We start from the raw sequence: 57,671 nt of genomic DNA, 5'->3' as shown, positions 1-57,671 counted from the left end.
AGTCGGTGGTGGTGGTCGATGAAGCCTATATCGACTTCGGTGGGCAGACGGCTATCAGCCTGGTGGAGCGCTATGACAACCTGCTGGTCACCCAGACGCTGTCCAAGTCGCGATCGCTGGCTGGCTTGCGAGTGGGCCTGGCGGTGGGCCACCCGGACCTGATCGAGGCCCTGGAGCGTATCAAGAACAGCTTCAACTCCTACCCACTGGACCGTATGGCCATTGTCGGTGCGGCGGCAGCGTTTGAGGATCGCGCCTACTTCGATGAAACCTGTGGCAAGGTCATCGACAGTCGCGAAAAGCTGGTAGTTGAGCTGACTGCCCGTGGCTTCGAGGTACTGCCTTCGGCAGCCAACTTCATCTTTGCCCGCCATCCGCAGCATGACGCCAGCGAGCTGGCGGCCAAGCTGCGTGAGCAGGGGGTGATCGTGCGCCACTTCAAGCAGGCACGGATTGCCCAGTTCCTGCGTATTACCATTGGTACGCCGGAAATGAACCAGGCGCTGCTTGATGCGTTGAACTAAGTTCATTGCGGGGCTAGCCCGTTCCCGCCGGTTACTCGGTGGGAGCGGCGGTGCGCACCGCTGCGGGTGTGCGATCAAGCACAAGCGTATAGTCGTTCACCCCATTCATCCCCTCTGGATCGCGCCACTGTTGAGCAGCGGCCGCCAGCTCGGCAACCCGCCGACCATTCTTGTCAATGATCACCTGCCCGCTGTCCTGGCTGTGCCACAGCAAGCGTGCGCTCGATTCGTCAGCCCGTGCCTTGCGCACGCCGGTCTCACCAAGCAGCGGGGTCCCGTCCAGGCGCCAGGATGGCTGCAGCGCGATGCCCATATGGCGCAAAACGGTTGGCGCCAAGCTTGCCTGGTTGGCATAACCGTAGAGGTTATTGGGGCCAGGGTTGGCCTCGGGCGCGCTGGGGTTCATGAGTTCGGCATTCATGGCTTTGTTGCTGGCAATGAACAGGGTCTTTTCCTGCTCTGACTGCGCACCGTGACCGCAGCCCAATGTGTCGCGGCCATGATCGGTGCTGACGATCACCAGCCAGTCTTCCTCGGGCTTGCTCTGGGCCCGTGCTTCTACGGCGTCCAGCAGTTGTCCGAGCTGATTGTCGACGACTTGCAAGGCGTCGTTGTAGGCCTGGCCGAAGCAGCTGTCGTGGCCGATCTGATCGGGTTCGTCGAGCTGAATGAAGGTGAAGTCTGCGTCGGTGTTGTTCAGGATATCCAGCGTTCTGCTGACCACCTGCGCATCTGATGTCTGGGTTTCGGTGACGTCATTGCCTTTGACGTCTTCAAGCAGAAACGCGGTGTTGATCGGCGCCCAGTGAACAATGCTTGCCAGGTGGGCGGTCGGCGCTGCCTCGCGCAATCGTTTGAACAGGCTGGGAAACTCCGGGTTCAGGCGCAGACTGGTGTCGTTGGAAGTGACCCCGTGCTTGTTCGCCCAGACCCCGGTAAGCAGGGTTGTCCAGCCTGGGCCACTGCTGGTCGCCTGTTGGCTCGGCTTGCCGGTAATACCGCCAGCGTAAGCTTTGTTGAAGTGCAGTCGCTTGAGGTTAATGTTCGCCCCCAGGCGTTCGTAGTGCGCCAGCTGCACACCGTCAATACCAATGAAAAGGGTCTTGGGGACTTGAGCCTTTGCCGGTAGCAATAGAAACAGGATCACCGGCAAGGCAAGCACGACGATGAGGCTGGTCCAGATTTTCAGGTTTCGCATGATCAATCTCGTGATGAAGAATTGCCTGAAGCCTCACAAAGCCGGGTAGCGGCCACAACTGGCAAAAGTAATAGGTGCTTCGCACCAATTCCGCTAAGCTTGGAAGATTAATTCGTAGGATGATTGGGTGACTCCGTGACAAGTAACGGAAAAGGGCTGGTCCGCCGTTCTCTGGTGGAGCTGGCGGTGGAGCAGTTACGCCAACGTATTCTCGACGGCGCCTGGCAGGTCGGGCAGCGCTTGCCTACCGAACCTGAGCTGGCCCTCGAGCTGGGCATCAGTCGCAATACCGTGCGCGAAGCGATGCGGGTGTTGGCCTTCAGCGGTCTGGTGGAGGTGCGTCAGGGCGATGGCAGCTACCTGCGTACTGCAGTCGACCCGTTGCAGGCCATCAAGGCGCTGTCTGGCTGTACCCTCGAGCAGTCGCGTGAAACCCGCCATCTGCTCGAAGCCGAAGCGATTGGCCTGGCTGCACTGCGCCGTACCGAAGAGGACCTGAGAGGCCTACGCGAAGCGCTGGCGCACAGCAGCGCGCACTTTCACGACGATCTGCAGCGCTATGTCAGCTGCGACCTGGTCTTTCACCAGCGCCTGGTAGATGCCGCGCACAACCCGGCCTTGAGCGAGCTGTATCGCTATTTTTCCGGCGTGGTGGCCGCCACGGTGCACCACAACCTCACCCAGGCGCCACGCTGCCAGTCGGTTTTCGACCTGCATGGGCAGATTCTCGACGCCATTGAACAACGCGACCCGGACACGGCCAAAGCCCTGAGCCGGGCGCTGATCGAATCCTGACTTTGCGAGACCGCCATGTCGTATGACAACGCCCGAAACACCCAGCCGCCTAACGGGCCGGAGCTGGAAGAACTGTTGATCGACGCTGAAGCCGACGACGAACAGGTGCAACAACAGCCGGTGCTGCTTGTGCGCCCCTGGTTGTTGCTACTTGGCCTTGTACTGGTAGCGCTGAATTTGCGTCCGGCACTTTCGAGCATGGCGCCGCTGCTCAGTCAGGTCTCCGACAGCCTCGGTCTGAGCGCCTCTGAGGCGGGTTTGCTGACCACCTTGCCGGTACTCTGCCTGGGGTTGTTTGCACCCTTGGCGCCGATCCTGGCGCGGCGCTTTGGCAGCGAGCGGGTGATCCTCGGCATTCTCCTCACCCTGGCTGCCGGTATCGCTGTGCGTAGCGCGTTCGGCAGCACTGGCGTGTTCGTTGGCAGCATCATGGCGGGCGCCAGCATTGGTGTCATCGGGGTGTTGTTGCCGGGTATCGTGAAGCGCGACTTTCCCAAGCACGCCGGTACCTTGACCGGGGTCTACACCATGGCGCTGTGCCTGGGCGCGGCGATGGCCGCGGGGGCGACGGTGCCGCTGAGCGAGCATTTCGGCGACAGCTGGTCGCTGGGCCTGGGTTTTTGGCTGATACCCGCGCTGGTGGCCGCGCTGATCTGGTTGCCGCAAGCGCGACAGGGCCATGGTGCCCACCATGTGGCCTATCGGGTGCGCGGCCTGCTGCGCGATCCACTGGCCTGGCAGGTCACCCTGTATATGGGGCTGCAGTCGTCACTGGCGTACATCGTTTTCGGCTGGCTGCCGTCGATCCTCATCGGTCGTGGACTGTCGCCGACCCAGGCGGGTCTGGTGCTGTCCGGTTCGGTGATCGTGCAGTTGATCAGTTCGCTCAGCGCACCGTGGCTGGCCACGCGTGGCAAGGATCAGCGCCTGGTGATTGTCGTGGTCATGCTCCTGGCCCTCGCCGGCCTGTTCGGCTGCCTGTATGCGCCACTGGACGGGCTGTGGGGCTGGGCAATCGTGCTTGGGCTGGGGCAGGGCGGCACCTTCGCCCTGGCATTGACCCTGATCGTCCTGCGCTCCAAAGACGCCCACGTCGCGGCGAACCTGTCGAGCATGGCCCAGGGCGTCGGTTACACGCTGGCTTCCATGGGGCCGTTTGCAGTGGGCCTGGTGCATGACCTGACCGGTGGCTGGAACGCCGTTGGCTGGATCTTCGCGGTACTGGGTATCGGCGCCATCGCCTTTGGTTTGAAAGCCGGGCGTAACCTGCATGTGCAAGTGGTCAGCGAACGGGTCTGAAGCCTTTGGTATTCATCGGGCAAATGCCCGTAGCTTTTTGCCATACGGTCGGACTATCGTGCGGGTCTACTTCCACGGAAACGGACTCGCCTCATGAGCGACGCCCACAGAGCTTTGATCACACGCTTCTACGAGGCTTTCCAGCGCCTGGACGCCGACGCGATGATTGCCTGCTACAGCGCTGACATCATTTTCAGCGACCCGGCGTTCGGCACCTTGCGCGGCAAGGATGCCGGCGACATGTGGCGCATGCTCACCACCCGTGCCAAGGACTTTTCCCTGACCTTCGACGACGTCAGCGCCGATGAGCGTAGTGGTTCTGCTCACTGGGTTGCCACATACCTGTTCAGCCAGACCGGCCGTATCGTGATCAATGACATCCAGGCGCGCTTTGTTTTTCGTGACGGCAAGATCTGCGAGCATCACGACAGCTTTGACCTCTGGCGCTGGTCGCGACAGGCGTTGGGGGCCAAGGGCGTGTTGCTGGGCTGGACACCGCTGGTTCAGGGCAAGGTGCGTCACCAGGCGCTGAAGGGCTTGCGCGCGTTTCAGGCCGCGCGCTGAACGGGTAAGCTGTACCCTTTGCCGTTCAATAGCGCCAACCGTGACCCAAACCTCTACCGATACCTCCGGCAAACCCTGGTATGTCTACCTGGTACGTGCCGCCAATGGCGCGCTGTATTGCGGTATCAGCGATAACCCGCAACGGCGTTTCATCGCCCATCAAAAAGGCCAGGGTGCGCGGTACTTCAGTACCAGCCCTGCGGTGGCGCTGGTTTATTTCGAAAGCTGGCCAAGCAAGGCAGAAGCCTTGCGTCAGGAGCGGCTGGTGAAAAAACTGCGCAAAAGTGCGAAGGAAGCCCTGGTGGCTTCCTTCGTGGCAGTCAGTCCTTGCGACGCTTGAGCTGATCGGTGAGCTGCGTCGGCAGGCCCTTGATGATCAAGGTGCCGGCCTCTTCGTCATATTCGATCTTCGAACCCAGCAGGTGCGCCTCGAAGCTGATCGACAGGCCTTCGGCCCGGCCGGTGAAGCGGCGGAACTGGTTGATGGTGCGCTTGTCTGCCGGGATTTCTGGCGACAGGCCGTAGTCCTTGTTACGGATGTGTTCGTAAAAGGCCCGGGGGCGCTCTTCGTCGATCAGGCCGGAAAGCTCTTCGAGGGTTACCGGCTCGCCGGCCTTGGTCTGGCTGGTGGCATAGTCGACCAGGGTCTGGGTCTTTTCGCGGGCGGCCTCTTCGGGCAGGTCTTCACTCTCGACGAAGTCGCTGAAGGCCTTGAGTAGGGTGCGGGTCTCGCCCGGGCCGTCGACGCCTTCCTGGCAGCCGATAAAGTCGCGGAAGTACTCCGAGACTTTTTTGCCGTTCTTGCCCTTGATGAAGGAAATGTACTGCTTCGAGGTTTTGTTGTTCTGCCACTCGGAGAGGTTGATCCGTGCTGCCAGGTGCAGTTGCCCCAGGTCCAGGTGACGGGACGGTGTGACGTCCAGCTCGGCGTTCACCGCCACCCCTTCACTGTGGTGCAGCAGCGCGATGACGAGGTAGTCGGTCATGCCTTGCTGATAGTGGGCGAACAATACGTGGCCCCCTACCGAGAGGTTGGATTCCTCCATCAGCTTTTGCAGGTGCTCGACGGCTACCCGGCTGAACGCGGTAAACGTGCTGCCGGCATCGAGGTACTCCTTGAGCCAGCCGCTGAACGGATGGGCGCCAGACTCGGCATGGAAGAAGCCCCAGGCTTTGCCTTGTTTGGCGTTGTAGTTGTCGTTGAGGTCGGCCAGAAGATTCTCGATGGCGCTGGACTCGGCCAGTTCCGTGTCGCGTGCGTGCAGCACGGCAGGGCTGCCATCGGGTTTCTTGTCAATCAGGTGGACGATGCAATGACGGATCGGCATGGGATTCTCGGTTGAAAATGGGCGGTGCAGGCCGCGTTGCAAAGTCGGCAAGTGTACCTCAGGCAGGAGGTGATTCTGCGGCCAGATGTTGGCTGAAATGTCTGTTGTTCGTTTTTTGTTCAGTTTTTTGCGTTTTTTCGCTCAAAGCCCCGAAAAACCTGAAGATTTGCCCTGCCAGCAGCGGATATTTATCCGTTCCTGTGGTAGTTTTGCCCGGTCTTGCGCCCCGTGTGTGGCGCATTGCTGGCAGGTCGCTCGCGTCGCGTCGAACCAAACGCTGTTTTGCGTATCTACATACGCGATTGACAGGGTTTTAACACTGGACCGCCGGTTTCCCGCAGGTCTGGCTCGATGACTGACGCAGCACTCTGCATACTCACTGAATTGATAGGGAAGGAACACCACCATGGCATTGACCAAAGACCAACTGATCGCCGACATCGCCGAAGCTATCGACGCGCCGAAAACCACCGCGCGTAACGCTCTGGAGCAGCTGGGTCAGATCGTTGCTGATCAACTGGAAAATGGCAGCGAAATCACTCTGCCAGGCATTGGCAAGCTGAAAATCACCGAGCGTCCTGCCCGTACCGGCCGCAACCCTTCGACTGGCGCTGCCATCGAAATCGCTGCCAAGAAAGTCGTCAAGTTCGTGCCAGCCAAAGTGCTGACCGACGCTGTTAACAAGTAATTGTAAGCAGTTTGAAAAAAACCGCGTCCGGGTTGCCCGGACGCGGTTTTTTTATGCCTTCTGGCTGGTCCAGCGTTGCTGGCGCCACAACTGGCGGGCATTGGCATCCTGGAAGGTCCAGGCCACCATGCGGCTCTGCTTCTGCCCCTGGCCCATCTCAACGACCTGCAGGTCGGCAGCGCCGGCCTTCTTGAGCGCAGCCTGGATACCGGGCAGGTTGGAGGCTTTGGATACCAGTGAGGTGAACCACAGCACTTGCTGGCCGAGCGCAGCACTTTCCGCCACCAACTGGCTGACAAAGCGGATTTCGCCGCCTTCGCACCACAGCTCGTTGTTCTGCCCGCCAAAGTTCAATACAGGCAACTTGCGCTTGGGGTCGGCCTTGCCCAGGGCGCGCCACTTGCGCTGGCTGCCGCGGGTGGCTTCTTCACGCGAGGCGTGGAAGGGCGGGTTACACAGGGTCAGCTCGTAGCGCTCGTCATCCTTGAGCAGGCCGAGGAGGATGTGCTTGCGGTTGCTTTGCTGGCGCAAACTGATGGCCTTATCCAGGCCGTTGGCCTGGACGATGGCTTTGGCGGCGGCCAGCGCGGTGCTGTCGATGTCCGAGCCGAGAAAGCGCCAACGGTAGTCGCTGTGGCCCAGCAACGGATAGATGCAGTTGGCACCCACGCCGACGTCCAGGACACGCACCTGGGCGCCGCGGGGAATCTCGCCGTTGTTATCAAGTGCCAGCAGGTCGGCGGCTACGTGGATGTAGTCGGCGCGGCCGGGAATCGGCGGGCACAGGTAGTCGGCCGGGATGTCCCAGTGCTGGATGCCGTATTGGGCCTTGAGCAGGGCTCGGTTGAACACCCGGACAGCGTCGGGGTTGGCAAAGTCGATGCTCGGCTTGCCATGGGGGTTGGTGATCATGAACCGGCCCAGCTCGGGACTGCTCTTGATCAGCTCGGGAAAGTTGTAGCGACCCTGGTGGCGGTTGCGCGGGTGCAGGGTCGGTTTGCTCGGTGTGGTCATCTTTGGGTCCGGTGAAAAGCATCGCGGGCAACGTCCGCCCCCACAGGTTGACACATGATCCTGTGGGGGCGGGCGTTGCCCGCGATGGCGTCACTGAGGTCAGCGATCGTTACAGTGCGGCAATCCGCGCATGCTGCTCGGTGAAGTTGGCCAGGGCCTGTTCGGCCTCGGCCAGCTTGGCGCGTTCCTTGTCGATTACCGCAGGCGGAGCCTTGTCGACGAAGGCCGCGTTGGACAGCTTGCCGCCCACGCGCTGGACTTCACCCTGCAGGCGCTGAATTTCCTTGTTCAGGCGCGCCAGCTCGGCATCTTTATCGATCAGACCGGCCATCGGTACCAGTACTTGCAGGTCACCGACCAGCGCAGTGGCGCTCAGCGGTGCTTCGTCCTGTTCGCCCAGCACGGTGAAGGATTCGATCTTCGCCAGCTTCTTCAGCAGCGCTTCGTTTTCCTGCAGGCGGCGCTGGTCTTCGGCGCTGGCATTCTTGAGGAACAGTTGCAGTGGCTTGCCCGGGCCGATGTTCATCTCGCCGCGGATGTTGCGCACGCCGAGCATCAGCTCCTTGAGCCATTCGATGTCGCCTTCGGCAGCGGCATCGATACGGCTTTCGTTGGCCACCGGCCACGGCTGCAGCATGATGGTCTTGCCTTGTGCGCCAGCCAGCGGCGCCAGGCGCTGCCAGATTTCTTCGGTGATGAACGGCATGAACGGATGCGCCAGGCGCAGCGCCACTTCCAGTACGCGCACCAGGGTGCGACGGGTGCCGCGGGCACGTTCGACCGGGGCATTCTCGTCCCACAGCACAGGCTTGGACAGTTCCAGGTACCAGTCGCAGTACTGGTTCCAGATGAACTCGTAGAGCGCCTGGGCAGCCAGGTCGAAGCGGAACTGCTCGAGCTGGCGGGTGACTTCGGCTTCGGTGCGTTGCAACTGGGAGATGATCCAGCGATCCGCCAGCGACAGCTCGTAGGCTTCGCCGTTCTGGCCGCAGTCTTCACCCTTGTCCAGCACGTAGCGCGCGGCGTTCCAGATCTTGTTGCAGAAGTTGCGATAGCCTTCGACGCGGCCCATGTCGAACTTGATGTCGCGACCGGTGGACGCCAGCGAGCAGAAGGTGAAGCGCAGGGCGTCGGTGCCGTAGCTGGCGATACCCTCGGGGAATTCAGCCTTGGTCTGCTTGGCGATTTTCTCGGCAAGTTTGGGCTGCATCATGCCGCTGGTACGTTTTTCCAGCAGTGCGTCGAGGGTGATGCCGTCGACGATATCCAGCGGGTCAAGGACGTTGCCCTTGGACTTGGACATCTTCTGGCCCTGGCCGTCACGCACCAGACCATGGACGTAGACCGTCTTGAACGGCACTTGCGGCGTGCCGTCTTCGTTCTTCACCAGGTGCATGGTCAGCATGATCATCCGGGCGACCCAGAAGAAAATGATGTCGAAACCGGTGACCAGTACGTCGGTGGAGTGGAAGGTCTTGAGGAATTCGGTCTGCTGCGGCCAGCCCAGGGTCGAGAAGGTCCACAGGCCCGAGCTGAACCAGGTGTCGAGCACGTCGTTGTCCTGGTTCAGGACCACGTCGGCACCGAGGTTGTGCTTGGCGCGGACTTCTTCTTCGCTACGGCCCACATAGACCTTGCCGGACTCGTCGTACCAGGCCGGGATACGGTGGCCCCACCACAGCTGGCGGCTGATGCACCAGTCCTGGATGTCGCGCATCCAGGAGAAGTACATGTTCTCGTACTGCTTGGGCACGAACTGGATGCGGCCGTCTTCGACGGCGGCAATGGCCGGCTCAGCCAGAGGCTTGGTCGAAACGTACCACTGGTCGGTCAGCCACGGCTCGATGATGGTGCCGGAGCGGTCGCCCTTTGGTACTTTCAGAGCGTGGTCGTCGACGCTGACCAGCAGGCCGGCGGCATCAAAGTCGGCAACAATCTGCTTGCGGGCAACAAAGCGGTCGAGACCGGCGTATTGAGCAGGCAGGGTGGCGTCGATGCTTTCGTTGACGCTGCCGTCGAGATTGAACACTTGCGCTGCCGGCAGCACGAAGGCGTTCTTGTCGAAGATGTTCAGCAGTGGCAGGTTGTGGCGCTTGCCGACTTCATAGTCGTTGAAGTCGTGAGCCGGGGTGATCTTCACGCAACCGGTACCGAACTCGGGGTCGCAGTAGTCATCGGCGATGATCGGGATACGACGGCCAACCAGCGGCAGTTCGACGAATTTGCCAATCAGTGCCTTGTAGCGTTCGTCTTCGGGGTTCACGGCCACGGCGGCGTCGCCGAGCATGGTTTCCGGACGGGTGGTGGCGACGATCAGGTAGTCTTTGCCGTCGGCGGTCTTGGCGCCATCAGCCAGCGGGTAGCGCAGATTCCACAGGTGGCCTTTCTCGTCATGGTTTTCCACTTCGAGGTCGGAGATCGCCGTGTGCAGCTTGGTGTCCCAGTTGACCAGGCGCTTGCCGCGGTAGATCAGGCCGTCTTCGTGCAGGCGCACGAATGCTTCCTTGACCGCTTCAGACAGGCCGTCGTCCATGGTGAAACGCTCACGGCTCCAGTCTACCGACGAGCCCAGGCGGCGAATCTGGCGGCTGATGTTGCCACCGGACTGATCCTTCCATTCCCAGACTTTCTCCAGGAATTTCTCGCGACCCAGGTCGTGGCGGCTCTGGCCCTTGGCCTCAAGCTGGCGCTCGACGAGCATCTGGGTGGCGATACCGGCGTGGTCGGTACCGGGCTGCCACAAGGTGTTGCGGCCTTGCATGCGGCGGAAACGGATCAGGGCGTCCATGATCGCGTTGTTGAAGCCATGGCCCATGTGCAGGCTGCCGGTGACGTTCGGCGGCGGAATCATGATGGTGTAGGAATCGCCCGCGCCTTGCGGAGCGAAATAATTCTCGGACTCCCAGGTGTTGTACCAGGAAGTTTCAATAGCGTGCGGCTGGTAGGTCTTATCCATGCGCGGCGGGACCCTATGGCATTTATTCAGGAAAGCCGGAGAGTATAACGAAGCGGCAAGCTTCAAGCGACAAGCTGCAAGCACAGAGCGCCGCACGGCTCTGGCTTGTCACTAGAAGGCTGGAGTGGTTTACGGATTGAGCAGACGCTCGAGCCGGGCATCAAGGCGCCGCTTGATCTCGTTCTCGATGTGCGGGGTGAAGTCGTTGATCACATCCTGCATGATCGATTGCGCCGCTGCGCGCAGTTCGCTGTCCAGGTGCAACAGCAGCTCCTGGCGCTTGGCCTGCGGGTCTATAGGCGTTTCGACGGCCGGCTGCGCCACAACAGCAGGTGCGGGCTCGGCCTCTTCGAGCAGCAGCGGAATCTGCTCCTCGACGGTGTCGGTCAGCAAAGGGGGTTCAAGGGAATCGTCCCCCAGCAATTGACGGATCGACTCAAGGTCGTCCAGCAGGTGCGCGGACTGGGGTATGGGAGTGGGTTTGTCCATTGTCTTCAGAGTCGCTGTAAGCGGTGATCTTGCAGAGCATAGCCCTGTTCGCGGTAGAAACGGAAACTCTCTCGGGCCGCCTGGCGAATCGTCGGCTCTTCGACCACGATCTCGGCGATACGGGCAAAACGTGCGGCGAAGGGTGGAACCTTGAGGTCAAGGTTGATCAGCAGGTCCTGATGGCTACCGGGATCGTCTCCCAGGCCCAGCACCACGCTGCCCTGGGGCTGCTCTTCGGCGCCATTGTGCGGCACAAATGCTTCACCCTTGAAGGCCCACAGGCGGGCATCCAGTTCGTCGCGCTGGGCTGCATCGGTGCAATGCAGGTAAACCTGATGCCCCATGCGCCAGGCTTTGTCGCAGAGTTTGCAGGCGAAATCCAGGCGCGCCGAGGGCGCGTCGCTGGGCAGAATGTAGAAGTCGACTTTGCTCATGGTTAGCCTGCCGGCCAGTCACGCCCGCAAGCGTGGCTGGCCGGCAATCACTCAGGCATTGGCACGGTCGAGCAGGTACTGGGTCAGCAGCGGGACCGGGCGACCGGTGGCGCCCTTGTCTTTGCCGCCGCTGATCCAGGCTGTGCCGGCGATGTCCAGGTGCGCCCAGTTGTAGGCCTTGGCAAAGCGCGACAGGAAGCAACCGGCAGTGATGCTGCCGGCTTTCGGTCCGCCAATGTTGGCGATGTCGGCGAACGGGCTGTCCAGTTGTTCCTGGTACTCGTCAAACAGCGGCAGCTGCCAGGCGCGGTCATCGGCGCGCTTGCCGGCGTCGAGCAGTTGGCCCACCAGTTCGTCGTTGTTGCCCATCAGGCCCGACGTGTGGCTACCGAGGGCGACGATGCAGGCGCCGGTCAGGGTGGCGATGTCGATTACTGCCTGCGGCTTGAAACGCTCGGCGTAGGTCAGGGTATCGCACAGTACCAGGCGGCCTTCGGCGTCGGTATTGAGGATCTCGACGGTCTGCCCGCTCATGGTGGTCACGATGTCGCCGGGGCGGGTGGCGCCGCCGCTTGGCATGTTCTCGGCACAGGCCAGCAGGCACACCAGGTTGATCGGCAGCTGCAGTTCGAGCACGGCGCGCAAGGTACCGAAGACACTGGCTGCACCGCCCATGTCGAACTTCATTTCATCCATGCCGGCGCCAGGCTTGAGGCTGATGCCGCCGGTGTCGAAGGTGATGCCTTTGCCGACCAGAACGAATGGCTTCTCGGACTTCTTGCCGCCCTGGTAGCTCATGACGATCAGGCGAGGTGGCTGGTCGCTGCCCTGACCAACGGCGTAGAACGCGCCCATGCCCAGGTCCTTGATCTTTTTCTCGTCCAGCACCTCGACCTTGAGGCCCTTGTAGGCCTTGCCCAGGCCCTTGGCCTGCTCGGCCAGGTAGCTTGGGTGGCAGACGTTAGGTGGCAGGTTGCCCAGGTCGCGGGTGAAGCTCATGCCGGCGGCAATCGCAGCTGCATGCTTGACCGCGCGCTCGACATCGGCAGCGCCGGCCTTGTCGGCCAGCAGGGTGATTTTCTTCAGGGCGCGAGGTTCGGCCTTCTTGCTCTTGAACTGGTCGAACACATATTCGCCGTCGAGCAGGGTTTCGGCCAGCAGGCGCGTTTTGCCATAGAACGAATCGCGGCCGGTGATGGCCACGTCGTCCAGCGCCAGTACCGCATCGCTGCCATTGATGCCTTTGAGTACGGCCAGGACTGCGGCAGCCACTTTGCGCCAGCTGCGGTCACCCAGCTCTGTCTCTTTTCCGACGCCGACCAGCAGCACGCGCTCGGCTTTGATGGCGGGCAGGCCTTGCAGCAGCAGGGTCTGGCCGAGCTTGCCGGTCAGGTCGCCACGCTTGAGCACGGCGCTCAGGGCGCCGTTGCTGGCATCGTCGACGGCCTTGGCGCTAGCGCCGAGTTTGCGGCCTTCGCCGACGGCGAGCACCAGCGTGGCGGTTTTCAAGGATGCAGCGGCTACGCTTTTTACAACCAGTTCCATGTCAGGGTCCCCGAATGATCTGTGTTTGCGCGCTGTCTGTGCAGGCACGTCAGGCGAGCTGGCCGCGTGATCGCGTACCAATGATAAAGCTGCCAGTTTGAGCCTGCCCGGACCGCCCTGACAACCCCGTTGATGAAGCATTGTGTGTCGCAAGTGACAGGCACGGCCAATCACAGGATAATGCGCCAACTTTTGTGCCGGTTCGCTTCTGGCGAGCAGGCAACTATCTTGGCTGTTATGGATTTCTTGTTTGGCTGTCCGAGCCTGACAACCCAGGAGTGTCTGGTTTGATTGTCTTCCGTTATCTGTCCCGCGAGGTCCTGCTGACCTTGAGTGCCGTCAGCGCCGTGCTGCTGGTGATCATCATGAGCGGGCGCTTCATCAAGTACCTGGCCCAGGCTGCCCAGGGCATCCTTGATCCGGGGGTGTTGTTCCTGATCATGGGTTATCGCCTTCCAGGGTTCTTGCAGCTGATCCTGCCACTGGGGCTGTTCCTTGGCATTCTGCTGGCCTACGGTCGCCTGTACCTGGAAAGCGAGATGACCGTGCTCTCGGCCACCGGCATGAGCCAGCAACGCCTGCTGGGCATGACCATGGCGCCGGCGGCCCTGGTCGCCGCGCTGGTGGCCTGGTTGAGCCTGGGCCTGGCGCCTCAGGGTGTGACCCAGGTCGCCCAGATCATCAACCAGCAGGACGCCCTGACCGAATTCGATACCTTGGTGCCCGGTCGTTTCCAGACCTTGCGTGATGGTTCCCGTGTGACCTACACCGAGCAGCTGTCTGAAGACCGTGGCAACCTCGCTGGCGTGTTCATTTCCGAAAAGCGTTTTTCCCAGGACAAGACCAAAGAGCGTGCGCCTTCGGTACTGGTCGCTGAGAAAGGCCGCCAGGAGATCGGTGCCGACGGCAACCGCTACCTGATTCTGGAAAACGGCTACCGCTATGACGGTAACCCGGGTCAGGCCGACTACCGTGCGATCAAGTACGACACTTACGGCGTGTTGCTGCCCAAGCCTGAGGTCAGCGAGGAAATCACTGACCGCGAGGCCATCCCCACTTCCGAGCTGATTGGCAGCGAGAACCTGCGCGAACGTGCCGAGCTGCAATGGCGTCTGTCGTTGCCGCTGCTGGTATTCGTGGTGACCTTAATGGCCGTGCCGCTGTCACGGGTCAACCCGCGCCAGGGCCGCTTCCTGAAGCTGTTGCCGGCGATCCTTCTGTATATGGCGTACCTGACAATGCTGATTGCCGTGCGTGGCGCCCTGGAGAAAGGCAAGTTGCCGATCGCCCTGGGCATCTGGTGGGTTCACGGCCTGTTCCTGCTCATCGGCCTGGCGCTGATGTATTGGGAGCCACTACGCCTCAAGCGTGCTGCGCGTCGTGCGGAGGTGGCCCATGGTTAAGCTCGACCGCTACATCGGCAAGAGCGTGCTGGTGGCCATTCTTGCCGTGCTGGGGATCATCCTCGGACTGGCATCGCTGTTTGCCTTCATCGATGAGATGGGCGATATCACCGACCAGTACACCCTCATGGACGCGGGCAACTTTGTCCTGTTGACCGCGCCGCGCCGTCTCTACGACATGCTGCCGATGGCTGCCCTGATCGGTTGCCTGATCGGCCTGGGTAGCCTTGCCAGCAGCAGCGAACTGACCATCATGCGGGCTGCCGGCGTGTCCATCGGCCGTATCGTCTGGGCGGTGATGAAGCCGATGCTGGTATTGATGCTGGCCGGTATCCTGATCGGCGAGTACGTTGCCCCGGCGACCGAAAACAAGGCCCAGGCCGACCGTTCGCTGGCGCAGGGCAGCGGTGATGCGCAGAGTTCCAAGCGCGGCATGTGGCACCGTCAGGGCGACGAGTTCGTGCACATCAACTCGGTACAGCCCAACGGCCTGCTGTATGGCGTCACCCGTTACCGGTTCGACAACGAACGCCACCTGCTGACCTCCAGCTTTGCCCGCCGTGGCCAGTACCAGGAAGACCACTGGCAACTGAGCGATGTGACCACCACGCATTTCCGTGGCGATCACACCGAAATCATCAAGACGCCGGTTGAGCGCTGGGACGTAACCGTTACCCCGCAGTTGCTCAATACCGTGGTCATGGCGCCCGAGTCGCTGTCGATCACCGGGCTGTGGGACTATATCCACTACCTGTCCGACCAGGGCCTGAACAACTCGCGTTACTGGCTGGCCTTCTGGACCAAGGTCCTGCAGCCGATGGTGACCGCGGCGCTGGTGTTGATGGCGATCTCGTTCATCTTTGGCCCGTTGCGCTCGGTTACCCTGGGGCAGCGTGTGTTCACTGGCGTACTGGTAGGTTTTGTCTTCCGTATCGGCCAGGACCTGCTCGGACCATCGAGCCAGGTGTTCGGCTTTCCGCCGCTGCTGGCAGTGGTGATACCGGCGGCGATCTGTGCGTTTGCCGGTTTGTGGATGTTGCGTCGGGCGGGATGAACGTCAGCGCAAATAAAAAGCCGACCTCAGGGTCGGCTTTTTTGTAGGGGTTATTTCTTGCGTTTGGGCAGCTGGACCAGCTGGCTGTCGGAATACATGTCGTGCCAGCTGCGCTTGCGCTTGTCGATCAGCGCCCAAAAGAAACCCAAGCCCAGGCACAGCCACGAAGCAATCGATACCACAAAGCGCAGCAGCGCCTGCCACAGGCTGATGGCGCTGCCATCGGCGTTCTGCACACGGATGCCCCAGACCTGCATGCCAAGGGTCTGGCCACCATGGGTCCAGAATTTGGCGAAGAAGCCGAACAGGGCAAACAACAGGATGGTTGACAGCAACGGGTCGCCATCCAGCGCACCGGATTCCGTCAGGGCGCGCATGCGTGTCTCGCCGATGATCGCCATCTGGATCATCTTGTACACGCCGGCGGTCACGATAAGCAGGGCGGTGCACAACAGGAAGTCATAGAACATCGCCGCCAGGCGGCGACCGAAACCGACGGCGGGAAACTCACCCTGGGGCTGCAACAACGGCTTGGGCATACACGGGGCCCTCCTTGGGCAAAACACCCATTCTACGGAATTGCGCGCATAAAAAAGCCCCTGCTGTTGCCAGCAGGGGCTTTTTATATCGGGAATCAGGCTTCCGCGATAACTTCGTCAGCCTGCATGCCTTTCTGGCCTTGCACGGCGATGAAGGTGACTTTCTGGCCTTCTTTCAGGCTCTTGAAGCCGTTACCCTGGATAGCGCGGAAGTGTACGAACAGATCCGGACCGCTTTCTGGAGTGATGAAACCAAAACCTTTCTCGTCGTTAAACCACTTGACGGTACCGCTCTGACGTTGGGACATTGTCTTATTTCCTTTGAAACTTAGAATTAGTAACAGCTTCTTCCAAATGAAAGAGTACTGGGCTGGGTTGCAGGAAAGTAAGAGACGTCGAACGGGTTGTAGCAAATCTCAGCGCTACTGCCCAGGTCACGAACCATAGCGACCCATGCAAACACAGTGCAGTGACTCTACGCTAACTCCGTGAAAAAAAACAAGCCCTGAAAGCCGCCCCGGCTCTACCTTTTAGCGGCCGCTGGGTGGTTTCTTTGCTGCTCATTCCAAACAGCGTTGCAGCGTTTTTCGAAAGTTATAAAACGCGTTCGAATTCGAAAACCCGAACGCGATATGACACTTTGTTTCAACTAACGATTCAGCCGCGATAATAGCGCTGGGCAACGAATGGCATCTTGCTGACTTTCATTGCCACGCGCTTGCCGCGCACAATTGCCCAGACCGGTGTTTCCAGCGCCGTGTAGGCAGTGTCCAGATAACCCATGGCAACGGGGCCTGCCAGCGTCGGGCCGAAACCGCCGCTGCAGACTTTACCGATCACCGTGCCGGCCTCATCGACGATCTCGGCGTCTTCGCGCACGGGGGTACGCTCCTGTGGCAGCAGACCGACGCGCTTGCGCGCTACGCCGCTTTGTTGCTGGGCGAAGATCTGCCCGGCCCCCGGGAAGCCACCGGCGCGGGCGCCATCTGTGCGACGGACCTTGGAGATGGCCCAGAGCAGGCTGGCTTCGATCGGTGTGGTTTGGGTATTCATGTCGTGGCCATACAGGCACAGGCCGGCTTCCAGGCGCAGCGAGTCACGGGCGCCGAGGCCGATGGCGGCAACTTCCGGTTCGTCCAGCAGGCGGCGGGCCAGGGCGTCGGCCTTGTCGGCCGGCACCGAAATTTCGAAACCATCCTCGCCGGTGTAGCCCGAGCGGCTTACATAGCAATCGGTGCCCAGCAGTTGCACAGGCTGGAACTGCATGAAGGTCATCTTCGCCACGTCAGGGGCCAGGCGCGCCAGCACGGTGACCGCGGCGGGGCCTTGCAAGGCCAGCAGGGCGCGCTCTTCGAACAGCGGCTGGATCTGGCACTGGTCGCCGATATGCTTGCGCAGGTGCGCCAGGTCCTGGTCCTTGCAGGCAGCATTGACCACCAGGAACAGTTCGTCGTTACCCAGGTTGGCGACCATCAGGTCGTCGAGGATGCCGCCCTGTTCGTTGGTGAACATGGCGTAGCGTTGCATGCCCACCGGTAGATCGATGATGTCGACCGGCACCAGGGTTTCCAGGGCCTTGGCGGCGTTGGCGCCACTCAGGCGGATCTGGCCCATGTGCGAGACATCGAACAGGCCGGCCTGTTCACGGCTGTGCAGGTGTTCTTTCATCACGCCCAGGGGGTACTGGACCGGCATGTCGTAGCCGGCGAACGGCACCATGCGTGCGCCCAGTTCAAGGTGCAGGGCATGCAGCGGGGTCTTGTGCAGTGTTTCGGTGGACATTGATGACTCCTTGGGGCTTGAGAGGGTGTCAGCATTCGATGATGTTGACGGCCAGACCGCCGCGGGCGGTCTCCTTGTATTTGCTTTTCATATCGGCGCCGGTCTGGCGCATGGTGCGGATGACCTTGTCGAGGGAGACAAAATGCTGCCCGTCGCCGCGCAAGGCCATGCGTACCGCATTGATTGCCTTGACCGAGCCCATGGCGTTGCGCTCGATGCAGGGCACCTGAACCAGCCCGCCAATCGGGTCGCAGGTCAGGCCGAGGTTGTGTTCCATACCGATTTCCGCCGCGTTTTCCACTTGTTGCACGCTGCCGCCCATCACTTCGCACAGGGCGCCGGCAGCCATCGAGCAAGCCACCCCCACCTCACCCTGGCAACCGACTTCGGCGCCGGAGATCGAGGCATTTTCCTTATAGAGGATGCCGATGGCGGCGGCGGTGAGCAGAAAGCGCACCACGCCGTCTTCATTGGCGCCGGAGATGAAACGCATGTAGTAGTGCAACACGGCCGGGACAATGCCGGCGGCGCCATTGGTTGGCGCGGTGACTACCCGGCCGCCAAAGGCGTTTTCTTCATTGACCGCCAGGGCGTAAAGGTTGACCCAGTCCAGTACCGACAGCGCGTCACGCAGGCTTGCCTCCGGATTGCTGCACAACTGGCGGTACAACGCTGCAGCGCGGCGTTTTACCTTCAGTCCGCCGGGCAGGATGCCTTCGTTGCGACAGCCAGCGGCGACACAGTCCTGCATGACTTGCCAGATGCGCAGCAACCCTTCTCGGGTTTCATTTTCCGGGCGCCAGGCCGCCTCATTGGCCAGCATGATCTGACTGATCGAGAGGCTGTGTGCGGTGCAATGGCCGAGCAGCTCCTTGGCGGTTTTGAACGGGTAGGGCAGCACCGTGCTGTCTTCGACGATGCGGTCGGCACCGGCCGCATCTTCATCGACAACAAAGCCACCGCCAACCGAGTAGTACTCGCGGCTGCGGATCTGCAGGCCGGCCCTGTCGAAGGCGCGAAAGATCATGCCGTTGGGGTGGAAGGCCAGCGGTTTGCGGATCATCGCCAGGTGTTGCTTTTCGATGAACTCGATTGCGTGTTCGCCCAACAGTTTCAGCTGTCCTGAACTGCGGATGGCTTGCAAGCGGGCGGGAATGCTTTCGGTGTCGACGCTGTCGGGGTGCTCGCCTTCAAGACCGAGCAGCACGGCCTTGTCGCTGCCATGCCCTTTGCCGGTAGCACCGAGCGAGCCGTAGAGTTCGGCCTTGACGCTGACCGTGGCGGCCAGCAAACCGTCGCGGCGCAGGCCTTCGGCAAAGCGCGCGGCGGCGCGCATGGGGCCTACGGTGTGGGAACTGGAGGGGCCGATGCCGATCTTGAACAAGTCGAAGACACTGAGTGACATGGTCGTACCCTCATAGATGGTCAAGCGCATCGCCGGCGTTTGCCGGCGATGCAGCCCGAAACCCGGCCTCAGACGTCCTGGTAGCTCTCGATCGACGGGCAGGCGCAAACCAGGTTGCGGTCGCCAAAGACGTTGTCGACGCGACCGACCGGCGGCCAGTACTTGCCTTCCACCAACGTAGCCAACGGGTACACCGCCTGTTCGCGGCTGTACGGATGGCTCCATTCACCGGCGATTTCGGCTGCCGTGTGCGGTGCGTTCTTCAGCGGGTTGTCGTCCTTGTCCAGGCTGCCATTTTCCACCGCGCGAATCTCTTCGCGGATGCGGATCATGGCGTCGCAGAAGCGATCCAGCTCTTGCCGGGACTCGCTCTCGGTCGGCTCGATCATCAGCGTACCGGCCACCGGGAACGACATGGTCGGGGCGTGGAAACCGAAGTCGATCAGACGCTTGGCCACGTCATCAACGCTGATCCCGCTGGTGTCCTTGAGCGGGCGCAGGTCGAGGATGCACTCGTGAGCCACCAGGCCATTGCTGCCGGTGTACAACACAGGATAGTGCTCTTCCAGGCGGCGGGCGATGTAGTTGGCATTGAGGATCGCCATCTGCGACGCACGCTTGAGGCCGGCGCCGCCCATCATGCGGATGTACATCCAGGTGATCGGCAGGATGCTGGCGCTGCCGAACGGTGCCGCGCAGACCGCGCCCTGTTTGTTTTCCATGTGCCCGTGACCTGGCAGGAACGGCGCGAGGTGCGACTTGACGCCAATCGGGCCGACGCCCGGGCCGCCACCGCCATGCGGGATGCAGAAGGTTTTGTGCAGGTTCAGGTGCGAGACGTCGCCGCCGAACTTGCCGGGGGCACACAGGCCAACCATGGCATTCATGTTGGCGCCGTCGATATACACCTGGCCGCCGTTGTCGTGGATGATCGCGCAGATTTCGCCGATCGCCTCTTCGAACACGCCGTGGGTCGACGGGTAGGTGATCATCAGGGCCGCGAGGTGCTCGCGGTGCTCGATGGCCTTGGCGCGCAGGTCGTCGATGTCGACGTTGCCACGGGCGTCACAGGCGGTGACCACCACGCGCATGCCTGCCATATGGGCGGTCGCCGGGTTGGTGCCGTGGGCCGAGGACGGGATCAGGCAGATGTCGCGGCGGGCGTCGCCACGGCTCATGTGGTAAGCACGAATCGCCAACAGACCGGCGTACTCGCCCTGGGAACCGGCGTTAGGCTGCAGCGACACGGCGTCGTAGCCGGTGGCTGCGCAGAGCATGGCTTCCAGCTCGTCGGTCAGTTGCTGGTAGCCCTGGCTCTGTTCGGCTGGAGCGAAGGGGTGCAGGTTGCCGAATTCTGCCCAGGTGACCGGGATCATTTCGCTGGCGGCGTTGAGCTTCATGGTGCACGAACCCAGCGGGATCATGGTGCGGTCCAGCGCCAGGTCCTTGTCGGCCAGGCGACGCAGGTAGCGCATCAACTCGGTTTCGCTGTGGTAGCGGTTGAACACCGGGTGCTCGAGGATCGCCGATTGACGCAGCAGGGCGGCAGGCAGTTGTGCCTGCACCTGGGTTGCCAGGGCGGCGAATTCAGGCACGGCGTTGCCATTGGCAAACAGCTGCCAGAGTGCTTCGACATCGGCCTGGGTGCTGGTTTCATCCAGCGACAGACCCAGGCGCTGGGCGTCGATCTGGCGCAGGTTCAGGCGCTGGGCGCGGGCCTTGTCGTGCAGGCTGGCGGTAGCGTCGCCGGTGGCCAGGCTCAAGGTGTCGAAGAACGCAGCGGTTTCGACGCTGACACCGAGTTGTTTGAGACCGGCAGCGAGGATCGCGGTCAGAGCGTGGGTGCGCTCGGCGATCTGTTTCAGACCCTGCGGGCCGTGGTAGACCGCATACATGCTGGCAATGTTGGCGAGCAGTACCTGGGCGGTGCAGATGTTACTGGTGGCCTTTTCGCGACGGATATGTTGCTCGCGGGTCTGCATGGCCAGACGCAGGGCGGTTTTGCCGAAACGGTCGATAGACACGCCGACCAGACGGCCAGGCATGTCGCGCTTGAACGCATCGCGGGTGGAGAAGTACGCCGCGTGCGGGCCACCAAAGCCCAACGGCACACCGAAACGCTGCGCGCTGCCGATGGCCACGTCTGCACCGAACTCACCCGGGGGGGTCAGCAGGGTCAGTACCAGCAGGTCGGCGGCGACGGCTACCAGGGCATTGGCCGCGTGGAAACGCTCGACCAGTGCGCGGTAGTCGAACACCTCGCCATTGCTGGCCGGGTATTGCAGCAGGGCGCCGAAAAAGGCGCTGACATCATCGAGCTCGCGCTCATCACCGACTACGACTTCGATACCCAGCGGCTCGGCACGGGTGCGCAGCACGTCGAGGGTTTGCGGATGGCAATGTGCGGAGGCGAAGAAGGCGTGACTGCCCTTGTTCTTGCTCAGGCGCTTGCAGAACGTCATGGCTTCGGCAGCGGCGGTGGCCTCGTCGAGCAACGAAGCGTTGGCAATCGGCAGGCCGGTGAGGTCACTGATCAGGGTCTGGAAATTGAGCAAGGCTTCCAGGCGACCCTGGGAGATCTCTGGCTGGTACGGAGTATAGGCGGTGTACCAGGCCGGGTTTTCCAGGAGGTTACGCAGGATCGGTGCCGGGGTGTGGCAGTTGTAGTAACCCTGGCCGATGAAGCTTTTGAACAGCTGGTTGTTGCTGGCGATGGCCTTGAGTGAGGCCAGGGCATCGGCTTCGCTTTGGCCGTCGCCCAGTTCGAGGACGCTGGTGCCTTTGATGCTGTCAGGAATGACGGCGGCGCTCATGGCCTCCAGGGAGTCGAAGCCCAGGGTGGCGAGCATGTGCGCTTCGTCGTTCTGGCGTGGGCCGATATGACGGGCGATGAATTCGTTGGCGGTACCGAGGTTGATGGTCATGGCGGGTTCCTCAGGCGTCAGCGTTGGCTTTGATCAGGCGGTCGTAGGCATCCTGGTCGAGCAATTGCCCGACAGCGCCGGCATCGGCGGGGATGAAACGGAAGAACCAGCCTTCGCCCAGTGGGTCTTCGTTGACCAGCTCAGGGCTGTCGTTGAGGCCATCGTTGACCGCAACCACCTCACCGGTCAGTGGCATGTATACGCCGCTGGCGGCCTTGACCGATTCGACGGTGGAGGCTTCAGCACCTTGTTCGTAGTGCTGCAGCTCCGGCAGTTGCACGTAGACCACATCGCCGAGGGCGTTCTGGGCGTAGGCGGTGATGCCCACGGTGACACTGCCGTCGGCTTCGACGCGCAGCCATTCGTGATCTTCGGTAAAACGCAACTCGCTCATGGGGAATCCTCGGGAAGCAGGGCGTTGGGCGCGGTGCGTCCGCGCTCTTGAGTTGAGGTTTCCTTAGCAAAAATGCGGCCAGTCTATAAAAATCCTTATAAATCAATTGCTTGAAATTTAAATGCAAAATTGTGCTCATTCGGATGGAATGAAAACGCTACAGCTGGGAGGGGAAGAAAAAGGATTGGAGGATCAACCCCTTGCAGATGGCGACTTGAATGGTCGTGTAACAAAATCGCTACGGTGTAGTGTTTTCGATACAGCCCTTGCGCGAAATATTTCGCGCAAGGGCCTGAGACTCGGCTCTTCACACAGCAGTGAAGAATGGCAACGCCAGGTACAACTTGATCACGATGACATTGATGATGTCGATGAAGAAAGCGCCAACCATCGGTACCACCAGGAAGGCGATCTGCGACGGGCCGAAGCGTTGCGTTACAGCCTGCATGTTGGCAATGGCAGTAGGTGTTGCACCGAGACCGAACCCGCAATGCCCTGCGGCCAACACGGCCGCATCGTAATTGCTGCCCATGATCCGGAACGTCACGAATACCGCATACAGCGCCATGAGCAATGTCTGTGCAGCCAGAAGAATGAAGAATGGCAACGCCAGTGCAGCCAGATCCCATAGCTTGAGCGACATCAGCGCGATTGCCAGAAATAGCGACAAACTGACGTTGCCCAGTACTGAAACTTCCCGCTCGAAGACTTGATACACGCCCAGCATTGAAAGCCCGTTGCGCAGCAGGACGCCCACAAACAAGACGCAAACAAAGGTCGGCAATTCGAATGCAGTGCCGAGCAACAGGCTATTCAAGAGCGTGCCTGCCATCAGACTGACGGCAATCAGCGCGAGCGTCTCTATCATTGTGAAAGGGGTGATCAAACGCTCTTTGTTCGGCTGCTCAAAGCCCTTGGGTGCGCGGGGCATTTCATGTTCCAGGCCGGGTGTCTGGACGCGCTTGATCAGCAGGCGGGCAACCGGACCGCCAATCAGCCCGCCCAACACCAGGCCAAACGTGGCAGCAGCCAGTGCCAGCTCACTGGCGGACGCCAGGCCGTACTTCTCACTGAAGGTTGCGCCCCACGCAGCGCCCGTGCCGTGGCCGCCCGACAAGGAAATAGAGCCGGACAGCAGACCCATCAGGGGGTCGAGCCCCAAGGCCTTGGCCAGGGCAATACCCATGGCATTTTGCACCAGCAGCAATCCGGTGACGGCCATCAGGAAAATGCCGACGATGCGTCCGCCTTTTTTCAAACTGGCGATATCGGCACTCAAACCGATGGTGGCAAAAAAAGCCAACATCAAGGGCGTTTGCAGTGAGGTATCAAACTGAACGTGCAGATCCATGGCGCGCAGCCCCAGCAGGAGCAAGGCCACTACCAGCCCTCCGGCTACCGGTTCGGGAATATTGTAGGTGCGCAGGAAGCCAACGCGTGTAACAAGCCCGCGCCCTAGTAAAAGCACCAGGGACGCGGCCACCAGTGTGCCGTAGAAATCGAGTGCAAGCATTCAGGTTCCTCTTTGCTCTGATTAGAGGCGAACAGTGCCGGGGGACGCCTTGGGGGGGGCGAGTTTATGGGCAATGTCGGCACGCTACGGCTAGGAAAATTCTGAATAGCCTTGCGATTTTGCCCCTGTCGGCTAAAGGGCATGGGTAAAACAATTCAGGCTTTGTCGGGAATCCCGTATTTGCGTAGTCGCTGGGCAATGGCGGTGTGCGAGGTCTGCAATCTCCCCGCCAGCTGCCGGGTGGAGGGGTAGCTGGCATACAGGCGCTGCAGCAGTTCGCGCTCGAAATCGCCCACAGCCTGCTCCAGGCTGGCCACCTCACCCTCCTGGCCGCGCGCTACCGAGGTCCCGGCGATGTCCAGGTCGTCGATGTCCACCAGGTTGCTTTCACAGATGGCCGCAGCGCGGAATATCACGTTCTGCAGCTGGCGCACATTGCCCGGCCAGGGGTTGGCCAGCAGCGCCGAGTGGGTGGCCGGTGCCAGGCGGCAGACCGGGCGCTGGATCTGCGTGCAGGCTTGCTGCATGAAATAGTGCGCGAGCATGAGGATGTCCTGGCCACGGTCACGCAGTGGCGGTACCTGCAGGTTGAGCACATTGAGGCGATAGAACAGGTCTTCACGGAAGGTACCTTCGGCGACCATGCGCTCCAGGTCGCGGTGGGTGGCGCTGATGATGCGCACATCGACCTTCACCTCACGGTCGCCGCCCACGCGGCGGAAACTGCCGTCACTGAGAAAGCGCAGCAGTTTGGCCTGCAGGTAAGGTGACATCTCGCCAATCTCGTCGAGAAACACCGTGCCCTGGTTGGCCATTTCCATCAGCCCGGGTTTGCCACCGCGCTGTGCGCCGGTGAACGCGCCGGGTGAGTAGCCGAACAGTTCGCTCTCGGCCAGGCTCTCGGGCAGCGCCGCACAGTTGAGGGCGAGGAAAGGTGCTGAGTGGCGGCTGCTGGTGGCATGACAGGCGCGGGCCACCAACTCTTTGCCGGTGCCTGTCTCGCCATGCACCAGCAGCGGTGCGTCGAGAGCCGCCACGCGCAGGGCACGGGCCTTGAGGGTGCGGATCGCCGGGGACTCGCCGAGCAGGGCATCGAAGCCTTCGGCATGTTCGTGGTGCAGGGCCGACAGGCGCTCGCCCATGCGGTTGGGCGGGTAGAGGGTCAACAGGCCGCCAGCATTGGTGATCGGGGTGGCATCGAGCAGCAGGCTCTGGCCATTGAGTTGCATTTCGCGCATCGGCAGGTGGAAGTTGTTGTCCAGCAAGGCCTGCAGCAGGGCGGGATCACCGAACAGCTCGCCTACCGAACGACCGGCCGACTCACGGCCGCACAGGGCGATCAGCGCGGGGTTGGCCAGCAACACCTGGCCGGCACTGTCCACGGCTAGCACCGGGTCGCTCATGGCAGCCAGCAGGGCATCGAGTTGCAGGTGACGGCGCTGGCCGGGGAGGATGTCGACCACGTCGACCGATTGCACACCACGCACTTCGAACAGCGCGTCGTGCAGCTCTTCGAGCACGGCAGGGCTGAGGGTCGGCGCATCGATGTAGACGTTCGGCGGGACCATCTCCACCGCATCCAGGTTGAGGTTGCGGGCACCGAGCAGGGCCAGTACTTCCTGGGTGATACCGACGCGGTCGATGAAGCTGACGTGGATGCGCATGGGGCGGGGCAGGGTTCACGGCTGGCGAAGTGGGCAAGTATGCCTTGCGGCTGCGCTATGGTCGAATTGTGAGACAAGCCCGCTCTGCGGGCGAACGTGCAGGTACGGACTTGTCCGGGAATAGGGGCAAGGCTATTCGAAGTGTTCTGGCTTGATCGGATCGCCCGATTTCATGTTCAGCTGTGTGCGGACATCTTCGAACATCAGGTCGTAGTGCTTGTGTACGGAACCGATGTTGCTCAGGTGCTTGGGAATACCGTATTTCTCGGCGATTTTCGTGACGTTGCTGGCGAAGTTATAGGCTTCCTCCTTGGGCAGGAAAAACGTCTCCTTCATGTCTTTGCCTTGAATCGAGCCATGCATCGTGAACTGCATGCCTTTGCCTTTGCTCGGATCCGTGAAGACTTCGTAGTTGAGGGTGATGTCGTAACTGACGTCGTCCTTGGTCAGCGCATGGCGCTCAATGTGCAATTCACCGGGTTTGAATGTGGCCATGGCAGGCTCCTCTGGAGGGTTGAAACGGGCGGACCCATGGTCCGCCCAACTGCATCAACGGTAGCTTATTCCAGGCTTGGCCGTAGTCACACGGGTGCCTTTGGTGCCCTGGACGATGCCCTCGATGTCGGCCAGCGAGCCGATGACCGCGACCTTGCCGGTTTGACGGGCAAATTCGCAGGCAGCCTGCACTTTCGGTCCCATGGAGCCAGCGGCAAAGCCAAGACGCTCCAGTTCATCCGGGTGCGCTTCGGCTACGGCTTTCTGGGTTGGCTTGCCCCAGTCGATGTACGCGCCGTCGACGTCAGTGGCAATGACCAGCAGGTCGGCATCCAGCTGTTGCGCCAGCAACGACGAGCACAGATCTTTGTCGATGACCGCTTCGACGCCGCTGAGCACCTTGCCGCTGTCGTCGTAGATGGTCGGGATGCCACCGCCACCCGCACAGATCACAACGGTCTTTTTCTCCAGCAACCATTTGATCGGACGGATTTCGAAAATACGCTTTGGTCGAGGGCTGGCCACCACACGGCGGAATTTGTCGCCGTCCGGGGCAATGGCCCAGCCTTTTTCCGCGGCCAGGCGCTTGGCGTCTGCTTCGGAGTAGACCGGCCCGATCGGTTTGGTCGGCTTCTGGAACGCCGGGTCCTTGGCATCCACTTCAACCTGGGTCAGCAGGGTGGCAAACGGCACTTCAAAGGCCAGCAGGTTGCCCAGCTCTTGCTCGATGATGTAGCCGATCATGCCTTCGGTTTCAGCTCCGAGGACGTCCAGTGGGTAGGCTTCATCCGGCTTGTAGGATTGCGCCTGCAGCGACAGCAAGCCGACCTGAGGGCCGTTGCCGTGCGCGATGACCAGTTCATTGCCCGGGTGGATCTTGGCGATCTGTTCGGTGGCGATACGGATATTGGCGCGCTGATTCTCTGCAGTCATCGGCTCGCCGCGACGCAGCAGGGCGTTACCGCCCAATGCAACAACGATACGCATGGTGAAGTGTCCTTTAGCGAAGCGAATAGGGGCGATGCCCCCGGGAACTGCCCGAATCTTGTGGGAGCGGGTTCACCCGCGAAGGCGTCCGTCGCCGCACTGGCGATGCCTGCTCTGACGCATTCGCGGGTGAACCCGCTCCCACAGTGGAACAGGCGTTCCACCGGGGGGTAGTCGATGGTTACAGGTCAGCCAGGGTCGAAACCAGGATCGCCTTGATGGTGTGCATGCGGTTTTCCGCTTGCTCGAAGGCGATGCAGGCTGGCGATTCGAAGACATCGTCGGTGACTTCGATGCCGTTTTTCAGGTGTGGATACTGTTCGGCGATCTGTTTGCCGACTTTGGTGTCGGAGTTGTGGAAGGCCGGCAGGCAGTGCATGAACTTGGTGCGTGGGTTGCCGGTGGCTTTCATCAGCTCGGCGTTGACCTGGTATGGCAGCAATTGCTGGATACGTTCGGCCCAGGCTTCAACCGGCTCGCCCATCGATACCCAGACGTCGGTGTGGATGAAGTCGACGCCCTTGACCGCTGCTTTCGGGTCTTCGGTCAGGGTGATGCGGGCGCCGCTTTCTTCTGCGTATTTCTTGCAGCGGGCCACCAGATCGTCATGTGGCCACAGGGCTTTAGGGGCGCAGATGCGCACGTCCATGCCGAGCTTGGCGCCGATCAGCAGCAGGGAGTTACCCATGTTGTTGCGGGCGTCGCCCAGGTAGGTGTAGCTGATGTCGTGCAGCGGCTTGTCGCTGTTTTCACGCATGGTCAGCACGTCGGCGATCATCTGGGTCGGGTGGTACTCATCGGTCAGGCCGTTGAACACCGGTACGCCGGCAAACTTGGCCAGCTCTTCGACGATTTCCTGCTTGAAGCCACGGTATTCGATGGCGTCATACATGCGGCCGAGGACCCGTGCGGTGTCCTTCATGCTTTCCTTGTGGCCGATCTGCGAGGAGTTGGGGTCGATGTAGGTGACGTTGGCGCCCTGGTCGTAGGCAGCCACTTCGAAGGCGCAACGGGTGCGGGTCGAGGTTTTCTCGAAGATCAGCGCAATGTTGTTGCCTTTGAGGTGCTGTTGCTCGGTGCCGGTGTACTTGGCACGTTTCAGGTCGCGGGACAGGTCCAGCAGGTAACGCAGCTCGCGGGTGGTGTGGTGTTCCAGGCTGAGCAGGTTACGGTTGTGAATGTTGAACGCCATGGTGATTCTCCTTGAATGCGGTAATCGGCCCGGCCGGCGCCTTATAAGCGCGGCCGGGATGATGGACGTTTAGTAGTCGATAGGGTCGCGAACGATTGGGCAGGTCATGCAGTGACCGCCGCCACGGCCGCGGCCCAGTTCGCCGGCGCTGATGGTGATGACTTCGACACCTGCTTTGCGCAGCAGGGTGTTGGTGTAGGTGTTGCGGTCATAACCGATGACCACACCAGGCTCCACAGCCACCACGTTGTTACCGTCATCCCACTGTTCGCGTTCGGCAGCGAAGCTGTTGCCGCCGGTTTCGACGACGCGCAGTTTTTTCAGGTTGAGGGACTCGGCCACCACGTCGAGGAAGGTTTTGTCCTCACGGCGTACGAACATGCCGTAAGGCTTGCTCTCATCTGGAGTGATGACGAACGGCACGATTTCCTTGACGACTTCAGGGAATACCGTCACCAGGTCGCGGTCGCAGAAGCTGAACACGGTATCCAGGTGCATCGCTGCACGGGATTTTGGCAGGCCGGCAACGACCACTTTCTCCACCGCGCCTTTGGCGAACAGCGACTGGGCCAGTTGGCCGATTGCCTGACGCGAGGTGCGCTCGCCCATGCCGATCAGTACCACGCCGTTGCCGATCGGCATGACGTCGCCGCCTTCCAGGGTCGACTTGCCGTGGTCCTTGTCCGGATCGCCGTACCAGACCTGGAAGTCGGCACCGGTGAACTCAGGGTGGAACTTGTAGATGGCGGTGGTCAGCAGGGTTTCCTGACGTCGCGCTGGCCAGTACATCGGGTTCAGCGTCACGCCACCGTAGATCCAGCAAGTGGTGTCACGGGTGAACTGGGTGTTTGGCAGCGGGTCGAGCAGGAAGCTGGAGTGGCCCAGGTAGTCGCGGTACATCTTGATCACGCTGGCGCCATCGCTTTCCGGCAGGTCTTCACCGGCCACACCGCCGATCAGGAACTCGGCCAGGTGGCGTGGCTCAAGGCCTTCTAGCCAGCTGCGTACTTCGTTTTTCAGGCCCACACCGACGGTGTCATCGGTGAGTTTGCGGTCAAGGATCCATTTGAGCGCTTCGGGAATGGCAACGATATCGGTCAGCAGGTTGTGCATTTCCAGCACTTCGATACCGCGTTCACGCATCTTGGTGACAAAGTCGAAGTGGTCGCGCTTGGCCTGGTTGACCCAGATGACGTCGTCGAACAACAGCTCGTCGCAGTTGCTTGGCGTCAGGCGCTGGTGAGCCAGGCCTGGGGAACAGACCATTACTTTGCGCAGTTTGCCGGCTTCAGAATGTACGCCGTACTTAACTTTTTCCGTGGACATGGTTTCTTTCCTCCAAGTTTCGAATACGGGGGTTACAGAGTCAGGAAGCCGTCGTACAGGCCGTAGGCTGCCACCAGGGCACCTACAACCACGGCGGCGAAAAGCAGTTTCTCCACGTTGGTAAAAATGGGTTGGCCGACCTCGCGCTTGGCCTTGGCGAACAGGATCACGCCAGGGAAGTACAGCAGCGCAGAGAGCAGCAGGTATTTCACGCCGCCGGCATACAGCAGCCAGATGGCGTAGATCAGGGCGATACCGCCGATGATCAGGTCTTTCTTGCGTTCGGCCAGGGCTTGTTCGTAGGTTTCGCTACGCCATGCCAGCAGGAAGGCATAGGCCGCCGACCACAGGTAAGGCACCAGGATCATCGAGGTGGCGAGATAGATCAGCGACAGGTAAGTACTGGCCGAAAACAGGGTGATGACCAGGAAGATCTGCACCATGGCGTTGGTCAGCCACAGGGCGTTGGCCGGTACGTGGTTGGCGTTCTCGCGGCGCAGGAACTCCGGCATGGTGTGGTCTTTGGCAGCGGCGAACATGATCTCGGCGCACAGCAGAACCCACGACAGCAGGGCGCCCAGCAGCGAGATGATCAGACCGACGCTGATCAGCACCGCACCCCAGTGGCCGACCACGTGCTCAAGCACGGCTGCCATCGATGGGTTCTGCAGTTTGGCCAGCTCTGGTTGAGTCATGATGCCCAGCGACAGCACGTTGACCAGCACCAGGAACAGCAGCACGGTGATGAAGCCGATGACAGTGGCCTTACCCACGTCGGAACGTTTTTCGGCCCGCGCCGAGAAGATGCTTGCGCCTTCGATACCGATGAACACCCAGACGGTGACCAGCATCATGTTGCGCACCTGGTTCATCACACTGCCCAGGTCCGGGTTCATGGTGCCCCAGATGTCAGCGGTGAAGATGTCCAGCTTGAACGCGAACAGGGCGATCAGGATGAACAGCGCCAGTGGCACGACCTTGGCTACGGTGGTGACCAGGTTGATGAAGGCCGCCTCCTTGATCCCGCGCAGCACCAGAAAGTGCACGGCCCAGAGCAATATCGACGCGCCGATGATGGCGGCCGGGGTGTTGCCCTCGCCAAAGATCGGGAAGAAGTAGCCCAGGGTACTGAACAGCAGGACGAAGTAACCGACGTTGCCCAGCCAGGCACTGATCCAGTACCCCCAGGCGGATGAGAAACCCATGTAATCGCCGAATCCGGCCTTGGCGTAAGCGTACACCCCACCGTCAAGATCCGGCTTTCGATTGGCCAGCGTCTGGAACACAAAGGCCAGCGTCAGCATGCCGATGGCGGTAATCCCCCAGCCAATCAGCACTGCGCCAACATCGGCACTGGCAGCCATGTTTTGAGGCAGCGAGAAGATACCGCCGCCGATCATAGAGCCGACTACAAGTGCGACTAGCGCACCGAGCCGTAGTTTTCCGGGAGCGTCTGACATCGAATAACTCCATATCAGGAGAAGAGATGACGCTAGAGTAAATCCAGCGACGTATTCATAAGCTGATTCAGGTCAGTTAATAGGGCAATCCATTGCTTCCTTGACTGAAAGAGCTCCCCCGGAGTATGCCGATGGCAATGCTGTAAGCCTCGTGCACAGGCACCTCCATGGTGGTTAGAGCCTTTGCTCTGACAGCCTGCGAGATTTGAAGCTAGCCCGTTTCACAGCTTTAGCAAATTTTTGACGCGATTTTTTCTTATTTGCTTGTGGTGGTGGCCGTAGTGCACAAAACTCACCATCTAGTTTGTTTGTTATAGACGTCATAGTTATGAAGGCTATAGTTCTAAAGACGGAATATTTATAAACGCCTAGACTCAACATATATTTAACTCAGGGTGTGCTCCTGAGGTTACAAACACGAGACAGAAAGGGGATTTTCATGTCCGAACCTGGACAAAAGTTGCGCCTGGGCGCGCTGATCGCACTGGTGGTCGGCTCGATGATTGGCGGTGGAATCTTCTCGTTGCCGCAGAACATGGCCGCCCGCGCCGATGTCGGTGCGGTGCTGATCGGTTGGGGGATCACGGCGGTGGGCATGCTGGCGCTGGCCTTCGTGTTCCAGACCCTGGCCAACCGCAAACCGGAGCTTGATTCGGGGGTGTATGCCTACGCCAAGGCCGGATTCGGCGACTACATGGGGTTCTCCTCGGCGTGGGGCTACTGGATCAGCGCGTGGCTGGGCAACGTCGGCTACTTCGTCCTGTTGTTCAGCACCCTGGGTTTTTACTTTCCGGTGTTCGGCGAGGGCAACACACCGATCGCCATCGCCTGCGCGTCGCTGCTACTGTGGTCGGTGCATTTTCTGGTGCTGCGCGGGATCAAGGAGGCGGCGTTCATCAACCAGGTGACGACCGTGGCCAAGATCGTGCCGTTGATCATGTTCATCGTCATTGCCGCGGTGGCGTTTCGGGCCGACATCTTCACCCGCGACATCTGGGGGCTGGGCAACCCAAAATTTGGCAGCGTGCTCGATCAGGTGCGCAACATGATGCTGGTGACCGTGTTCGTGTTCATCGGTATCGAGGGTGCCAGTGTGTATTCGGGCCGGGCGCAGAATCGCTCGGACGTCGGCAAGGCCACCGTGATCGGTTTCATTGGCGTGCTGGCTTTGCTGGTGATGGTCAACGTGCTGTCGCTGGGGGTGATGACCCAGCCGGAACTGGCGGCGCTGCAGAACCCGTCGCTGGCCTCGGTGCTGGAGCACATCGTCGGGCCCTGGGGGGCGTTGCTGATCAGCATCGGCCTGGCGATCTCGTTGCTGGGTGCGTTGTTGTCCTGGGCGTTGCTGTGTGCCGAGATCCTCTACGCGACGGCACGAGACCAGACCATGCCGCGCTTTCTCGCCAAGGAAAATGTCAATCACGTGCCGGCCAATGCCCTGTGGCTGACCAATGTGATGATCCAGCTGTTTTTGCTGATCACACTGTTTTCGTCCGGCACCTACACCAGCCTGATCTATCTGGCGTCATCGATGATCCTGGTGCCTTACCTGTGGTCGGCGGCTTACGCCTTGTTGCTGGCGGCGCGCGGCGAGACCTACCAGGGCCATTCAGCCCGGCGGCGCAAAGACTTGCTGATCGCCGGGATTGCCTTGGTTTATGCCATCTGGCTGCTGTATGCCGGCGGCCTGAAGTATCTGTTGCTGTCGGCGTTGCTGTATGCGCCGGGAGTGATCCTGTTTGCCCGGGCCAAGCATGAGCAGGGGCAGAGCCTGTTCACGCATTGGGAGAAGGTGATCTTCGCCGCCGTGGTGGTCGGGGCGGCGGTGGCAGCGTACAGCCTGTATGCAGGGCTACTGACTCTCTGAAGCCATACCTGCAGGAGCTGGCTTGCCAGCGATCGAGCGTACCGCCATCGCCAGCAAGCCGGCTCCTGCATTGGAGCAATCAGACCCTGAACTGATCCATCAGCGCCATTTGCTCGGACGACAAAGTATTGAGCTGGCGACTGACCTGGGCCGACTCCGCCGCCTGGCCGGTCAGCGTTTCGGTCACGCCACGAATCGCCGAGACGTTGCGGTTGACCTCCTCGGCCACCGCACTTTGTTGTTCGGCGGCGCTGGCGATCTGCAGGTTCATGTCACTGATGACCGTGACAGCCTCGCTGATCCGGTCCAGGGCCTGCACGGCCTGGTGGATCTGCCCGGCGTTCTCTTGGGCCTTGCCGTGGCTCGAATGCATGGTCGCCACCACCTCGCGGGTGTTGCTCTGGATGCGCTCGATAACCTGGCGAATTTCTTCGACCGAGTCCTGGGTGCGGCGCGCCAGGTTGCGTACTTCATCGGCCACCACGGCAAAGCCGCGGCCGCTTTCACCGGCGCGAGCGGCTTCGATGGCCGCATTGAGGGCCAGCAGGTTGGTCTGTTCGGCGATACTGCGGATTACTTCCAGCACCGAGCCGATCTGCTCGCTGTTCTGCGCCAGTGTTTCCACCTCGGTCACGGCCTTGCTGACTTCGTCGGCGAGCAGGGTGATGTCGCGGGTGCTGCGCTCAATGATCGCCATACCATCCTTGGCCGAACGGTCGGCGCCCCGTGCGGCGTCGGCGGCGCTGGCGGCACTGTTGGCAACGTCATGGGCGGTGGCGCTCATTTCGTTGGAGGCGGTGGCCACCTGGTCGATTTCGCGGAACTGCACCTGCATCCCTTCACTGGTGCGCTGGGCAATGGCCGAAGACTGATCGGCCGTGGCACGCGCCTGGGTGATGCTCTGCTTGATCTGGGCGATGGTCGGTTGCAGCTTTTAGAGAAAGCGGTTGAATCCAGAGGTCAGCCGGCCCAGTTCGTCCTTGCGGGCATAGTGCAGGCGTTGGGTGAGATCGCCGTCACCGCTGGCAATGTCTTCGAGCATGTCGGCAACAGTGTTCAACGGGCGGGTTACGCCGGTTGCGGTCAGCCACATCAACAGCAGGCCACCAAGGCCGGCCAGGGTGGCAAACAGCACCACCTTGAGGGTGCCGCTGGTGCGGGCCTGCTCGAGGGTGCTTTGCAGGCTGATGGCATCGGCCAGCAATACCTGCTTGGGCAGGTCGATGAGGATGCCCCAGGCTTTGCTGTCGGCGATGGGCTGCACCGGATAGACGGCGCGAACGGTCTCGCCCTGTTCCAGTACCAACGGCTGGTTGCCGGCAAGTTTTTGCACCGCCTGCTGGCCCTCCTGGCCCAGGGTCTGGCCGACGTTTTTGCCAACCTTTGCCGCATCGTCACTGTTGGCTGCCAGCAGCCCGCTGGGGGAGACGATCATCAGGTGTCCGGCGCCGTCAAACAGTTCCTGTTGGGCTTTGCTGGCGGCGAACTGCAGGGCGTCGAGGGAGATGTCCACGCCCGCCACCGCGATCACCTTGCCGTTGTGCATCAGCGGTACGGTGATGCTGGTCATCAGCATCTGCTTGCCGCCGACGGTGTCGGCGTAGGGTTCGAGCAGGCAGGGGCGGGTGCTGTTCAGTGAACAGGTGTACCAGACGTTGTAGGGGGTGCCGCTCAGGTTGATATCGGTCTTGTTCAGGTCGGTATCGCTGATCACGGTGTTCAAGGCTTCGCCTTGCGCCCGGCTCCAGTAGCTGGCAAAGCGGCCGCTTTCGTTGCTCAGGCGTTTGGCGTCGTTGGCAAACTCGGCATCGCCGCCGTCCAGCGCGTTGGGTTCGAAGGCCAGCCAGACACCGAGCGCCTGCGGATTGCGTTTGAAGGTGGTGGCCAGGCTCTGGTTGATCGCTTCACGCAGGTCGCCGCCGTTCAGGGCGTGGAGGCGGGCCAGTTGCTGGAGATCGCTGACCTGGTCGGCAAGGGCGGTGATCAGGGTCTGGTTTTCATTGAACCTGCGCCGCAGCAGTTCGGCTTTTTCGCCTGCGCGCGCCTGCAAAAGGGCCTGAACGTTGCGGGTAAGCATCGCGGTACTGGCGGTGCCCACCTGTTCGTCGCTCTGTTGTGATTGATAAAGGTTGATACCGACCACCAGGGCAACCACGCCAAGCAGGCAAAGGCCGGAGAGCAGAACGATTTTCAGGCGAATGGAAAGCGTGTCGAACATGAGGGACGTACTCGCTAAAGGACTGGCCAGCAGGGGAACGAACCACAAAGGGTTCGAGGCGCTACGTCCATTTAGCGATAAAAGGCCATCGGCCTTATCGCGTTAACCCTGAGTGCCGGCCGATGAACGGTCGTCGAGGTTCGAGGGCGTGGTTTCCGGCCGGGACCAGATCCACAGATTGCCCAGGGTCATGCCGCCGATGGCGAGGAACACCGGCCAGCGATGTTCGAGGAACACCAGCATCAGGCTGGCGCACAGCACCATGCTGATGGTGGCGCTGACTTTGGCGCGCCGCTCGATGACCTTGCCATTGCGCCAGTTGTGCAGGATCGGGCCGAACAGTCGATGGTTCTCCAGCCAGGCGCTCAGGCGCGGCGAGCTGCGGGTCGCGGCCCAGGCAGCGAGGAGAATGAATTCGGTGGTGGGCAGGCCGGGAATGACGATCGCAATCAAGCCGATACCCAGGCTGACATAGGCCAGCAGGCCAAAGAGCACGCGCGAAAGTCGGGAGGGGGGTGGGCGGGTCATGAGCTTTTCGGATGGCACGGGGAGAGCCCGGTTACCAAAAGGGTAACCGGGTAGGGCGCATCAGGCCAGTTCGGCTTTAGGCGCAGTCGCATAGGCATGCTTGAGCAGTTCGGTAAAGCGCTCGAAGGCGGCGACGGCGCCTTGTTCGGCCTTGGCTTCTTCTTCGGGGCTCAGTTCCAGGCCGTCGAGGATGCGGGTGAACTGCTTCCAGCCCTCGGCGCGGCCACCGGCCGGTTCGCCCAGGTGACGGGCACCGAAGCTGTCGGAAAGACCCAGACCAACGGCGCGCTTGATCAGGAAGGCAGCACCGAGCTTGGAACCTTCGGAGACGAAGATCCAGCCCATGGCTTCACCCAGGCTCGGCTGCTGCACGGCGCCAGGGAAGCCGGCCGGGATCTCGGTGTTCAGGTCCGCCAGGTCGAGGCCGGCCTGTTCGGCGCGGCAGCGTTCGGCCAGGTCCGGAACGATGGCGATCAGCGCCGGATCGGTGTACAGCGCCTTGAGTTCGTTCTGGAACAGGTACTGGGCAACCACAAAACGGGCGAAGCTTTCACGGGTTTCAAACGGTGCGTGGGATTTGACCAGGGCATCGAGTTCGGTATGCGGGGCGTGGGTCAGCTGGTTCAGGCGTTGCGAACGCAGGCTGGCGCGTTCGGTGGTGGTGGCGGTCATGGTGATTCCTTGCGAAATGGGCGTGCCTAGTGACTAGACGAACAAGATGACGCGCGACAGTAAAAAAACCTCACTGTGCGGGAAACGGAGTGAGCGGTTATCGCCGGCAAGCCGGCGATAACGCTCTGCACAACCGATCAGATATCCCAGACCAGGTTGATCGCGAAGTTGCGGCCAGGCATGGTCAGGCGGTCGAGGTTGGCGGGGGCGGTGACGGCGGCTTCGCCGAGGCCGTCGTAGCCGCGCACGTCATCCCATTGCCAGTATTTTTTGTCGGTCAGGTTGTACAGGCCGGCGTTGACCGTGATGTCGTCGGTGACCTTGTAGAAACCGGCCAGGTCGAGCACGCCATAGCCCGGCGTGCGGAACTGCTTGCTGGTGCCATCGGGGGCGAAGAAGGTGGTGTCGTCGACACGGTCCTTGCGCTTGACCAGCGTCCAGCTCAGCAGTGCGCCGTATTGTTCCTGCTCGTAGCCCAGGCCCATCACCGCCGTCAGTGGGTTGACACTGTTGAGCGGCTGGCCGGTGTCGTCGTTGCGGCCACGGGCATAGGCGATCGAGCCCTGGGTGTACAGGCCGTGCGCGGCACCAAAGTGATCCAGGTTCAGGCGGCCCTTGAACTCGGCACCTTTGATGGTGGCGTGCTTGATGTTGTTGGCTTCGAAGGTCTGGCCGAGGTTGCTGCCCTGTACGGCGTCTTCGTTGATGAAGTCGCGGTACTTGTTGTAAAACACCGCCACATCGAAGTTGCCGGCGTCAAAGTTGCCGCGCAGACCGGTCTCGTAGCTTTTGCTCTTCTCGGGTTCCAGGTCGGAATTGCCGCGCACGCTGTAGCCCAGGCCAGGGTTCTCGAAGCGCCCGTAGAGGGATTTTGCCGTAGGGGTACGGAAGCCTTCAGCATATTGGCCGTACCAGGTGTAATTGTTGTTGAAGGCATACGTCACACCGAGTTTTGGCGATACACGATGCCAGGTCTTCTCGTCATCATCGATCGAGTCGGTGCTCGAAGCGCCGATGCCGCGCAGGAATTCGTCGGTGATGTGCGGCTTGAGCTGGGTGTAGTCGTAGCGCAGGCCGGGCAGGAAGGTCCATTGGTTCCAGCGGATCTCGTCCTGGGCAAACAGGCTGTAGGTGTTGACGGTCGGGTCCGGGAAATCGCTGACCAGCACCTGGGCATCACTGACCTGGCCAATGGCGCGGCAGCTGCCACCTACGTTCAGGCAGGTGCCGGTGCCACTGCGCGAACCGGTGACTTTCTGGTGCTTGAGGGTAGTGCCGTAGGTCAGCAGATGCTCGGTATTGCCCACGCTGAAGGCCTTGTCCAGTTGCGCGTCAAACAGCCACTGACGGTCTTTGTAGGTGGTCTGGCGATCGCGCAATACCTGGCGGCCGGAGGCGAAATACAGTTCTTCGGTGCGCTGGTCGGTCTTGCCGATCTGGTAGTTCAGGCTCCATTTGACGTTGTCGGCCAGCACGCTGCCCAGGGCAAATTCGTGATTGATGCCGAAGCGCTCGCGGGTCACGGTGTCTTCACCAGTACGGGCGCGGTAGGAGTTCATCGCCCCGAAACCCGGGATGAACGGGCCGCCCACGGCACTTTTCTGATCCAGGTCGCGGTCGTCCTTGTAGTGCTCATAGGTCAGCGCCAGACGCGAGTCGTCGGCATAGTTCCAGCCGGCCTTGGCCAGGATGTTGGTGGTGCGAACGTCTTCCGGGTTGGCTTCGGTGCGGTTGAGGCCGGTACCGCCGTGTTCACCGTAGGACTCGGTCTCGTGGCCATTGCGCTGGCTCAGGTGCAGCAGGCCGTCGAAGTCGCCTTGACGCCCGGCAACGGTGGCCGAGTTCAGCCAGCTTTCATCCGCCGAGCTGTAGCCGGTTTTAAGACGTGCACCGACGTCCTCGCCCGGCTTGATGATGTCGTCGGGGTCGAGGGTGAAGTAGCTGACGGCACCGCCGATGGCGTTGCTGCCGTACAGCACGGAGGCTGGCCCACGAAGGATCTCCACACGTTTGACGATTTCAGGGTCGACATAGTTGCGCTGCGTCTGCGCGTAGGGGCCAAAGAAAAAGCTGTCGGGGATCGACACGCCGTCGATCTGGGTCAGTACCCGCTCACCGTCGATACCGCGGATGTTGTAGCCATTCAGGCCGCTGCGCTGGCCGGTACCGCTGACCGATACGCCGGGCTCGTAACGCACCAGATCCTTGATGTTGTTGACGTTCTGGCGGTCGAGCTGTTCGCGGGTCTGCACGCTGACGGTGCTCGGTACCTGGCTGACATCCTGGGCGCTGCGGGTGGCGCTGACGGTGATCTGTTGCAAGGCGATGGCGTTGGAGCTGCTGCGCTCGATCACCACGTTGCCGCTGCCGAGGGTACGGTAGCTCAGCCCGGTGCCGCTGAGCAGGCGTTGCAACGCGGCTTCAGGTTTCAGCGAACCCTGTACGCCTGGGGAGGCCACGCCTTCGGCGATCTCCGCGGAGAAACCGACCTGCCAGCCGGTCACCGTGGTAAAGGCGTTCAGCGCCGAGACTAGAGGCTGCTGTTTGATGGCAAAACGGTAATCACCCATGCGCGGCGCACTGGCCTGCGCGGGTTCAGCCGCCAGCGCCGGCAGGCTGCAGGCGCCGCTGGCGAGCAGGGTCAGGGTCAACAGGGAGAGCGTGCAACGCTGCAGGCCGGGTTTACGTGAAGTGTCTGAAGACCGACGAGTGAAACCAGTAGACATCGATAGCGCTCCCTGTCGCGCAGTTATAGGTATGACCGATTCAAAAATAAGAATCAGTTGCATTGGCTATAACGAGACGTATCGCCTCAAGGGATCGCGTAAAAAAACTTTCCAGTCAGTTAATAATCACCACGGCAGGGAACTCGTGGAGCTGCGCCGAGGTGATGTGCGCCAGGGCACGCAAGGTTTCCAGCGGTTGGTCCAGGCGGTAGTTGCCGGTCACCGCGACCTGCTCCAGGCGTTCGTTGCGGGAAATGATCAGGCCTGGGTAGTAACGACGCAGCTCGGCCAGTACCTGGTTCAGCGGGCAGTTCTCGAACACTAGCCGACCCTGAACCCAGGCCAGGTCCTTCTCTGCGTCAACGCGCTCGCGCTGGCCGAAACCGTTGGGGCCGACGCGAATGCTGTCGCCGCTGGACAGGCGAATGCGCTGGTCACTGCTGGCCAGCAGGTCGACATCGCCACGCTGGACGCGCACCTGGGCTTCGCCATCGAGGTAACGCACGGCGAAGTCGCTGTCGCGGACACTGGCGCGCAACGGGCCTGCCTGCAGTTCCAGTGGCTGGTTCAGTCCGGCGGGCACCTCGAAGAATGCCTCGCCCTGGTACAGGCGGGCGACTCGCTGGCGGGCATCGATGTCGCTGGAGAATGCCGAGTTGGTGTTCAGCAGGACCCTGGAGCCATCCTCCAGTTGCAGGCGCTGGCGCTCGCCGACCACGGTCAGGTGATCGGCCTGCAGGCGGACAGGCAGGTTACCGACGGTGAACACGCCGATCAGCAGCACCGCAGCAGCGCTGAGCGGCTTCCAGTGCGGGCGCAGGCGTGCCAGGCGCGATGGCCGTTGGGTCTGGGCAATCTGGCTGGCAGCCTGGCGCAGGGTATCACCTTGCCAGAGGGCTTCGGCTTCGACATAAGCCTGGGCATTGGCGGCATCGGCTTCCAGCCAGGCCTCGAAGGCCCGGGTGTCTTCGGCGGTGGCGCACTGCAGGCGGATCAGCCAGTCCAGCGCCTGGTCCATGGCGCTGTCGCTAGCGGCCACATGGGGCGGCGAAGGGCGATCAGGGGCGCTATCGGTCACGGCAAATCCTGCGGGGGGCTTGTAATTCTAATTATGATCAAGCGTAACGGCGTGCGTGGCAAGCCGGGGTCAATCGCGATTCAGACGGTTGGCGACGCCGACGCAGATGGCCATGATCAGTTTCAGTTCTTTCTGAACCGTGCTCGACGAGACATTCAACTGCTCTGCAATTTCCAGGTAGCTGGCGCCATGCAGGCGGCTGAGGATGAAGATCCGTTGCTGGCGTGGCGTCAATTGGCCCAGGCTGACACTCAGGCGCTTGAGCAATTGTTCGGCATGGGCGGCGTCTTCGGCGCTGCTGCTGGGCGCGGCGACGTTGTGCAGTACTTGCTCGGGGACATCGTCCACCAGGTTGCGCGCTTGCGTGCGGCGGGCACGCAAATGGTCAAGCGCCAGGTTGCGGGCGGTCTGGAAAACAAAAGGCTCCAGGTGCTCGATCGGGCGTTCGCCCAAGGCCCGCGTGACGCGCAGGTAGGTCTCCTGCAGCAGGTCTTCGGCGGTGCTGGGGTTATCGACCATGCGCTGCAAGGTTCGCAGCAAACTGACCCGCTGGGCGAGAAATACAGTGTTGAACTGAGACTGGCTCACAGCAATACTCGACCAATACGAAGCGAATGATAATGCTTATCATCAACGTATTGGTCAAGTCCTACTTTTTTTGAGGCGGATGCCTACACGGCGTTACACAGCGCCAGGCAGTTGTCCAGCATGCGGTTGGAGAAGCCCCATTCGTTGTCATACCAGGCCATGACCTTGAGCATCCGACCACTGACTCGGGTGTGGTTGGCGTCGAAGATCGACGACAGCGGGTTGTGGTTAAAGTCGCAGGACACCAGCGGCAAGCTGTTGTACCCCAGCACTTTGGAGTGGCGGCTGGCCTCCTTGAACAGGTTGTTGACCTCCTCGGCGCTGGTGTCGCGTTTGAGGTTGACCGTCAGGTCGACCAGCGACACGTTGATCACCGGCACCCGAACGGCCATGCCGGTGAGTTTGCCGGCCAGCTCCGGCAGCACCAGGCCGACCGCTTCGGCCGCACCGGTCTTGCTCGGGATCATTGACTGGGTTGCCGAGCGCGCACGGTACGGGTCGCTGTGAAACACATCGGTCAGGCTCTGGTCGTTGGTGTAGGCATGGATGGTGGTCATCAGGCCCTGTTCGATGCCCAGTTCGCGTTGCAGCACCTGCGCCACAGGCGCCAGGCAGTTGGTGGTGCACGAGGCACTGGAAATGATCTGGTGAGAAGGGCGCAAAATGTCGTGGTTGACCCCGTAGACGATGGTCGCGTCAGCCCCTTTGGCTGGTGCCGAGATGATGACTTTGCCGGCACCGGCAGTAAGATGGGCGGCGGCCTTGGCCCGGTCGGTAAACAAACCGGTACATTCGAACACCACATCGATGGCTTCGGCTTTCCACGGTAGTTCTGCCGGGTTGCGAATGGCACTGACCGCAATACGGTCGCCATTGACCGTCAAACTTTCATGATCGGACTCGACGCTGGCAGCGAAGATGCCATGGACACTGTCGTACTTGAGCAGGTGAGCGTTGATCGCACTGTCGCCCAGGTCATTGATCGCGACGACCTGCAGGTCCTGACGGTAGCCTTGGGTATAGAGTGCGCGAAGGACGTTGCGGCCAATGCGGCCAAAGCCATTGATTGCAATACGAAGGGTCATGGAGCTACCTCTGGCAGACCGGGTGAAGCCCGTGGCAAATGAGGAACTGCTTCACTGAATCTGATTTTGTTGTTGGAATTACAAGATTATTCGTAAAAAAATAGAAAACAAGCGTTTTTACTGGCAGTATTTTATTCAATCTACAACGAGCGATCGGCCAAGCCGTCCCTCCCGCAACCGTTGCCCCTGCCTTTGAGCCTAGGTGGCGATCGTCGAAATGGGAAACTGCCGCAGAGGTCGCAACCACCGTTAGCCTGGAGTCCAGTACATGCATCCGCGCATTCTTGAGGTCACCCAACGGCTGATCGCACGCAGCCGTCCCACCCGCGAGCGCTATTTGCAGTTGATTCGCGGGGCGGCCAGTGACGGGCCGATGCGGGCCAAGCTGCAATGCGCCAACTTTGCTCATGGCGTGGCCGGTTGTGGCAGCCAGGACAAGAACACCCTGCGGATGATGAACGCCGCCAACGTCGCCATCGTCTCCGCCTACAACGACATGCTCTCGGCGCACCAGCCTTACGAGCACTACCCCGAACAAATCAAGCAGGCCCTGCGCGAGATTGGCTCGGTAGGCCAATTTGCCGGCGGCGTGCCAGCGATGTGTGACGGTGTCACCCAGGGTGAGCCGGGCATGGAGCTGGGCATCGCCAGTCGCGAAGTGATCGCCATGTCCACCGCCATTGCCTTGTCGCACAACATGTTCGACGCCGCATTGATGCTGGGTATCTGCGACAAGATCGTCCCGGGCCTGTTGATGGGCGCGCTGCGGTTCGGTCATCTGCCGACCATTTTCGTGCCGGGCGGGCCGATGCCTTCGGGGATTTCCAACAAGCAGAAGGCTGATGTGCGCCAGCGCTATGCCGAGGGCAAGGCCAGCCGCGAAGAGCTGCTGGAGTCGGAGATGAAGTCCTACCACAGCCCCGGCACCTGTACCTTCTATGGCACCGCCAACACCAACCAGTTGCTGATGGAAGTGATGGGCCTGCACCTGCCGGGCGCTTCGTTCGTCAACCCGTACACCCCGCTGCGCGATGCCCTGACCATCGAAGCGGCGCAGCAGGTTACGCGCATGACCAAGGCCAGCGGTGACTTCATGCCGCTGGGCGAGATTGTCGACGAGAAATCGTTGATCAACTCGATTGTCGCGCTGCATGCCACCGGTGGCTCGACCAACCACACCTTGCACATGCCGGCGATTGCCCAGGCTGCCGGTATCCAGCTGACCTGGCAGGACATGGCCGAGCTGTCCGAGGTGGTGCCGACCCTGTCGCACGTCTACCCGAACGGCAAAGCCGATATCAACCACTTCCAGGCTGCCGGCGGCATGGCCTTCCTGATTCGCGAACTGCTCGATGCCGGGCTGCTGCATGAGGACGTGAACACCGTGGCCGGGCCTGGCCTGCGTCGCTACACTCAGGAGCCCTTCCTTGAGGACGGCAAGCTGGTCTGGCGCGAAGGGCCGCAAGCGAGCCTGGATGAAGCGATCCTGCGCCCGGTGGCCCGGGCGTTTTCACCTGAGGGCGGCTTGCGGGTGATGGAAGGCAACCTCGGTCGCGGGGTCATGAAAGTCTCGGCCGTCGCTCCCGAACATCAGGTGGTCGAAGCCCCGGCGCGGGTGTTCCATGACCAGCAGGCGCTGGCCGATGCCTTCCAGGCCGGTGAGCTGGAGTGTGATTTCGTTGCCGTGATGCGCTTCCAGGGGCCGCGCTGCAATGGCATGCCGGAGCTGCACAAGATGACGCCGTTTCTGGGCGTGCTGCAGGACCGTGGCTTCAAGGTCGCACTGGTCACTGACGGGCGCATGTCCGGCGCGTCGGGGAAGATCCCTGCCGCCATTCACGTGTGCCCGGAAGCCTTCGATGGCGGGCCGCTGGCGCGTGTGCGCGATGGCGATATCGTGCGGGTCGACGGCGTGGCCGGTACCCTGAGCGTGAAGCTCGATGCTGCGGAACTGGCCGATCGTGAGATCCCGCCGGCACCGACCGGCAATGACCTGGGCTGTGGCCGCGAACTGTTCGGTTTCATGCGCATGGCCCTGAGCCCGGCAGAGCAGGGCGCCAGTGCCTTTACCTCGGCGCTGGAGACACTCAAGTGAAGCGCGCCCTGGTCGGTGATATCGGCGGTACCAATGCCCGCTTTGCGCTCTGGGAAAACGACCGCATGCACGCTGTGCAGGTCTTCTCCACCGCCGATTACACCAGCCCCGAGCAAGCCATCGGCGCCTACCTTGCCGGGCAAGGGCTGGCCAAGGGTGACCTGGGGGCGGTGTGCCTGGCGGTGGCCGGTCCGGTCAGCGGTGATGAATTTCGCTTTACCAACAATCACTGGCGGCTCAGTCGCCGGGCATTCTGCGAGACCCTGCAGGTCGAACAACTGCTGTTGATCAACGACTTTACCGCCATGGCCCTGGGCATGACCCGTTTGCAGGACGGTGAGTACCGCACGGTGTGCGAGGGGCGCGCCGAACCGGGGCGCCCGGCCGTGGTGATCGGTCCGGGTACCGGTCTCGGTGTGGGTACCTTGCTGGGCCTGGCCGATGGCCGCTGGATTGCTTTGCCGGGTGAAGGTGGGCATGTCGACCTGCCGGTAGGCAATGCCCGTGAGGCGCAGATCCGTCAGCACATCGAAAACGAGATTGGCCACGTCAGTGCCGAAACGGTGCTCAGTGGCGGCGGCCTGTTGCGTTTGTACCAGGCCATCTGTGCGCTGGAAGGGCAACCGCCGGTGCTGCAAACCCCGGCGGCCATCACCGATGCGGCATTGGCCGGCGAGCCGTTGGCCCTGATGGTCATCGAGCAGTTCTGTCGCTTTCTGGGGCGGGTGGCGGGCAACAACGTGCTGACCCTGGGTGGGCGCGGTGGTGTCTACATCGTCGGCGGCATCATTCCGCGGTTTGCCGAGCTGTTTCTGCGCAGCGGTTTTGCCGACAGCTTTGCCCAGAAGGGCTGCATGAGCGGCTATTTCAACGATGTGCCGGTGTGGCTGGTGACGGCCGAATTTTCCGGTTTGCTGGGGGCGGGCGTCGCCTTGCAACAGACGCTGAACTAAGGTGAACAGCGGGCGTTTCGACCCGCGTCGACAAGGATGAGCTGTAGTGAGTACTGCCGGTAGATCGATCCTGATGGTCGACGACGATCAGGACATCCGTGAGCTGTTGCAAACCTACCTGAGCCGCGCCGGTTTCAGTGTGCAGGCCGCCGCCGATGGTCAGGGCTTTCGCCAGGCGCTGGACAGCAGTGACTGCGATCTGGTGATCCTCGATGTGATGCTGCCCGATGAAGACGGCTTCAGCTTGTGTCGCTGGGTGCGTCAGCATCCGCGCCTGGCCCGGGTACCGATCATCATGCTGACCGCCAGTTCCGACGAGGCCGACCGCGTGATTGGCCTGGAACTGGGGGCGGACGATTACCTCGGCAAGCCCTTCAGCCCTCGCGAACTCCAGGCGCGAATCAAGGCCTTGCTGCGTCGCGCCGGTTTCGTCCACGAGCGCAACGGCGGCGATGTGCTGGCGTTCGATGACTGGCGGCTCGATACCGTCAGCCACCGCCTGTTTCACCGTGATGGTGAAGAGGTCATTCTGTCAGGCGCCGACTTCGCCTTGCTCAAACTGTTCCTCGATCACCCGCAACAGATCCTCGACCGCGACACCATCGGCAACGCCACTCGCGGGCGCGAGCCCATGCCGCTGGACCGCATCGTCGATATGGCGGTCAGCCGCTTGCGTCAGCGCTTGCGCGATACTGAAAAGCCGCCCCGGCTGATACGTACCGTGCGTGGCAGCGGTTACCTGTTGGCGGCCAGCGTTGCGCCTGCGCACTGAGGCCGGCAGGCGGTTACCGCTGCCGCGCTCGTTGCTCGGGCGCATGCTGCTGTTGACCTTGCTGGTGGTGTTGCTGGCCCAGGGGTTGTCGAGCCTGATCTGGCTCTCACAGCTGCGTGCCAGCCAGCTCGAAGGCCTGGTGGCCAGCGCACGCAGCCTGGCGCATTCGATGAGCGCCAGCGTCAGCTACTTTCGCTCCCTGCCGTTGGCCTACCGGCCGATGGTGCTCGATCAGTTGCGCAGCATGGGGGGGACACGCTTTGTCGTGTCGCTCAACGACAAGCCGCTGCAGATGCAGGCCATGCCGAACACGCCACGCAAACAGGCGGTGATCGCGGCGGTGGACGACGTGCTGCGCCAGCGCCTGGGTGCGCAGATGGACATCAGTGTCGAGTTCGTCAGCCCGCAGGACCTGAGGATTTTCAACAGCGGTTTGAAGCTCGATGAGCTACCCCGTTCCTGGGCGCACTACGCCTTGACGCTGGAACCGGTCAACCCGCCGGTGCTGGTTACCCAGATCCGCCTGGGCGAGGAAGAATGGCTGTACATCGCCTCGCTGATGCCCGAGCCCTACACCAGTCTCGAGGATGAAGGGCTGCCGCGTCAGCAGGTGTGGTTCATCGGCCTGACCAGCTTCTTCCTGTTGCTGTTCATCGGTTTGCTCGTACATTGGCAGAGCCGACCGCTCAAGCGCCTGGCCCGCGCGGCGCGGGAGATGTCACTGGGCGCCGACGTGCCGCCGGTGGCGGAGGGTGGCGGCAGCGAAGTGGTCGAGGTCGGGCGGGCGTTCAACGCCATGCGTGAGCGCATCAGCCGCTACCTGACCGAGCGCAGCCAGTTGTTCAGTGCCATTTCCCATGACTTGCGCACGCCGATCACCCGCTTGCGCCTGCGCGTAGAGCTGCTTGAAGACGAACAGCAGCAGGCCAAGTTCAGCCGCGATCTGGACGAGCTGGAGATGCTGGTCAAAGGCGCCTTGCAGTGCGTCAAGGACACCGACATCCACGAAAACATCGAACCGATCGACCTCAATCAGGCCCTTGATTGCCTGATCGAACCCTACCTCGCCAGTGGCCGGGTGACCCTGCAGGGCAGGGCGCTGGCGCCGTACCCGGGCAAGCCGCTGGCACTGCGCCGGTGCATGGGCAACCTGATCGACAATGCCTTGAAGTACGGCGAGCGCGCGCACCTGCGCGTGCTCGACAGCGAGTCGGGCTTTGTGCTGCAGGTTGATGACGAAGGGCCGGGTGTGCCCGAGCAGCGCCAGGAGCAGGTGTTCGAGCCGCACTTTCGCCTGGCCGGGCAGCAGCAGGGGTACGGCCTGGGGTTGGGGATTGCCCGCAATATCGCTCACAGCCATGGCGGCGAAGTAAGTTTGCGCAACCTGCGCCAAGGCGGCCTGCGGGTGACCTTGAGCCTGCCGCGCAGCAACGACTGAGCGAATGTCACGGCTTGGTGACATTTGCGCATCCCTTCGTTACTTCCGCCGGCCGAGGCGCTGGTTAGACTCCGATGCAAGCGCAAGCACCACGACTTGCACCTGCATAACAACAAGAAAAGGTTACTTTTGATGAATGCGATCAATCGCCTCGCCGCTGTCATTTCTCTCGCCTCCTTGTTGCCCCTGAGCGCCCTTGCTGCCGATCCCGGCACCGTTGAAGTCCTGCACTGGTGGACCTCCGGTGGCGAAGCCAAGGCCGTGGAAACCCTCAAGCAGCAGGTCACCAAAGACGGTTTCATCTGGAAAGACAACGCCGTGGCCGGTGGCGGTGGCGCTGCGGCCATGACCGTGCTCAAGACCCGCGCGATTTCCGGCAACCCGCCAGCGGCGGCGCAAATCAAGGGGCCGGATATTCAGGAGTGGGGCGCGCTGGGCCTGCTTACCGAACTGGATGAGGTGGCTGCGGCCAACCAGTGGGACAAGCTGCTACCGGCGAAAGTCGCCGAGATCATGAAGTATGACGGTCATTACGTGGCAGTGCCGGTGAACATTCACCGGGTCAACTGGCTGTGGATCAACCCGCAGGTGTTCGAGAAAGCCGGCGCCAAGGTCCCGACCACCCTCGATGAGCTGTTTGCCGCAGCCGACAAGCTCAAGGCGGCGGGCTTCATCCCGCTGGCCCACGGCGGGCAGCCGTGGCAGGACAGCACCGTGTTCGAAGACCTGGCGCTGAGCATTCTCGGCCCCAAGGGCTATCACGCCGCCTTTGTCGATCTGGATGAGAAGACCCTCACCGGCGAGCAGATGGTGGCCGTGTTCAAGACTTTGCAGCGCCTTGGTACCTACATGGACCCCAACCGTGCCGGGCGTGACTGGAACATCGCCGCCGCCGAGGTCATCAATGGCAAGGCGGGCATGCAGATCATGGGCGACTGGGCCAAGAGCGAATGGACCGCAGCTGGCAAGGTCGCGGGCAAGGACTACCAGTGCGTGGCCTTCCCGGGTACCCAGGGCAGCTTTGCTTACAACATCGACTCGCTGGCGATGTTCAAGCTCAAGAACGACAACGACATCAAGGCCCAGAATGACCTCGCCAAGGTCGCCCTGGAGCCCGAGTTCCAGACTGTGTTCAACCAGAACAAGGGCTCGCTGCCAGTGCGCCAGGACATGGACATGAGCCAGTTCGATGCCTGCACGCAGAAATCGGCCGTGGACTTCAAGGAGGCCGAGAAGGGTGATGGCCTGCAGCCGAGCATGGCCCACAACATGGCCACGACCCTGGCGGTGCAGGGCGCGATCTTCGATGTCGTGACCAACTTCCTCAATGACCCGAAAGCGGACCCCGCTCAGGCGGTCAAACAGCTGAACTCGGCGATCAAGTCAGCCAAGTAATCCTGCAATCCACTGTAGGAGCTGGCTTGCCAGCGATGCGGTGCACAGCACCGCCCTCCAACCGAGACCAAACCGATGAGCACTGTTGCCACAATCAACAAGGCCTCGCCGTTCGACGCCTTGCAGCGCTGGCTACCGAAACTGGTGCTGGCGCCGAGCATGCTGATTGTCCTGGTGGGCTTTTACGGCTACATCCTCTGGACCTTCGTCCTGTCGTTCACCAACTCCAGCTTCATGCCCAGCTACAAATGGGTGGGCCTGGCGCAATACGCCCGGCTGATGGAAAACGATCGCTGGTGGGTCGCGAGTAAAAACCTGCTGGTGTTTGGTGGGATGTTCATCGCCATCAGCCTGGTGATCGGTGTGTTGCTGGCGGTGCTGCTGGACCAGCGCATCCGCCGCGAAGGGGTTATTCGCACCGTCTACCTGTACCCCATGGCGCTGTCGATGATCGTCACCGGTACCGCCTGGAAGTGGTTGCTCAACCCGGGCCTGGGCCTGGACAAAATGCTCCGCGACTGGGGCTGGGAAGGCTTTCGCCTGGACTGGCTGGTCGACCCGGACCGGGTCGTGTACTGCCTGGTGATCGCCGCCGTGTGGCAGGCATCGGGCTTTGTCATGGCGCTGTTTCTGGCCGGTTTGCGCAGCGTTGACCAGTCGATCATTCGCGCGGCCCAGGTCGATGGTGCGAGCCTGCCGAGTATCTACCTGCGCATCGTGCTGCCCAGCCTGCGCCCGGTGTTCTTCAGTGCGTTGATGATCCTCGCACACATCGCCATCAAGAGTTTCGACCTGGTGGCGGCCATGACCGCAGGTGGGCCGGGCTATGCCTCCGACCTGCCGGCCATGTTCATGTACTCCTTCACCTTCAGCCGTGGGCAAATGGGCATGGGCTCGGCCAGTGCCATCCTGATGCTGGGGGCGATCCTGTCGATTCTGGTGCCCTACCTGTATTCGGAACTGAGGAACAAGCGCCATGACTAGATCCCTGGCTCCCCGCGCTTTCAGCTTCAGCCGATTGGCGATCTACTCGACCCTGTTGCTGGCTTGCGCGCTGTACCTGATTCCGTTGATCGTGATGCTGCTGACCAGCTTCAAATCACCGGAGGACATTCGTACCGGCAACTTGCTGAGCTGGCCGGCCGTAATCACCGGCATCGGCTGGATCAAGGCCTGGGACACCGTAGGCGGCTACTTCTGGAACTCGGTGAAAATCACCGTGCCAGCAGTGGTGATCTCCACCCTGCTGGGTGCCCTCAACGGCTATGTCCTGTCGATGTGGCGCTTTCGCGGCTCGCAGCTGTTCTTCGGGTTGTTGCTGTTTGGCTGCTTTCTGCCGTTCCAGACCGTGCTGCTGCCTGCGTCGTTCACTCTCGGCAAGCTCGGCCTGGCCAGTACCACCAGCGGCCTGGTGCTGGTGCATATCGTCTACGGCCTGGCCTTCACCACGCTGTTCTTTCGCAACTACTACTGCAGCGTGCCCGACGCCCTGGTGCGGGCGGCACGCCTGGATGGCGCGGGGTTTTTCACCATCTTCGGACGCATTCTGCTGCCGATGTCAGTACCGATCATCATGGTCTGCCTGATCTGGCAGTTCACCCAGATCTGGAACGACTTTCTCTTTGGTGTGGTGTTCGCCAGTGGCGATGCGCAACCGATCACCGTGGCCCTCAATAACCTGGTCAACACCAGTACCGGGGTCAAGGAATACAACGTCGACATGGCGGCGGCGATGATCGCCGGGTTACCGACCCTGTTGGTCTATGTGCTGGCTGGCAAGTATTTCCTGCGCGGGCTCACGGCCGGCGCGGTCAAGGGGTAAAACAACATGGCAACGCTTGAACTGCGCAACGTCAACAAGACCTACGGCAACGGTTTGCCGGACACCTTGAAGCACATCGACCTGTCGATCGAGTCCGGCGAGTTCCTGATTCTGGTCGGGCCCTCGGGTTGCGGAAAGTCGACCTTGATGAACTGCATCGCCGGCCTGGAGCAGATCACTGGCGGGGCGATCCTGGTGGACGATGCCGACATCAGCGGCATGAGCCCCAAGGACCGTGACATTGCCATGGTCTTTCAGTCCTATGCGCTGTACCCGACCATGAACGTGCGCGACAACATCGCCTTCGGTTTGAAGATGCGCAAGATGCCGGCGGCCGCCATCGACGAGGAAGTGGCGCGGGTGGCCAAGCTACTGCAGATCGAGCACCTGCTGACGCGCAAGCCCGGTCAGCTCTCCGGCGGCCAGCAGCAGCGTGTGGCCATGGGCCGGGCGTTGGCGCGGCGGCCGAAGATCTACCTGTTCGACGAGCCGCTGTCCAACCTCGACGCCAAGCTGCGGGTGGAGATGCGCACGGAAATCAAACTGATGCACCAGCGCCTGAAAACCACCACGGTGTATGTCACTCACGACCAGATCGAGGCAATGACCCTGGGCGACAAGGTGGCGGTCATGAAAGATGGCTTGATCCAGCAGTTCGGTACCCCGCAGCAGATCTACAACGATCCGGCCAACCTGTTTGTCGCCAGTTTTATCGGCTCGCCACCGATGAACTTCATCCCTGTGCGCCTGCAGTGCAAAGAGGGGCGATTGCTGGCGGTACTCGACAGCGGGCAGGCCCGATGCGAACTACCGTTGGGCATCAGTGATGCCGGGCTTGAAACACGTGAGCTGATTCTCGGCATACGCCCCGAGCAGATCAGCCTGGCGCCGGCAGTCGCCAACGGTTTGCCCGGTATTCAGGCCGACGTGCAGATCACCGAGCCCACTGGTCCGGACTTGCTGGTGTTCGTCACCCTCAACCAGACCAAGGTCTGCTGTCGGTTGGCGCCGGATGTGCCGACCCGGGTCGGTGACACCCTCAATCTGCAGTTCGACCCGGCGCGGGTATTGCTGTTCGATGCTGCCAGCGGTGAACGCCTGGGGGTCAACGTTACGCCACGGCAAATCGGTGCAGATAACGTGGCGCAATTCAAAGGTCGCTGAATCCGTTCTACGTCGTACAAGCCCATCAAGAACAATAAAATGAGGAAACAAAGGATGGATCACTTCAAACGCATCAAGCCACTGGCGCCGCTGACCTTGCTGGCGGCGCTCGGGGTCAGCTGCGCTGCACAGGCTGCCGATGCCTTTGCCCCGGAGTCGCAATGGATGACCGGCGACTGGGGCGGTACCCGTACCGAACTGCTGGAGAAGGGTGTCGACATCAAAATCGACTACGTCGGTGAAGTCGGCGCAAACCTCAATGGAGGCTTCAACGATGACAAGACGGCACGCTACAGCGACCAGTTCGGCCTCGGGGCTGCGCTTGATCTGCAAAAGCTGCTGGGTTGGGACAATACCCAGGCCAAGATCCAACTGACCAACCGTAACGGCGAGAACATATCCAATGACCGCATCGGCGACCCACGTGCCGGCACCCTGAGCTCATCGCAGGAAGTCTATGGCCGGGGGCATATGGTGCGCCTGACCCAGTTATGGATTCAGCATCAGTTCTTCGACAACAAACTCGATATCAAAGCCGGCTACTTCGGCGAAGGCGAAGACTTCAACACCTTCCCGTGCGAGTTCCAGAACCTGGCGTTCTGTGGCTCCCAGGTGGGTAACTGGGCGACCAACATCTGGTACAACTGGCCCGTCAGCCAGGCGGCGATCCGCTTCAAGTACAACATCAATGATGAGCTCTATGCGCAAGTCGGGGCCTACAACCAGAACCCCTCTCAGCTGGAGCACGGCAACGGCTTCAAACTCAGCGGCAGTGGTACCGCCGGTACGGTTTTGCCGGTCGAGCTGGTCTGGTCACCGAAAATCAACAGCCTGCCGGGTGAATACCGTGTGGGTTACTACAAGAGCACGGCCGATGCCGACGATGTACGTGAGGACGACAACGGCCAGGATGCGGCGACCACAGGTAACAGCTATCGCGTGCATGACAGCAAGCATGGCTACTGGTTTGTCGCGCAACAGCAACTCACCCGCCATAACGGCGATGCCAGCCGTGGCCTGAACATCGCGGCAAACGCCACCTTTCATGACAAGGACACCAACTTCATCGACAACTACCAGTCGTTGATGTTTGTCTACAAAGGCCCGTTCGACGCGCGTCCGAAGGACGACATCGGCATCGGTTTTGCCCGTATCCATGTCAACGACGACGTGAAGAAAAATGCCGAGTTGCTCAATGCCACCAACGGTGTCAGCAATTACGAAGATCCGTTGTTCTCGCCGCTGCGCACCACCGAGTACAACTACGAGCTCAACTACGGCTTCCACGTCACCAACTGGCTGACTGTCCGTCCGAACCTGCAGTACATCACCCATCCGGGTGGGGTTGATGAAGTGGACAACGCGCTGGTCGCGGGTTTGAAGATTCAGTCGTCGTTCTGAGGCAATATGTTGTAAATTTACGCCATATTGCGGCCGGTCGCTGGCAAGCAGCTCCGTAGGAGCTGTTTTGCCAGCAATCAGGCACTCACTAACAACAAGAGTTTCCAGCCATGCCAGAGCACCCGCTACAACGTTTCTTCACTTCGCAGCGGCCCAGGCCGACCTTCGAGTGGGAGCGTTACCAACAGCGCGATGTGCTGATCATCGATCACCCGCAGTGCCAGGCCGTGTTCAGCCGCCAGGGCGCACAGTTGTTGCATTTTCAACCCAAAGGCGAACGCCCCTGGCTGTGGTGTGCGGCGCAGTGGCCGCAGGTCGGCGCCATTCGAGGCGGCGTTCCGGTGTGCTGGCCCTGGTATGGGCGTCATCCCAGCGAAGACATGTGGCCGGCGCATGGCTGGGCGCGTTTGCTTGACTGGAAGCTGATCGACAGCGATGAAGATGAGCACGGCGTGAGCCTGAAATGGCGTTTACAGCTGTGTGACTGGCAGGTGGACCTGTCGGCGCGCCTGGGCAGCAGCATGGAATTGCAGCTCAGCACCGAACACCAGGACAGCTTGCCTTGTCAGTTGAGTCATGCTCTGCTGGCTTACTGGCGTATTAGTGACGTTTCTGAGATAGCGCTATCTGGGCTAGAAAACATTGAGGGTTACGACCGTTTGAACCGTCAGGCCTGCCGCCAGAAAGGCGCGCTGAAGGTGCATGGCGGCTGTCAGCGGGTGTTTCCCGGGGCACCGACCGTGCAGTTGCATGATTCGGCCTGGCAGCGTGAGCTGAGCATCGATACCGGTGACAGTGAAGACACCGTGGTCTGGCACCCGGGCAGTCGGCCGTTGATGGGTGTCAGCAGCAGCGAAACATTGGGCTTCGTCTGCGTCGAGGCGGCCAGTGGCAGCAGTGACAGCCTGAGCCTGGCGCCGGGTGAGCAGGCACACCTGCGGTTGCAGGCGCAGATGCTCAGTTGAGTTCGTCGTCGACCGGGTAACGGCTGGCGTTGAGGCTTTCCTTGATCTTGCGCAGGTGCGGCTGGAAGTCCACGCCACGGCGCAGGGTCATGCCGGTGGCCAGTACATCGAGCACGGTCAGCTGGATGATTCGCGAAGTCATCGGCATATAAATGTCGGTGTCTTCCGGAAGCGGGATGTTCAGGCTCAGGCTGCTGGCTTTGGCCAGTGGCGAGTCGGCGGCGGTCAGGCCGAGTACCGAGGCGCCGTTTTCCCGGGCCAGGCGTGCCACCTCGACCAGTTCGCGGGTGCGCCCGGTGTAGGAGATGATCACGAACAGCTCGCCGGTGTGGGCGACCGACGCCAGCATGCGTTGCATGAGTACGTCGGCATGGGCCGAAACGGCCAGGTTGAAACGGAAAAACTTGTGCTGGGCATCCAGCGCCACCGGCGCGGAAGCACCGAGGCCGAAAAAGTGGATCTGCCGGGCCTGGATCAGCATGTCGACAGCACGGCTGATCAGTTGTGGATCGAGCTGCTGGCAGGCGCTGTCGAGCGAGGCAATGGCGCTGCCGAAGATCTTTTGCGTGTAGGACGCAGGATCGTCGTCGGCTTCGACTGCACGGCTGACATACGCAGCGCCGCTGGCCAGGCTTTGCGCCAGTTGCAGTTTGAGCTCCGGGTAGCCGCTGACGCCGAACGAGCGGCAGAAGCGGTTGACCGTCGGTTCACTGACCTTGGCCGCCTGGGCCAGGGCTGCAATGCTGAAACGGGTGGCTTGCTGGGGGTTGAGCAGGATGACTTCGGCGACTTTGCGCTCAGCCTTGTTCAGTTCTTCGAGGCGTCCCTGGATCTGCTCCAGGAGATTTCGCACGCGGTCCATGGGTAGGGTCCTTGGGTCGATGAGACAGCCCGCAGCCGACAGCGGCGGGCGTGTGACACGGTGGCCTATCGTACTGATGGCATGAATGGCACACCACTTGAATCTGTTTGTCAGACGTAATGTTGTTGTTTTTACTACATTACCCCTTGAAAACTCGGTTTGAAACCGGTATTTCTACGTCAACTTGATAAAAGAACCAACATCATGGCATCGATCAGCGTTGAACCTTGCACCTTTGCCCTGTTTGGCGCCCTTGGCGACCTGGCCTTGCGCAAGCTGTTTCCGGCGCTCTATCAGCTGGATCGCGCCGACCTGCTGCATGCCGATACCCGCGTGCTGGCCCTGGCGCGTGAGCCCGGCAGTGCCGAAGAGCATCTGGCGTCGATTGAAGCGAGCCTGCAGGCGTTCGTGCCGTCCGGACAGGTCGAGGCCCTGGTGTTGCAGCGCTTTCTGGCGCGCTTGCGCTATGTGCACGTGGACTTTCTAAAGGCCGAGGACTATGCGTTGCTGGCCGGGCAGGTCGATCTCAACAGCCAGCTGATCGCTTACTTCGCCACGCCTGCGGCAGTGTACGGCGGCATCTGCGAGAACCTTGACAAGGTCGGCCTTGCTGCGCGGACCCGGGTCGTGCTGGAGAAGCCCATCGGTCATGACCTGGAGTCTTCACGTCGGGTTAACGATGCGGTAGCGCAGTACTTTCCGGAAAATCGCGTGTATCGCATCGATCACTACCTGGGCAAGGAAACCGTACAGAACCTGATCGCCTTGCGCTTTGCCAACAGCCTGTTCGAAACCCAGTGGAACCAGAATTCGATCTCCCACGTTGAAATCACCGTGGCCGAAAAGGTCGGGATCGAGGGGCGCTGGGGCTATTTCGACAAGGCCGGGCAGTTGCGCGACATGATTCAGAACCACCTGTTGCAGCTGCTTTGCCTGATTGCCATGGACCCGCCCAGCGACCTGTCGGCCGACAGCATCCGCGACGAGAAGGTCAAGGTGCTCAAAGCCCTGGCGCCGATCACCGGCGAAAGCCTGAGCACCTGTGTGGTGCGTGGCCAGTACATCGCCGGCTACAGCGAAGGCACGTCGGTGCCCGGTTATCTGGAAGAGGACAACGCCAACGCGCAGAGCGATACCGAAACCTTTGTGGCTCTGCGCGCCGATATCCGCAACTGGCGCTGGGCCGGGGTGCCGTTCTACCTGCGTACCGGCAAGCGCATGCCGCAAAAGCTGTCGCAGATTGTCATCCACTTCAAGGAAACCCCGCACTACATCTTCGCCCCGGAACAGCGTTTGCAGATCGGTAACAAGCTGATCATTCGCCTGCAGCCGGACGAAGGCATCTCGTTGCGGGTGATGACCAAGGAGCAGGGCCTGGACAAAGGCATGCAACTGCGCAGCGGCCCGTTGCAGCTGAATTTTTCCGACACCTGGCGCAGTGCACGGATCCCGGATGCCTACGAGCGTTTGTTGCTGGAAGTGATGCGCGGCAATCAGAACCTGTTTGTGCGCAAAGACGAAATTGAATACGCGTGGAAGTGGTGCGACCAGTTGATCGCCGGCTGGAAGAAAAGCGGCGATATGCCCAAGCCCTACGCGGCGGGTTCCTGGGGGCCGATGAGCTCGATTGCACTGATTACCCGTGATGGGAGGTCTTGGTATGGCGATATCTGAATTGCAACTGCCAGCGAATGTGACGGCACACGCCTTTGATTCTGCGCCGCAGCTGGCGACCGGGCTGGCTAACGATGTTGCCCGGCGACTGGAGGCGGTCATCGCCAGTAAAGGCGAGGCGACTCTGGTGGTGTCTGGCGGTCGCAGCCCGGTGGCATTCTTTGAAGCCCTGGCCAGGCAGCCTTTGGCGTGGTCGAAGGTGCTGGTGACCTTGGCTGATGAGCGCTGGGTGCCGGTCGAGCATGCCGACAGCAATGCCGGGCTGCTCAAGCGTCATCTGTTGACCGGTAACGCGGCCAAGGCGCGCTTCCTGAATCTTTATCGCAGTGCGGCCAACCTGGAGGCGGCCGCACTGGACGCCGATCAGGCCCTGGCTGAACTGCCGGGCATTGATGCACTGGTGTTGGGTATGGGCGATGACGGTCACACGGCGTCGCTGTTCCCCAATAGCCCTGACCTTAAGGAAGGGCTCAACCCGCTTGGCACCCGGCGCTGCCTGCCGATGCTGGCGCCGACGGTGCCCCATCAGCGCCTGAGCATGACCCGCGCCTTGCTGGCAACCGCCGGCTTTACTGCCTTGTCTGTGCAAGGCCCGGGCAAACTCGCTACCCTGCGCGCCGCGCTGGCAGGTGCTGACCTTGCTGAAATGCCGATTCGCGCCTTTTTACACGACCCTCTGGATATTTACTGGTGCCCATGAGCCAAGGATCCGCTGTTATGACCACCCATGAACTGAAGCAGCCGGGAGTTTCCATGGCCGATAAAATTGCCCGGATCGACCAGATCTGCACCCAGGCGCGCATTCTGCCGGTGATCACCATCGCTCGCGAAGCAGACATCCTGCCGCTGGCCGATGCCTTGGCTGCCGGTGGCATCAGGACGCTGGAAGTGACGCTGCGCTCGGAGCATGGCCTGAAAGCCATCCAGGTGCTGCGTGAACAGCGGCCGGAGCTGTGCGTAGGCGCCGGTACGGTCCTTGATCGCAAAATGTTTGCGGCCGTAGAAGCTGCGGGGGCGCAGTTTGTGGTCACCCCGGGTATCACCGAGGACATCCTCAAGGCCGGCGTGGAAAGCGATGTGCCGTTGCTGCCAGGCATCAGCACACCGTCGGAACTGATGATGGGCTATGCCTTGGGCTATCGCCGCTTCAAGCTGTTCCCGGCGGAAATCAGCGGCGGGGTAGCGGCCATCAAGGCCTTCGCCGGCCCGTTTGGCGACGTGCGCTTTTGCCCGACCGGCGGAGTCAACCCGGGCAACGTGCGCAATTACATGGCACTGGCCAATGTGATGTGCGTGGGCGGCACCTGGATGCTGGACAGTGGCTGGATCAAGAATGGCGAGTGGGCAAAGATCGAAGCCTGCAGTGCCGAGGCGCTGGCCTTGCTGGACTGAAACT

Annotated in this window: 51 protein-coding genes (1 of these 51 running past the window's edge); 22 read left to right on the top strand and 29 right to left on the bottom strand. The window is 61.4% G+C overall.

The annotated features are described in order from the left end of the window. Positions 1–524, top strand: the 3' portion of a protein-coding gene (gene hisC, locus DM813_RS06415; protein ID WP_128322572.1) for a histidinol-phosphate transaminase. The gene continues 523 nt to the left of window position 1, outside the view; the window shows 524 of its 1,047 coding nt (coding positions 524–1,047); its start codon lies beyond the left edge, outside the window; its stop codon occupies positions 522–524. Positions 525–555: 31 nt separating this feature from the next. Here the strand turns inward: hisC and DM813_RS06410 are convergent, their stop codons facing one another. Beyond that, positions 556–1,692, bottom strand: a complete 1,137-nt coding sequence (locus DM813_RS06410; RefSeq protein ID WP_128322911.1) for an alkaline phosphatase family protein — start codon at positions 1,690–1,692, stop codon at positions 556–558. A gap of 165 nt (positions 1,693–1,857) precedes the next feature. On the opposite strand from DM813_RS06410, the gene DM813_RS06405 reads away from it, so the two are divergent. The 4 genes from DM813_RS06405 (at position 1,858) to DM813_RS06390 (ending at position 4,720) form a co-directional block, all read left to right on the top strand. Further along, on the top strand, positions 1,858–2,517 hold the full coding sequence (locus tag DM813_RS06405) for a FadR/GntR family transcriptional regulator (protein WP_241653140.1): 660 nt from the start codon (positions 1,858–1,860) through the stop codon (positions 2,515–2,517). A 15-nt stretch (positions 2,518–2,532) separates the two neighbouring features. Then, positions 2,533–3,816, top strand: coding sequence for a CynX/NimT family MFS transporter (locus tag DM813_RS06400; protein WP_128322571.1), 1,284 nt, complete (start codon positions 2,533–2,535; stop codon positions 3,814–3,816). Between the two features lie 93 nt (positions 3,817–3,909). Then, positions 3,910–4,380, top strand: coding sequence for a nuclear transport factor 2 family protein (locus DM813_RS06395; protein ID WP_128322570.1), 471 nt, complete (start codon positions 3,910–3,912; stop codon positions 4,378–4,380). Between the two features lie 40 nt (positions 4,381–4,420). Beyond that, the gene (locus tag DM813_RS06390; RefSeq protein ID WP_164897210.1) at positions 4,421–4,720 is read left to right on the top strand and encodes a GIY-YIG nuclease family protein; all 300 of its coding nucleotides are present in this window, start codon (positions 4,421–4,423) and stop codon (positions 4,718–4,720) included. Here DM813_RS06390 and yejK read toward each other — a convergent pair. After that, positions 4,701–5,708 carry a nucleoid-associated protein YejK gene (yejK, locus tag DM813_RS06385; protein ID WP_128322568.1) on the bottom strand — a complete coding sequence of 336 codons (1,008 nt, stop codon included), beginning with the start codon at positions 5,706–5,708 and terminating at the stop codon, positions 4,701–4,703. The two genes, DM813_RS06390 and yejK, sit on opposite strands and share 20 nt — an antisense overlap. 406 nt (positions 5,709–6,114) lie before the next feature. Here yejK and DM813_RS06380 point away from each other — a divergent pair, with 406 nt between their 5' ends. After that, a complete protein-coding gene (locus DM813_RS06380; RefSeq protein WP_009398256.1) occupies positions 6,115–6,396 on the top strand; it encodes an HU family DNA-binding protein in 282 nt (93 codons plus the stop codon). Positions 6,397–6,447: 51 nt separating this feature from the next. Here DM813_RS06380 and rlmF read toward each other — a convergent pair whose 3' ends face one another. The 5 genes from rlmF to DM813_RS06355 form a co-directional block, all read right to left on the bottom strand. Continuing rightward, positions 6,448–7,410 (bottom strand): 23S rRNA (adenine(1618)-N(6))-methyltransferase RlmF, encoded by a 963-nt coding sequence (rlmF, locus tag DM813_RS06375; protein WP_128322567.1) that lies wholly within the window; start codon positions 7,408–7,410, stop codon positions 6,448–6,450. A gap of 109 nt (positions 7,411–7,519) precedes the next feature. Then, positions 7,520–10,366 carry a valine--tRNA ligase gene (locus DM813_RS06370; protein ID WP_128322566.1) on the bottom strand — a complete coding sequence of 949 codons (2,847 nt, stop codon included), beginning with the start codon at positions 10,364–10,366 and terminating at the stop codon, positions 7,520–7,522. Between the two features lie 129 nt (positions 10,367–10,495). Continuing rightward, complete coding sequence (locus DM813_RS06365) at positions 10,496–10,855, bottom strand: DNA polymerase III subunit chi (RefSeq protein ID WP_128322565.1); 360 nt, start codon at positions 10,853–10,855, stop codon at positions 10,496–10,498. A gap of 5 nt (positions 10,856–10,860) precedes the next feature. Beyond that, the gene (locus DM813_RS06360) at positions 10,861–11,289 is read right to left on the bottom strand and encodes a DNA polymerase III subunit chi (protein ID WP_128322564.1); all 429 of its coding nucleotides are present in this window, start codon (positions 11,287–11,289) and stop codon (positions 10,861–10,863) included. A gap of 51 nt (positions 11,290–11,340) precedes the next feature. Beyond that, the gene (locus DM813_RS06355; RefSeq protein ID WP_128322563.1) at positions 11,341–12,834 is read right to left on the bottom strand and encodes a leucyl aminopeptidase; all 1,494 of its coding nucleotides are present in this window, start codon (positions 12,832–12,834) and stop codon (positions 11,341–11,343) included. A 287-nt stretch (positions 12,835–13,121) separates the two neighbouring features. On the opposite strand from DM813_RS06355, the gene lptF reads away from it, so the two are divergent. Together lptF and lptG are read left to right on the top strand one after the other, a co-directional pair. Further along, a complete protein-coding gene (lptF, locus tag DM813_RS06345; RefSeq protein WP_128322562.1) occupies positions 13,122–14,237 on the top strand; it encodes an LPS export ABC transporter permease LptF in 1,116 nt (371 codons plus the stop codon). Continuing rightward, a complete protein-coding gene (lptG, locus tag DM813_RS06340; RefSeq protein WP_128322561.1) occupies positions 14,230–15,291 on the top strand; it encodes an LPS export ABC transporter permease LptG in 1,062 nt (353 codons plus the stop codon). Before lptF ends, lptG begins: the two co-directional genes overlap by 8 nt. Positions 15,292–15,341: 50 nt before the next feature. Here lptG and DM813_RS06335 read toward each other — a convergent pair whose 3' ends face one another. The 13 genes from DM813_RS06335 to arcD (DM813_RS06275) form a co-directional block, all read right to left on the bottom strand. After that, on the bottom strand, positions 15,342–15,830 hold the full coding sequence (locus DM813_RS06335) for an RDD family protein (RefSeq protein ID WP_128322560.1): 489 nt from the start codon (positions 15,828–15,830) through the stop codon (positions 15,342–15,344). A gap of 95 nt (positions 15,831–15,925) precedes the next feature. Further along, complete coding sequence (locus DM813_RS06330) at positions 15,926–16,138, bottom strand: cold-shock protein (protein WP_010220199.1); 213 nt, start codon at positions 16,136–16,138, stop codon at positions 15,926–15,928. A 349-nt stretch (positions 16,139–16,487) separates the two neighbouring features. After that, positions 16,488–17,612 carry a glycine cleavage system aminomethyltransferase GcvT gene (gene gcvT / locus DM813_RS06325; protein ID WP_128322559.1) on the bottom strand — a complete coding sequence of 375 codons (1,125 nt, stop codon included), beginning with the start codon at positions 17,610–17,612 and terminating at the stop codon, positions 16,488–16,490. Positions 17,613–17,640: 28 nt separating this feature from the next. Then, the gene (locus DM813_RS06320; protein ID WP_128322558.1) at positions 17,641–19,017 is read right to left on the bottom strand and encodes an L-serine ammonia-lyase; all 1,377 of its coding nucleotides are present in this window, start codon (positions 19,015–19,017) and stop codon (positions 17,641–17,643) included. Positions 19,018–19,085: 68 nt separating this feature from the next. Beyond that, a complete protein-coding gene (gene gcvP / locus DM813_RS06315; RefSeq protein ID WP_128322557.1) occupies positions 19,086–21,941 on the bottom strand; it encodes an aminomethyl-transferring glycine dehydrogenase in 2,856 nt (951 codons plus the stop codon). A gap of 10 nt (positions 21,942–21,951) precedes the next feature. Further along, positions 21,952–22,335: a glycine cleavage system protein GcvH gene (gcvH, locus tag DM813_RS06310; protein ID WP_128322556.1), complete on the bottom strand. Its 384-nt coding sequence runs from the start codon at positions 22,333–22,335 to the stop codon at positions 21,952–21,954. Positions 22,336–22,642: 307 nt separating this feature from the next. Beyond that, positions 22,643–23,848 carry a sodium/glutamate symporter gene (gene gltS / locus DM813_RS06305; RefSeq protein ID WP_128322555.1) on the bottom strand — a complete coding sequence of 402 codons (1,206 nt, stop codon included), beginning with the start codon at positions 23,846–23,848 and terminating at the stop codon, positions 22,643–22,645. Between the two features lie 155 nt (positions 23,849–24,003). After that, the gene (locus DM813_RS06300; protein ID WP_128322554.1) at positions 24,004–25,512 is read right to left on the bottom strand and encodes a sigma-54-dependent transcriptional regulator; all 1,509 of its coding nucleotides are present in this window, start codon (positions 25,510–25,512) and stop codon (positions 24,004–24,006) included. A gap of 132 nt (positions 25,513–25,644) precedes the next feature. Then, entirely contained in the window at positions 25,645–26,007 is a 363-nt protein-coding gene (locus tag DM813_RS06295; protein ID WP_128322553.1) for a DUF5064 family protein, read from the bottom strand. Between the two features lie 54 nt (positions 26,008–26,061). Then, complete coding sequence (gene arcC / locus DM813_RS06290; protein ID WP_128322552.1) at positions 26,062–26,994, bottom strand: carbamate kinase; 933 nt, start codon at positions 26,992–26,994, stop codon at positions 26,062–26,064. A gap of 181 nt (positions 26,995–27,175) precedes the next feature. Next, positions 27,176–28,186 (bottom strand): ornithine carbamoyltransferase, encoded by a 1,011-nt coding sequence (locus DM813_RS06285; RefSeq protein ID WP_128322551.1) that lies wholly within the window; start codon positions 28,184–28,186, stop codon positions 27,176–27,178. 69 nt (positions 28,187–28,255) lie between these two features. Then, positions 28,256–29,512, bottom strand: coding sequence for an arginine deiminase (gene arcA / locus DM813_RS06280; RefSeq protein ID WP_128322550.1), 1,257 nt, complete (start codon positions 29,510–29,512; stop codon positions 28,256–28,258). 32 nt (positions 29,513–29,544) lie between these two features. Then, positions 29,545–30,972 carry an arginine-ornithine antiporter gene (arcD, locus tag DM813_RS06275; protein WP_128322549.1) on the bottom strand — a complete coding sequence of 476 codons (1,428 nt, stop codon included), beginning with the start codon at positions 30,970–30,972 and terminating at the stop codon, positions 29,545–29,547. Positions 30,973–31,411: 439 nt separating this feature from the next. On the opposite strand from arcD (DM813_RS06275), the gene arcD (DM813_RS06270) reads away from it, so the two are divergent. After that, complete coding sequence (gene arcD, locus DM813_RS06270; protein ID WP_128322548.1) at positions 31,412–32,839, top strand: arginine-ornithine antiporter; 1,428 nt, start codon at positions 31,412–31,414, stop codon at positions 32,837–32,839. Between the two features lie 79 nt (positions 32,840–32,918). On the opposite strand, the gene DM813_RS28935 is transcribed toward arcD (DM813_RS06270), so the two are convergent. The 8 genes from DM813_RS28935 to gap form a co-directional block, all read right to left on the bottom strand. Beyond that, a complete protein-coding gene (locus DM813_RS28935) occupies positions 32,919–33,536 on the bottom strand; it encodes a methyl-accepting chemotaxis protein (RefSeq protein WP_431311931.1) in 618 nt (205 codons plus the stop codon). A 237-nt stretch (positions 33,537–33,773) separates the two neighbouring features. After that, the gene (locus DM813_RS28930; protein ID WP_431311916.1) at positions 33,774–35,057 is read right to left on the bottom strand and encodes a HAMP domain-containing protein; all 1,284 of its coding nucleotides are present in this window, start codon (positions 35,055–35,057) and stop codon (positions 33,774–33,776) included. Between the two features lie 102 nt (positions 35,058–35,159). Beyond that, positions 35,160–35,585, bottom strand: coding sequence for a YbaN family protein (locus DM813_RS06260; protein ID WP_128322547.1), 426 nt, complete (start codon positions 35,583–35,585; stop codon positions 35,160–35,162). 60 nt (positions 35,586–35,645) lie between these two features. Beyond that, complete coding sequence (locus DM813_RS06255) at positions 35,646–36,257, bottom strand: biliverdin-producing heme oxygenase (RefSeq protein ID WP_128322546.1); 612 nt, start codon at positions 36,255–36,257, stop codon at positions 35,646–35,648. Positions 36,258–36,394: 137 nt separating this feature from the next. Beyond that, the gene (locus DM813_RS06250; RefSeq protein ID WP_128322545.1) at positions 36,395–38,983 is read right to left on the bottom strand and encodes a TonB-dependent receptor; all 2,589 of its coding nucleotides are present in this window, start codon (positions 38,981–38,983) and stop codon (positions 36,395–36,397) included. 115 nt (positions 38,984–39,098) lie between these two features. Next, complete coding sequence (locus DM813_RS06245; RefSeq protein WP_241653139.1) at positions 39,099–40,061, bottom strand: FecR family protein; 963 nt, start codon at positions 40,059–40,061, stop codon at positions 39,099–39,101. A 69-nt stretch (positions 40,062–40,130) separates the two neighbouring features. After that, a complete protein-coding gene (locus DM813_RS06240; RefSeq protein WP_128322544.1) occupies positions 40,131–40,649 on the bottom strand; it encodes an RNA polymerase sigma factor in 519 nt (172 codons plus the stop codon). Positions 40,650–40,732: 83 nt separating this feature from the next. Then, entirely contained in the window at positions 40,733–41,734 is a 1,002-nt protein-coding gene (gene gap, locus DM813_RS06235; protein ID WP_128322543.1) for a type I glyceraldehyde-3-phosphate dehydrogenase, read from the bottom strand. Between the two features lie 268 nt (positions 41,735–42,002). On the opposite strand from gap, the gene edd reads away from it, so the two are divergent. The 10 genes from edd (at position 42,003) to DM813_RS06185 (ending at position 53,739) form a co-directional block, all read left to right on the top strand. Continuing rightward, a complete protein-coding gene (edd, locus tag DM813_RS06230) occupies positions 42,003–43,829 on the top strand; it encodes a phosphogluconate dehydratase (RefSeq protein WP_128322542.1) in 1,827 nt (608 codons plus the stop codon). Beyond that, positions 43,826–44,782, top strand: coding sequence for a glucokinase (locus tag DM813_RS06225; protein ID WP_128322541.1), 957 nt, complete (start codon positions 43,826–43,828; stop codon positions 44,780–44,782). Before edd ends, DM813_RS06225 begins: the two co-directional genes overlap by 4 nt. A 46-nt stretch (positions 44,783–44,828) precedes the next feature. Next, a complete protein-coding gene (locus DM813_RS06220) occupies positions 44,829–45,554 on the top strand; it encodes a response regulator (protein WP_128322540.1) in 726 nt (241 codons plus the stop codon). A 19-nt stretch (positions 45,555–45,573) separates the two neighbouring features. Continuing rightward, the gene (locus DM813_RS06215) at positions 45,574–46,992 is read left to right on the top strand and encodes an ATP-binding protein (RefSeq protein WP_206617367.1); all 1,419 of its coding nucleotides are present in this window, start codon (positions 45,574–45,576) and stop codon (positions 46,990–46,992) included. A 132-nt stretch (positions 46,993–47,124) separates the two neighbouring features. Continuing rightward, positions 47,125–48,387, top strand: a complete 1,263-nt coding sequence (locus DM813_RS06210; protein ID WP_128322539.1) for an ABC transporter substrate-binding protein — start codon at positions 47,125–47,127, stop codon at positions 48,385–48,387. 75 nt (positions 48,388–48,462) lie between these two features. Continuing rightward, positions 48,463–49,371 (top strand): carbohydrate ABC transporter permease, encoded by a 909-nt coding sequence (locus DM813_RS06205; RefSeq protein WP_128322538.1) that lies wholly within the window; start codon positions 48,463–48,465, stop codon positions 49,369–49,371. Beyond that, complete coding sequence (locus DM813_RS06200; protein ID WP_128322537.1) at positions 49,364–50,209, top strand: carbohydrate ABC transporter permease; 846 nt, start codon at positions 49,364–49,366, stop codon at positions 50,207–50,209. Before DM813_RS06205 ends, DM813_RS06200 begins: the two co-directional genes overlap by 8 nt. Before the next feature lie 6 nt (positions 50,210–50,215). Next, positions 50,216–51,373: an ABC transporter ATP-binding protein gene (locus DM813_RS06195; protein ID WP_128322536.1), complete on the top strand. Its 1,158-nt coding sequence runs from the start codon at positions 50,216–50,218 to the stop codon at positions 51,371–51,373. A gap of 54 nt (positions 51,374–51,427) precedes the next feature. Next, entirely contained in the window at positions 51,428–52,774 is a 1,347-nt protein-coding gene (locus DM813_RS06190) for a carbohydrate porin (protein ID WP_431311915.1), read from the top strand. 110 nt (positions 52,775–52,884) lie between these two features. Further along, on the top strand, positions 52,885–53,739 hold the full coding sequence (locus DM813_RS06185) for a D-hexose-6-phosphate mutarotase (RefSeq protein ID WP_128322534.1): 855 nt from the start codon (positions 52,885–52,887) through the stop codon (positions 53,737–53,739). Here DM813_RS06185 and hexR read toward each other — a convergent pair. After that, positions 53,732–54,592, bottom strand: coding sequence for a DNA-binding transcriptional regulator HexR (gene hexR / locus DM813_RS06180; RefSeq protein WP_206617366.1), 861 nt, complete (start codon positions 54,590–54,592; stop codon positions 53,732–53,734). The genes DM813_RS06185 and hexR overlap by 8 nt on opposite strands. A 213-nt stretch (positions 54,593–54,805) precedes the next feature. Between hexR and zwf the strand changes: the two genes are divergently transcribed. The 3 genes from zwf to DM813_RS06165 are packed head-to-tail and all read left to right on the top strand — an operon-like array spanning position 54,806 to position 57,667. After that, entirely contained in the window at positions 54,806–56,275 is a 1,470-nt protein-coding gene (gene zwf / locus DM813_RS06175) for a glucose-6-phosphate dehydrogenase (RefSeq protein WP_128322532.1), read from the top strand. After that, positions 56,262–56,975, top strand: a complete 714-nt coding sequence (gene pgl / locus DM813_RS06170) for a 6-phosphogluconolactonase (protein ID WP_128322531.1) — start codon at positions 56,262–56,264, stop codon at positions 56,973–56,975. The genes zwf and pgl overlap by 14 nt, the downstream gene beginning before the upstream one ends. A gap of 17 nt (positions 56,976–56,992) precedes the next feature. Continuing rightward, positions 56,993–57,667 carry a bifunctional 4-hydroxy-2-oxoglutarate aldolase/2-dehydro-3-deoxy-phosphogluconate aldolase gene (locus DM813_RS06165; protein ID WP_128322530.1) on the top strand — a complete coding sequence of 225 codons (675 nt, stop codon included), beginning with the start codon at positions 56,993–56,995 and terminating at the stop codon, positions 57,665–57,667. Positions 57,668–57,671 lie beyond the last annotated feature (4 nt).

It is taken from the genome of Pseudomonas alkylphenolica, assembly GCF_004025535.1.
Lineage (GTDB): Bacteria > Pseudomonadota > Gammaproteobacteria > Pseudomonadales > Pseudomonadaceae > Aquipseudomonas > Aquipseudomonas alkylphenolica_A.
Note: the sequence above shows the minus strand (reverse complement) of the source record. Positions and strands in the feature narration are given on the sequence as shown.

Excerpts from the sequence above, each read along its gene's own strand:
- gltS (WP_128322555.1), bottom strand. The coding sequence starts at position 23,848 with ATGCTTGCACTCGATTTCTACGGCACACTGGTGGCCGCGTCCCTGGTG.
- DM813_RS06260 (WP_128322547.1), bottom strand. The coding sequence starts at position 35,585 with ATGACCCGCCCACCCCCCTCCCGACTTTCGCGCGTGCTCTTTGGCCTG.
- gap (WP_128322543.1), bottom strand. The coding sequence starts at position 41,734 with ATGACCCTTCGTATTGCAATCAATGGCTTTGGCCGCATTGGCCGCAAC.
- arcC (WP_128322552.1), bottom strand. The coding sequence starts at position 26,994 with ATGCGTATCGTTGTTGCATTGGGCGGTAACGCCCTGCTGCGTCGCGGC.
- DM813_RS06330 (WP_010220199.1), bottom strand. The coding sequence starts at position 16,138 with ATGTCCCAACGTCAGAGCGGTACCGTCAAGTGGTTTAACGACGAGAAA.
- DM813_RS06320 (WP_128322558.1), bottom strand. The coding sequence starts at position 19,017 with ATGTCACTCAGTGTCTTCGACTTGTTCAAGATCGGCATCGGCCCCTCC.
- arcD (WP_128322549.1), bottom strand. The coding sequence starts at position 30,972 with ATGTCAGACGCTCCCGGAAAACTACGGCTCGGTGCGCTAGTCGCACTT.
- DM813_RS06335 (WP_128322560.1), bottom strand. The coding sequence starts at position 15,830 with ATGCCCAAGCCGTTGTTGCAGCCCCAGGGTGAGTTTCCCGCCGTCGGT.
- DM813_RS06400 (WP_128322571.1), top strand. The coding sequence starts at position 2,533 with ATGTCGTATGACAACGCCCGAAACACCCAGCCGCCTAACGGGCCGGAG.
- DM813_RS06395 (WP_128322570.1), top strand. The coding sequence starts at position 3,910 with ATGAGCGACGCCCACAGAGCTTTGATCACACGCTTCTACGAGGCTTTC.
- lptG (WP_128322561.1), top strand. The coding sequence starts at position 14,230 with ATGGTTAAGCTCGACCGCTACATCGGCAAGAGCGTGCTGGTGGCCATT.
- DM813_RS06200 (WP_128322537.1), top strand. The coding sequence starts at position 49,364 with ATGACTAGATCCCTGGCTCCCCGCGCTTTCAGCTTCAGCCGATTGGCG.
- DM813_RS06355 (WP_128322563.1), bottom strand. The coding sequence starts at position 12,834 with ATGGAACTGGTTGTAAAAAGCGTAGCCGCTGCATCCTTGAAAACCGCC.
- DM813_RS06190 (WP_431311915.1), top strand. The coding sequence starts at position 51,428 with ATGGATCACTTCAAACGCATCAAGCCACTGGCGCCGCTGACCTTGCTG.
- arcD (WP_128322548.1), top strand. The coding sequence starts at position 31,412 with ATGTCCGAACCTGGACAAAAGTTGCGCCTGGGCGCGCTGATCGCACTG.
- DM813_RS28935 (WP_431311931.1), bottom strand. The coding sequence starts at position 33,536 with ATGGCGATCATTGAGCGCAGCACCCGCGACATCACCCTGCTCGCCGAC.
- yejK (WP_128322568.1), bottom strand. The coding sequence starts at position 5,708 with ATGCCGATCCGTCATTGCATCGTCCACCTGATTGACAAGAAACCCGAT.
- DM813_RS06300 (WP_128322554.1), bottom strand. The coding sequence starts at position 25,512 with ATGCGCATCCACGTCAGCTTCATCGACCGCGTCGGTATCACCCAGGAA.
- gcvH (WP_128322556.1), bottom strand. The coding sequence starts at position 22,335 with ATGAGCGAGTTGCGTTTTACCGAAGATCACGAATGGCTGCGCGTCGAA.
- DM813_RS06360 (WP_128322564.1), bottom strand. The coding sequence starts at position 11,289 with ATGAGCAAAGTCGACTTCTACATTCTGCCCAGCGACGCGCCCTCGGCG.
- zwf (WP_128322532.1), top strand. The coding sequence starts at position 54,806 with ATGGCATCGATCAGCGTTGAACCTTGCACCTTTGCCCTGTTTGGCGCC.
- edd (WP_128322542.1), top strand. The coding sequence starts at position 42,003 with ATGCATCCGCGCATTCTTGAGGTCACCCAACGGCTGATCGCACGCAGC.
- gcvT (WP_128322559.1), bottom strand. The coding sequence starts at position 17,612 with ATGTCCACCGAAACACTGCACAAGACCCCGCTGCATGCCCTGCACCTT.
- DM813_RS06210 (WP_128322539.1), top strand. The coding sequence starts at position 47,125 with ATGAATGCGATCAATCGCCTCGCCGCTGTCATTTCTCTCGCCTCCTTG.
- DM813_RS28930 (WP_431311916.1), bottom strand. The coding sequence starts at position 35,057 with ATGTTCGACACGCTTTCCATTCGCCTGAAAATCGTTCTGCTCTCCGGC.
- DM813_RS06195 (WP_128322536.1), top strand. The coding sequence starts at position 50,216 with ATGGCAACGCTTGAACTGCGCAACGTCAACAAGACCTACGGCAACGGT.
- rlmF (WP_128322567.1), bottom strand. The coding sequence starts at position 7,410 with ATGACCACACCGAGCAAACCGACCCTGCACCCGCGCAACCGCCACCAG.
- DM813_RS06165 (WP_128322530.1), top strand. The coding sequence starts at position 56,993 with ATGACCACCCATGAACTGAAGCAGCCGGGAGTTTCCATGGCCGATAAA.
- DM813_RS06370 (WP_128322566.1), bottom strand. The coding sequence starts at position 10,366 with ATGGATAAGACCTACCAGCCGCACGCTATTGAAACTTCCTGGTACAAC.
- arcA (WP_128322550.1), bottom strand. The coding sequence starts at position 29,512 with ATGTCCACGGAAAAAGTTAAGTACGGCGTACATTCTGAAGCCGGCAAA.
- DM813_RS06380 (WP_009398256.1), top strand. The coding sequence starts at position 6,115 with ATGGCATTGACCAAAGACCAACTGATCGCCGACATCGCCGAAGCTATC.
- DM813_RS06295 (WP_128322553.1), bottom strand. The coding sequence starts at position 26,007 with ATGGCCACATTCAAACCCGGTGAATTGCACATTGAGCGCCATGCGCTG.
- DM813_RS06365 (WP_128322565.1), bottom strand. The coding sequence starts at position 10,855 with ATGGACAAACCCACTCCCATACCCCAGTCCGCGCACCTGCTGGACGAC.
- gcvP (WP_128322557.1), bottom strand. The coding sequence starts at position 21,941 with ATGACCATCAACCTCGGTACCGCCAACGAATTCATCGCCCGTCATATC.
- DM813_RS06205 (WP_128322538.1), top strand. The coding sequence starts at position 48,463 with ATGAGCACTGTTGCCACAATCAACAAGGCCTCGCCGTTCGACGCCTTG.
- pgl (WP_128322531.1), top strand. The coding sequence starts at position 56,262 with ATGGCGATATCTGAATTGCAACTGCCAGCGAATGTGACGGCACACGCC.
- DM813_RS06255 (WP_128322546.1), bottom strand. The coding sequence starts at position 36,257 with ATGACCGCCACCACCACCGAACGCGCCAGCCTGCGTTCGCAACGCCTG.
- DM813_RS06285 (WP_128322551.1), bottom strand. The coding sequence starts at position 28,186 with ATGGCGTTCAACATTCACAACCGTAACCTGCTCAGCCTGGAACACCAC.
- DM813_RS06185 (WP_128322534.1), top strand. The coding sequence starts at position 52,885 with ATGCCAGAGCACCCGCTACAACGTTTCTTCACTTCGCAGCGGCCCAGG.
- DM813_RS06250 (WP_128322545.1), bottom strand. The coding sequence starts at position 38,983 with ATGTCTACTGGTTTCACTCGTCGGTCTTCAGACACTTCACGTAAACCC.